57 protein-coding genes and 1 pseudogene (1 of these 58 only partly in view) are annotated in these 54,678 nt (G+C 67.9%); 23 read left to right on the top strand and 35 right to left on the bottom strand.

Going from position 1 to position 54,678, the window contains the following annotated elements:
- Positions 1 to 154: the start of a methionine adenosyltransferase gene (gene metK / locus K2Y56_RS22860; protein WP_292513262.1), read on the bottom strand. Its footprint begins 1,025 nt before the window's first position; 154 of the gene's 1,179 nt are visible here — the first part of the coding sequence; its start codon is at positions 152 to 154; the stop codon falls past the left edge of the window.
- A gap of 182 nt (positions 155 to 336) precedes the next feature.
- Entirely contained in the window at positions 337 to 750 is a 414-nt protein-coding gene (locus tag K2Y56_RS22855) for a helix-turn-helix transcriptional regulator (protein ID WP_292513260.1), read from the bottom strand.
- Positions 751 to 1,352: 602 nt separating this feature from the next.
- On the opposite strand from K2Y56_RS22855, the gene K2Y56_RS22850 reads away from it, so the two are divergent.
- Both K2Y56_RS22850 and K2Y56_RS22845 read left to right on the top strand, forming a co-directional pair.
- Positions 1,353 to 2,171, top strand: coding sequence for a thermonuclease family protein (locus K2Y56_RS22850; RefSeq protein WP_292513258.1), 819 nt, complete (start codon positions 1,353 to 1,355; stop codon positions 2,169 to 2,171).
- 11 nt (positions 2,172 to 2,182) lie between these two features.
- Positions 2,183 to 3,655 carry a M48 family metalloprotease gene (locus tag K2Y56_RS22845; protein ID WP_292513256.1) on the top strand — a complete coding sequence of 491 codons (1,473 nt, stop codon included), beginning with the start codon at positions 2,183 to 2,185 and terminating at the stop codon, positions 3,653 to 3,655.
- 101 nt (positions 3,656 to 3,756) lie between these two features.
- Here K2Y56_RS22845 and K2Y56_RS22840 read toward each other — a convergent pair whose 3' ends face one another.
- From K2Y56_RS22840 to K2Y56_RS22830, 3 genes are all read right to left on the bottom strand, one after another.
- Positions 3,757 to 4,104 carry a hypothetical protein gene (locus K2Y56_RS22840; RefSeq protein ID WP_292513254.1) on the bottom strand — a complete coding sequence of 116 codons (348 nt, stop codon included), beginning with the start codon at positions 4,102 to 4,104 and terminating at the stop codon, positions 3,757 to 3,759.
- A gap of 435 nt (positions 4,105 to 4,539) precedes the next feature.
- A complete protein-coding gene (locus K2Y56_RS22835; RefSeq protein ID WP_292513252.1) occupies positions 4,540 to 5,475 on the bottom strand; it encodes an ABC transporter ATP-binding protein in 936 nt (311 codons plus the stop codon).
- 27 nt (positions 5,476 to 5,502) lie between these two features.
- Positions 5,503 to 5,760 (bottom strand): hypothetical protein, encoded by a 258-nt coding sequence (locus K2Y56_RS22830; protein WP_292513250.1) that lies wholly within the window; start codon positions 5,758 to 5,760, stop codon positions 5,503 to 5,505.
- Positions 5,761 to 5,946: 186 nt separating this feature from the next.
- Between K2Y56_RS22830 and K2Y56_RS22825 the strand changes: the two genes are divergently transcribed.
- From K2Y56_RS22825 to mepA, 4 genes are all read left to right on the top strand, one after another.
- Positions 5,947 to 6,258, top strand: a complete 312-nt coding sequence (locus tag K2Y56_RS22825; protein WP_292513247.1) for a DUF2293 domain-containing protein — start codon at positions 5,947 to 5,949, stop codon at positions 6,256 to 6,258.
- Between the two features lie 128 nt (positions 6,259 to 6,386).
- Positions 6,387 to 6,596, top strand: coding sequence for a TOBE domain-containing protein (locus K2Y56_RS22820; RefSeq protein WP_292513245.1), 210 nt, complete (start codon positions 6,387 to 6,389; stop codon positions 6,594 to 6,596).
- A 3-nt stretch (positions 6,597 to 6,599) separates the two neighbouring features.
- Positions 6,600 to 7,142 carry a hypothetical protein gene (locus tag K2Y56_RS22815; RefSeq protein ID WP_292513242.1) on the top strand — a complete coding sequence of 181 codons (543 nt, stop codon included), beginning with the start codon at positions 6,600 to 6,602 and terminating at the stop codon, positions 7,140 to 7,142.
- A gap of 82 nt (positions 7,143 to 7,224) precedes the next feature.
- Positions 7,225 to 8,169: a penicillin-insensitive murein endopeptidase gene (gene mepA / locus K2Y56_RS22810; protein WP_292513239.1), complete on the top strand. Its 945-nt coding sequence runs from the start codon at positions 7,225 to 7,227 to the stop codon at positions 8,167 to 8,169.
- Positions 8,170 to 8,242: 73 nt separating this feature from the next.
- On the opposite strand, the gene K2Y56_RS22805 is transcribed toward mepA, so the two are convergent.
- The 7 genes from K2Y56_RS22805 to K2Y56_RS22775 form a co-directional block, all read right to left on the bottom strand.
- Positions 8,243 to 8,719, bottom strand: a complete 477-nt coding sequence (locus K2Y56_RS22805) for a hypothetical protein (protein WP_292513236.1) — start codon at positions 8,717 to 8,719, stop codon at positions 8,243 to 8,245.
- A gap of 75 nt (positions 8,720 to 8,794) precedes the next feature.
- Positions 8,795 to 9,205: a hypothetical protein gene (locus tag K2Y56_RS22800; protein ID WP_292513234.1), complete on the bottom strand. Its 411-nt coding sequence runs from the start codon at positions 9,203 to 9,205 to the stop codon at positions 8,795 to 8,797.
- Between the two features lie 51 nt (positions 9,206 to 9,256).
- Positions 9,257 to 9,400, bottom strand: coding sequence for a hypothetical protein (locus K2Y56_RS22795; protein ID WP_292513230.1), 144 nt, complete (start codon positions 9,398 to 9,400; stop codon positions 9,257 to 9,259).
- Between the two features lie 222 nt (positions 9,401 to 9,622).
- Positions 9,623 to 10,066: a PilZ domain-containing protein gene (locus K2Y56_RS22790; RefSeq protein ID WP_292513227.1), complete on the bottom strand. Its 444-nt coding sequence runs from the start codon at positions 10,064 to 10,066 to the stop codon at positions 9,623 to 9,625.
- Between the two features lie 108 nt (positions 10,067 to 10,174).
- Complete coding sequence (locus K2Y56_RS22785; protein WP_292513225.1) at positions 10,175 to 10,678, bottom strand: TIGR00645 family protein; 504 nt, start codon at positions 10,676 to 10,678, stop codon at positions 10,175 to 10,177.
- Positions 10,679 to 10,765: 87 nt separating this feature from the next.
- Complete coding sequence (gene msrA / locus K2Y56_RS22780; protein WP_292513222.1) at positions 10,766 to 11,425, bottom strand: peptide-methionine (S)-S-oxide reductase MsrA; 660 nt, start codon at positions 11,423 to 11,425, stop codon at positions 10,766 to 10,768.
- Between the two features lie 170 nt (positions 11,426 to 11,595).
- On the bottom strand, positions 11,596 to 11,916 hold the full coding sequence (locus K2Y56_RS22775) for a PetM family of cytochrome b6f complex subunit 7 (RefSeq protein ID WP_292513219.1): 321 nt from the start codon (positions 11,914 to 11,916) through the stop codon (positions 11,596 to 11,598).
- A gap of 82 nt (positions 11,917 to 11,998) precedes the next feature.
- Between K2Y56_RS22775 and K2Y56_RS22770 the strand changes: the two genes are divergently transcribed.
- Positions 11,999 to 12,718, top strand: a complete 720-nt coding sequence (locus K2Y56_RS22770; RefSeq protein WP_292513216.1) for an HAD family hydrolase — start codon at positions 11,999 to 12,001, stop codon at positions 12,716 to 12,718.
- A gap of 203 nt (positions 12,719 to 12,921) precedes the next feature.
- Here K2Y56_RS22770 and K2Y56_RS22765 read toward each other — a convergent pair whose 3' ends face one another.
- Together K2Y56_RS22765 and K2Y56_RS22760 are read right to left on the bottom strand one after the other, a co-directional pair.
- Positions 12,922 to 13,308 carry a response regulator gene (locus K2Y56_RS22765; RefSeq protein WP_292513214.1) on the bottom strand — a complete coding sequence of 129 codons (387 nt, stop codon included), beginning with the start codon at positions 13,306 to 13,308 and terminating at the stop codon, positions 12,922 to 12,924.
- Positions 13,309 to 13,416: 108 nt separating this feature from the next.
- Positions 13,417 to 14,670, bottom strand: a complete 1,254-nt coding sequence (locus K2Y56_RS22760; protein ID WP_292513212.1) for an adenosylmethionine--8-amino-7-oxononanoate transaminase — start codon at positions 14,668 to 14,670, stop codon at positions 13,417 to 13,419.
- Between the two features lie 77 nt (positions 14,671 to 14,747).
- On the opposite strand from K2Y56_RS22760, the gene K2Y56_RS22755 reads away from it, so the two are divergent.
- On the top strand, positions 14,748 to 15,863 hold the full coding sequence (locus tag K2Y56_RS22755; RefSeq protein WP_292513209.1) for an 8-amino-7-oxononanoate synthase: 1,116 nt from the start codon (positions 14,748 to 14,750) through the stop codon (positions 15,861 to 15,863).
- A gap of 276 nt (positions 15,864 to 16,139) precedes the next feature.
- On the opposite strand, the gene K2Y56_RS22750 is transcribed toward K2Y56_RS22755, so the two are convergent.
- The 6 genes from K2Y56_RS22750 to K2Y56_RS22725 all read right to left on the bottom strand — a co-directional run bounded on the left by K2Y56_RS22750 (position 16,140) and on the right by K2Y56_RS22725 (position 21,669).
- On the bottom strand, positions 16,140 to 17,261 hold the full coding sequence (locus K2Y56_RS22750) for a branched-chain amino acid ABC transporter substrate-binding protein (protein ID WP_292513206.1): 1,122 nt from the start codon (positions 17,259 to 17,261) through the stop codon (positions 16,140 to 16,142).
- Positions 17,262 to 17,322: 61 nt separating this feature from the next.
- Positions 17,323 to 17,673: a DUF6867 family protein gene (locus K2Y56_RS22745; RefSeq protein WP_292513303.1), complete on the bottom strand. Its 351-nt coding sequence runs from the start codon at positions 17,671 to 17,673 to the stop codon at positions 17,323 to 17,325.
- A complete protein-coding gene (locus K2Y56_RS22740) occupies positions 17,673 to 18,455 on the bottom strand; it encodes an ABC transporter ATP-binding protein (RefSeq protein ID WP_292513204.1) in 783 nt (260 codons plus the stop codon). Before K2Y56_RS22740 ends, K2Y56_RS22745 begins: the two co-directional genes overlap by 1 nt.
- A 10-nt stretch (positions 18,456 to 18,465) precedes the next feature.
- Positions 18,466 to 19,278, bottom strand: a complete 813-nt coding sequence (locus K2Y56_RS22735) for an ABC transporter ATP-binding protein (protein ID WP_292513299.1) — start codon at positions 19,276 to 19,278, stop codon at positions 18,466 to 18,468.
- 95 nt (positions 19,279 to 19,373) lie between these two features.
- Complete coding sequence (livM, locus tag K2Y56_RS22730) at positions 19,374 to 20,750, bottom strand: high-affinity branched-chain amino acid ABC transporter permease LivM (RefSeq protein WP_292513201.1); 1,377 nt, start codon at positions 20,748 to 20,750, stop codon at positions 19,374 to 19,376.
- 1 nt (position 20,751) lies between these two features.
- A complete protein-coding gene (locus K2Y56_RS22725) occupies positions 20,752 to 21,669 on the bottom strand; it encodes a branched-chain amino acid ABC transporter permease LivH (protein ID WP_292513198.1) in 918 nt (305 codons plus the stop codon).
- 319 nt (positions 21,670 to 21,988) lie between these two features.
- Between K2Y56_RS22725 and K2Y56_RS22720 the strand changes: the two genes are divergently transcribed.
- From K2Y56_RS22720 to K2Y56_RS22710, 3 genes are all read left to right on the top strand, one after another.
- A complete protein-coding gene (locus tag K2Y56_RS22720) occupies positions 21,989 to 24,148 on the top strand; it encodes an exopolysaccharide transport family protein (RefSeq protein WP_292513195.1) in 2,160 nt (719 codons plus the stop codon).
- Between the two features lie 2 nt (positions 24,149 to 24,150).
- The gene (locus tag K2Y56_RS22715) at positions 24,151 to 25,530 is read left to right on the top strand and encodes a VpsF family polysaccharide biosynthesis protein (RefSeq protein ID WP_292513192.1); all 1,380 of its coding nucleotides are present in this window, start codon (positions 24,151 to 24,153) and stop codon (positions 25,528 to 25,530) included.
- An 83-nt stretch (positions 25,531 to 25,613) separates the two neighbouring features.
- Positions 25,614 to 26,036, top strand: coding sequence for a DUF2314 domain-containing protein (locus tag K2Y56_RS22710; RefSeq protein ID WP_292513189.1), 423 nt, complete (start codon positions 25,614 to 25,616; stop codon positions 26,034 to 26,036).
- Positions 26,037 to 26,293: 257 nt separating this feature from the next.
- Here K2Y56_RS22710 and K2Y56_RS22705 read toward each other — a convergent pair whose 3' ends face one another.
- The 3 genes from K2Y56_RS22705 to K2Y56_RS22695 all read right to left on the bottom strand — a co-directional run bounded on the left by K2Y56_RS22705 (position 26,294) and on the right by K2Y56_RS22695 (position 29,207).
- Entirely contained in the window at positions 26,294 to 26,530 is a 237-nt protein-coding gene (locus K2Y56_RS22705) for a hypothetical protein (protein WP_292513186.1), read from the bottom strand.
- A 236-nt stretch (positions 26,531 to 26,766) separates the two neighbouring features.
- Positions 26,767 to 27,927 (bottom strand): cellulase family glycosylhydrolase, encoded by a 1,161-nt coding sequence (locus K2Y56_RS22700; protein ID WP_292513296.1) that lies wholly within the window; start codon positions 27,925 to 27,927, stop codon positions 26,767 to 26,769.
- An 86-nt stretch (positions 27,928 to 28,013) separates the two neighbouring features.
- Positions 28,014 to 29,207: a DUF1972 domain-containing protein gene (locus K2Y56_RS22695; protein ID WP_292513183.1), complete on the bottom strand. Its 1,194-nt coding sequence runs from the start codon at positions 29,205 to 29,207 to the stop codon at positions 28,014 to 28,016.
- 591 nt (positions 29,208 to 29,798) lie between these two features.
- On the opposite strand from K2Y56_RS22695, the gene K2Y56_RS22690 reads away from it, so the two are divergent.
- The 3 genes from K2Y56_RS22690 to K2Y56_RS22680 are packed head-to-tail and all read left to right on the top strand — an operon-like array spanning position 29,799 to position 33,564.
- Complete coding sequence (locus K2Y56_RS22690) at positions 29,799 to 30,944, top strand: glycosyltransferase family 4 protein (RefSeq protein WP_292513180.1); 1,146 nt, start codon at positions 29,799 to 29,801, stop codon at positions 30,942 to 30,944.
- Positions 30,941 to 32,278 carry a hypothetical protein gene (locus K2Y56_RS22685; RefSeq protein WP_292513177.1) on the top strand — a complete coding sequence of 446 codons (1,338 nt, stop codon included), beginning with the start codon at positions 30,941 to 30,943 and terminating at the stop codon, positions 32,276 to 32,278. Before K2Y56_RS22690 ends, K2Y56_RS22685 begins: the two co-directional genes overlap by 4 nt.
- Positions 32,279 to 32,319: 41 nt before the next feature.
- A complete protein-coding gene (locus K2Y56_RS22680; protein ID WP_292513174.1) occupies positions 32,320 to 33,564 on the top strand; it encodes a GNAT family N-acetyltransferase in 1,245 nt (414 codons plus the stop codon).
- Between the two features lie 9 nt (positions 33,565 to 33,573).
- Here K2Y56_RS22680 and K2Y56_RS22675 read toward each other — a convergent pair whose 3' ends face one another.
- A complete protein-coding gene (locus K2Y56_RS22675) occupies positions 33,574 to 34,041 on the bottom strand; it encodes a molybdenum cofactor biosynthesis protein MoaE (RefSeq protein WP_292513171.1) in 468 nt (155 codons plus the stop codon).
- Positions 34,042 to 34,214: 173 nt separating this feature from the next.
- On the opposite strand from K2Y56_RS22675, the gene K2Y56_RS22670 reads away from it, so the two are divergent.
- The gene (locus tag K2Y56_RS22670; RefSeq protein WP_292513168.1) at positions 34,215 to 35,234 is read left to right on the top strand and encodes a gamma carbonic anhydrase family protein; all 1,020 of its coding nucleotides are present in this window, start codon (positions 34,215 to 34,217) and stop codon (positions 35,232 to 35,234) included.
- 7 nt (positions 35,235 to 35,241) lie between these two features.
- Here the strand turns inward: K2Y56_RS22670 and K2Y56_RS22665 are convergent, their stop codons facing one another.
- Entirely contained in the window at positions 35,242 to 36,675 is a 1,434-nt protein-coding gene (locus K2Y56_RS22665) for an FAD-linked oxidase C-terminal domain-containing protein (protein WP_292513163.1), read from the bottom strand.
- Between the two features lie 310 nt (positions 36,676 to 36,985).
- On the opposite strand from K2Y56_RS22665, the gene K2Y56_RS22660 reads away from it, so the two are divergent.
- The gene (locus K2Y56_RS22660) at positions 36,986 to 37,345 is read left to right on the top strand and encodes a cytochrome c family protein (protein WP_292513160.1); all 360 of its coding nucleotides are present in this window, start codon (positions 36,986 to 36,988) and stop codon (positions 37,343 to 37,345) included.
- An 82-nt stretch (positions 37,346 to 37,427) separates the two neighbouring features.
- Here K2Y56_RS22660 and K2Y56_RS22655 read toward each other — a convergent pair whose 3' ends face one another.
- The gene (locus K2Y56_RS22655) at positions 37,428 to 37,919 is read right to left on the bottom strand and encodes a MarR family transcriptional regulator (protein WP_292513158.1); all 492 of its coding nucleotides are present in this window, start codon (positions 37,917 to 37,919) and stop codon (positions 37,428 to 37,430) included.
- 365 nt (positions 37,920 to 38,284) lie between these two features.
- On the opposite strand from K2Y56_RS22655, the gene K2Y56_RS22650 reads away from it, so the two are divergent.
- On the top strand, positions 38,285 to 38,707 hold the full coding sequence (locus K2Y56_RS22650) for an organic hydroperoxide resistance protein (protein WP_292513155.1): 423 nt from the start codon (positions 38,285 to 38,287) through the stop codon (positions 38,705 to 38,707).
- Between the two features lie 109 nt (positions 38,708 to 38,816).
- On the opposite strand, the gene K2Y56_RS22645 is transcribed toward K2Y56_RS22650, so the two are convergent.
- The gene (locus K2Y56_RS22645; protein WP_292513152.1) at positions 38,817 to 39,335 is read right to left on the bottom strand and encodes a TspO/MBR family protein; all 519 of its coding nucleotides are present in this window, start codon (positions 39,333 to 39,335) and stop codon (positions 38,817 to 38,819) included.
- Between the two features lie 95 nt (positions 39,336 to 39,430).
- Between K2Y56_RS22645 and K2Y56_RS22640 the strand changes: the two genes are divergently transcribed.
- Entirely contained in the window at positions 39,431 to 40,609 is a 1,179-nt protein-coding gene (locus tag K2Y56_RS22640; RefSeq protein ID WP_292513148.1) for an aminotransferase class V-fold PLP-dependent enzyme, read from the top strand.
- A 60-nt stretch (positions 40,610 to 40,669) separates the two neighbouring features.
- Positions 40,670 to 41,050, top strand: a complete 381-nt coding sequence (locus K2Y56_RS22635; RefSeq protein WP_292513145.1) for a hypothetical protein — start codon at positions 40,670 to 40,672, stop codon at positions 41,048 to 41,050.
- A 12-nt stretch (positions 41,051 to 41,062) separates the two neighbouring features.
- Here the strand turns inward: K2Y56_RS22635 and mdoH are convergent, their stop codons facing one another.
- Positions 41,063 to 42,940, bottom strand: a complete 1,878-nt coding sequence (gene mdoH / locus K2Y56_RS22630) for a glucans biosynthesis glucosyltransferase MdoH (protein WP_292513293.1) — start codon at positions 42,938 to 42,940, stop codon at positions 41,063 to 41,065.
- A gap of 226 nt (positions 42,941 to 43,166) precedes the next feature.
- On the opposite strand from mdoH, the gene K2Y56_RS22625 reads away from it, so the two are divergent.
- Together K2Y56_RS22625 and K2Y56_RS22620 are read left to right on the top strand one after the other, a co-directional pair.
- Positions 43,167 to 43,922 (top strand): SIMPL domain-containing protein, encoded by a 756-nt coding sequence (locus K2Y56_RS22625; RefSeq protein WP_292513143.1) that lies wholly within the window; start codon positions 43,167 to 43,169, stop codon positions 43,920 to 43,922.
- A 155-nt stretch (positions 43,923 to 44,077) separates the two neighbouring features.
- Positions 44,078 to 45,562, top strand: coding sequence for a glucan biosynthesis protein (locus tag K2Y56_RS22620; RefSeq protein WP_292513290.1), 1,485 nt, complete (start codon positions 44,078 to 44,080; stop codon positions 45,560 to 45,562).
- A 69-nt stretch (positions 45,563 to 45,631) separates the two neighbouring features.
- Here K2Y56_RS22620 and K2Y56_RS22615 read toward each other — a convergent pair whose 3' ends face one another.
- From K2Y56_RS22615 to K2Y56_RS22590, 6 genes are all read right to left on the bottom strand, one after another.
- On the bottom strand, positions 45,632 to 45,874 hold the full coding sequence (locus K2Y56_RS22615) for a hypothetical protein (protein WP_292513140.1): 243 nt from the start codon (positions 45,872 to 45,874) through the stop codon (positions 45,632 to 45,634).
- Between the two features lie 117 nt (positions 45,875 to 45,991).
- A complete protein-coding gene (locus K2Y56_RS22610) occupies positions 45,992 to 46,942 on the bottom strand; it encodes a DMT family transporter (protein ID WP_292513138.1) in 951 nt (316 codons plus the stop codon).
- A 42-nt stretch (positions 46,943 to 46,984) separates the two neighbouring features.
- Positions 46,985 to 48,094, bottom strand: coding sequence for a DUF2125 domain-containing protein (locus K2Y56_RS22605; protein ID WP_292513134.1), 1,110 nt, complete (start codon positions 48,092 to 48,094; stop codon positions 46,985 to 46,987).
- A 101-nt stretch (positions 48,095 to 48,195) separates the two neighbouring features.
- Positions 48,196 to 48,639 (bottom strand): hypothetical protein, encoded by a 444-nt coding sequence (locus K2Y56_RS22600; protein WP_292513131.1) that lies wholly within the window; start codon positions 48,637 to 48,639, stop codon positions 48,196 to 48,198.
- A 217-nt stretch (positions 48,640 to 48,856) separates the two neighbouring features.
- Positions 48,857 to 49,600: a TerC family protein gene (locus K2Y56_RS22595; RefSeq protein WP_292513128.1), complete on the bottom strand. Its 744-nt coding sequence runs from the start codon at positions 49,598 to 49,600 to the stop codon at positions 48,857 to 48,859.
- A 5-nt stretch (positions 49,601 to 49,605) separates the two neighbouring features.
- The gene (locus K2Y56_RS22590; RefSeq protein WP_292513125.1) at positions 49,606 to 50,553 is read right to left on the bottom strand and encodes a lipid kinase; all 948 of its coding nucleotides are present in this window, start codon (positions 50,551 to 50,553) and stop codon (positions 49,606 to 49,608) included.
- Positions 50,554 to 50,898: 345 nt separating this feature from the next.
- Here K2Y56_RS22590 and K2Y56_RS22585 point away from each other — a divergent pair, with 345 nt between their 5' ends.
- A complete protein-coding gene (locus tag K2Y56_RS22585) occupies positions 50,899 to 51,795 on the top strand; it encodes a hypothetical protein (RefSeq protein ID WP_292513122.1) in 897 nt (298 codons plus the stop codon).
- A gap of 10 nt (positions 51,796 to 51,805) precedes the next feature.
- On the top strand, positions 51,806 to 53,128 hold the full coding sequence (locus K2Y56_RS22580; protein ID WP_292513119.1) for a hypothetical protein: 1,323 nt from the start codon (positions 51,806 to 51,808) through the stop codon (positions 53,126 to 53,128).
- A gap of 302 nt (positions 53,129 to 53,430) precedes the next feature.
- Here K2Y56_RS22580 and K2Y56_RS22575 read toward each other — a convergent pair.
- Positions 53,431 to 54,484, bottom strand: a pseudogene (locus K2Y56_RS22575) (integrase core domain-containing protein).
- Between the last annotated feature and the right edge of the window lie 194 nt (positions 54,485 to 54,678).

The following is a 54,678-nucleotide window of genomic DNA, read 5'->3' as shown; positions in this document are numbered from 1 at the left end:
GGTTGGTGGTGGCGAGCGTTTCGACGCCGAGCCGGGCCTCGGGCATCGCCGCGAGATAGGCGTCGACGACGGTATCGGAGATCCGGTCGCAGACCTTGTCCGGATGACCTTCCGAGACCGATTCGCTCGTGAAGAGATAATTGGAACGCGGCATCTGAGGGCACCCCCGATATCGGACGCGCCTTGTTTCGCGGGCGCATGACCGGCCTGAAGAAGGTCGAGGTTCTTGCACCCGACATGAAGACGGTCAAGCCGAAAGACCGAACGCTTCCGAAATACCGGACAAAACGGTCGTTAAATCAACCCCTCGAGGCGACCATCTTCGCCTCGTCGACCTCAGCCATTGAGGCAGGCATTCAACGCCTTGATCGCTGCGGCGAATTCCTGACGACTGGTGTCGGGAAAATGCGCGTTCACGTGCTGCGCCACCATTTCGGCCAGCCCGGCCCAGGGGTCCAGCTCCGTGGCGTAGGGCTGTTGCCGGCGCTCGGCGAAACCCTCCTCGGCGGGATCGTCGCTCCGCTTCATTCCCTGGAAGAAATATTCGACCGGCACACCCGTCATGCGGCTGAATGTTTCGAGGTGGATGGCACTGATGCGATTGGTGCCCTTCTCGTACTTCTGGAGCTGCGCCGCCGACATGCCGAAGCTCTGGGCCACGCGCTTCTGGGTCAGGGCCGCCTTCTTGCGTTGCATGGCGATGCGCTGACCGACATGGACGTCGCGCGCATCGGTCTTCTGGCCTGCCATACGCACCTCGCGCGATCTGCCTCAGACCATCAAGCTAGGCCGTGGCCTTCGAGCGCGGTAGTGGATTTTTTCACGCATGAAAAGAGCGTGAAAAAAGGTGGCGTCCCCGGCAGGTCTCGAACCTGCGACCCCAGGTTTCATCCCACTTCGGCTTCCGCCGCCGCTGCTTGCTGAAGGCAGCGTTCGTGGTCTGGACTATCCCTTCACCATGGGCTCCGATGCCGGAGCCTTTAGGTGCCGCCCGTCTAGTCTCTACACCTTCCCGGGTGTCGCCGTGAGGAGACGTCCGGGCTTGGCTCGGGATTGGCCGAGGCCCGCGAACGGGCCTGTGGGCTTTCCCCGAATTTGAGCGGATCCGCCGCGCGGTTTCCCCTCGCGACGCCCAATTCGATCTAGGAAACCTGTGCTCTGTCCAGCTGAGCTACGGAGACTCACCGCGGGCTCCATACCACCAACCGCCTGGGCGGCCAACCGAGGCGGATGTACTCTGTGACCCGCCTGCCGCAGAGGATGAGGAATGGCACCGATCCTGCCACCTGCGGCTGTCATGCAACGGAAGGAAACGCCAAGATGGATCCGGTGGAGCGGAGGACGGGGCGTTGGTGGCGCGCGCGGACATCTCGGCAGCGATGATATTGCGGCTGTCTCTCGCGGCATCGCTCGCCGGAGCGGGCGCATGGACGCCGGCATTTGCCGCAAGCCCGCGTCCCGCTCCCGAATGCCGGACGTCGGCGGCACGCTCCGACCGGATCGAGGCGCTAGGCCAACGCGGCGAACTCATCCTCGCATCGGGCGGGCGCGCGATCCTCTCGGGCCTACGCTGGCCTGAAGAGCCGGACGACGATGCCGCAGCGGCCTCGCGCCTCCTCGTCCATCGCGGGCAGGCAGTGACGCTAACGGCGCGCGGCGACCCCGACCGCTGGGGTCGCCTCCGGGTCGAGGCCTTGATCGAGGGCGAGGCGACGGATATCGGCGCGGAGCTCGTCGCGGCCGGCTACGCAGCGGTCGATGCCGGCGAGGGCGACGTCCTTTGCCGGCCGGCTCTCCTGCAGCTGGAACAGGCGGCGCGGGCGGAGGCGCGCGGGATCTGGCGGAGGCCTCGCCCGGCGACCGACGACGGCATTTCTCTCAGGGCCCGATACGGCCGTTTCGTCGTCGCGCAGGGGCGCCTCGTCGGCGTGGGCGAGCGGTCGGCGCGTACCTATCTCGACTTCGTCCGGCGGGGGCAGGACGGCTTGACGGTAACCGTGTCGAAACGCACTTGGCGGCACTTGCAGGAACGTGGTTTGAGTGCCGCCAGCTTGAGGGGGCGCCTCATCCGTGTGCGTGGTGTGATCGATGTCGGCCGCGGGCCGTCGCTCGACATCGCGAGCGCCGACATGATCGAGGTTCTGGACGAGGAGCGGGCGCCGCGGCGCTGAAAGACGACACCATGCAGGGGAGCGCACCATACGGGATCGGACCGCGGCCGCGCCGCGGCGCGGGGCCGCTCGCCGCGCTGGCGCTGCTGTGCCTGTCGTCCTGTGCCGGCGACCAGACCGGTACCATCATCAGCCCGATCGCCGTGCCTGCCGAGGCTCCTCGCGTCACGGGACGCGAGCGCAGCGCCCCGGATGCCGACCACACCCAGCTCGTCGCCTCCTTCGGAGGCGAATACCGGTCGCCGGGTACGCTGCGCCTCGTCAGCGACGTCACCGACCGCCTCGTGAAGGCGACCGAGCGGCCGGACGAGACCTATGCGGTCACCCTGCTCGATTCGGGCGTGATCAATGCCTTCGCCCTGCCGAGCGGCCGGCTCTACGTCACCCGGGGGCTTCTCGCCCTCGCCACCGACACCTCGGAGATCGCCGCGGTGCTCGCCCACGAGATCGCCCACGTCACCCTGCGCCATGCCAGCGCCCGCAGCGAACTCGCCTTGCGCTCGCAGCTCGTGAGCAGGGTGGTGGCCGACGTGCTCAACGACCCGGAGACAGGCGCGCAGCTTCAGAGCCAGTCCCGCTTCGCCCTCGCGCGCTTCTCCCGCGACCAGGAACTGGAGGCCGACCGGATCGGCGTGCGCACCCTGGCGCGGGCCGGATACGACCCCTTCGCGGCCGGGCGCTTCCTCAATGCTCTGAATCGCACCACGGCGATGAAGACCGGCACCGGCGTCGCGGGCGAGCCCGACATGCTGGCGACCCATCCGGGCACGGCCGAGCGCATCACCCTCGTCACCCGTGCCGCCCGGCTCATCGGGGCCCCCGGCCTCGGGGTGGACGAGCGCAGCCGCTATCTCGCCGGCATCGACGGCATCGCCTATGGCGACAACCCCACCGACGGGGTCGTGCGCGGCCGGCGCTTCCTTCACCCGGGCCTCGGCATCGCCTTCGAGGTGCCGGACGGCTTCACCGTCGACAACACCCGCAGCGCGGTCCTCGGCACCACCAACGAGGGCAGCCGCCGCCTGCTGTTCGATCTCGTCGAGACCAAGACCGGGCAAAGCCTCGAGGAGGTGCTGAGGGCCACGTGGAACGACGGGCTGGACGGGCTCGAAAACCGGATCGTCAACGGCAACGCCGCAGCTTTCGCCGTCTCGCGCGGCAAGGACTGGACCTTCCGGCTCGCCGCCTTGCGGGTCGGCGAGAGCACGTTCCGGATGATCATGGCAGCCAAGGGCTCGACCGATCCCGACGTACCTTTCCGGCGCTGGGTCGAAAGCCTCGCCTCGGTCAGCCCGGACGAAACGCAGAGCCTTCGCCCCCTGCGCATCCTCGTGGTGCAGGCTGCGCCTGGCGATACCGTCGAATCGCTCGCCCGCCGGATGGTCGTGCCCGATCGGGCCACCGACCGCTTCCTCGTGCTCAACGGGCTGGAGCGCGGCGCCGCCCTGCGTCCCGGGCAGGGCTACAAACTCGTGGTCGAGTAGGGTGCGAGAGATCCGCGCTTCCGGGCCGCCGGCCAAGGCGAAGATCCTCGCCCGGCGTGAGCCAAGCGAGGATCGCGGGTCGCTGAGGTTCGGCGCCCCGCCTAGACCGCCCCGAGGCGGCCGCCCTGGTCGCGAGCCTGGCCCGGCCTGGTTCGCTCGCGGAAATGCGCCCGAACGGCCTTGGCCGCCTGCTCGACGCTGACGAAGACGGTGCCGTCGAGGGGATCGAAGTCGCGGCGCGAGGAGAAGAAGCGGACGCCGCGCGACTCCGGAACCGCGATGCCGGCGGTCACTTCGCCGACCTCGATCACGCGCGTCGGAACCGGCTCGCGGTGCAGGCGGTTGCCGGCCCGCTCGGCGGGGTGGTCGACGAACCGGTCTTGGAGTTCGGCTCGGGCGGCCTGGGGCAGGTAGGGGCGCGGGGACGGATCTGTCTGAAGCTGAGGCATGACATGGACTCTCGCAAAGCCGGGCTTGCGCCGGCACGGTGGGATGAGGGTTTCACGGCGTGGACGCGGGTTCAGCGTCGACAGCAGCCGCATGCCCTTCCCTTATTGCGATGGGTTCGATTGACGAAGATCAGTCGGGAAACAGTCACGGCAAGTCATCCTTTCCTTCAAGGACCACGAGGCGGCGACGCTTCGCGGCTCTTTAGCGTTTGATGACGCGGCGCAAGCAGGCTCATATCAAATCACCGCGGCGACCTGGACCAGAGAGCCTTTGGGAAGACTGTCCGGATGCCCGGGGCACGCAGTAAAGATGCGATGCGTCCTGCCATCCGTCAACGGAGTGGATTTTCGTATTTCACCCAAAACGGGGCAGGAACCCCCTCGGCAGAGGCCGAGCGCGACGAGTTCCTTCGTCGGCGGCGTTTCACCGGCCGGTCACGCCTTGGCGGCCGCATCCCGGATCGCCGCAAGGGTCACCTGCATGGGAGGCATCGCGCCGGACACCCTCAGGCCTTCCGCGCCAGTCTCGAAGAGGTGCGCCAGCGCCTGCCTCAACGAGGCTTCGGCGGCGATCTCCGGAGCATCTCGGGGCGCGCCCGGTACGGCGGCCTGCGCGACCGTGAGAAGCGAGAGGCGGCGCAGGCCGCGATCCTCGCCGAGGAAGGCGCCGACCTCTGGTCCGGCGGGAGCTGCCAGGAGGCGGAGCGGCGGATCGGCCTGGAGAATTCGGCCGTCGCGCATCAACACGACCTCGTCGGCGAGCCGCATCGCCTCGTCGAGGTCGTGAGTGACGAGAATCACGGTCTTGCGCAAGGATCGCAGGATCGCGCCGATCTCAGCCTGGAGGCGGTCGCGGGCGGCGGGATCGACCGCTCCGAAGGGCTCGTCCATCAGGAGTACCGGAGGGTCGGCGGCGAGGGCCCGGGCCACGCCGACGCGCTGGCGCTGCCCCCCGGAAAGCGATGCCGGCCGGCGATGCCGGAACTGCCCGGGATCAAGGCCGACGAGGTCGAGCATCGCATCGATCCGCTCGGCGATGCGGGGGCGCGCCCAGCCGAGCAGCACCGGCACGGTGGCGATGTTCTGCGCAACGGTCCGATGCGGGAAAAGGCCGACGCCCTGAAGGACGTAGCCGATCGAGCGCCGCAGGGCGACGGGATCGACATCGGCGACGTCGCGGCCGCCGACCAGAACCCGTCCGGCATCCGGCTCCACGAGGCGGTTGACCATGCGCAGCGTCGTCGACTTGCCGCAGCCCGAAGGACCGATCAGGGCACAGGTCGTGCCCTCCGCGACGACGAGGTCGAGACCGTCCACGGCGGGTCGCGCGATTCCCGAATACCGCTTCGAGATCGCCTCCAGGCGGATCATGACGTCGAAAGCCGAGAGTTTTCGGCCTCAGCAACCCTGGCAGATAGAGCCCATCGTGGTGCGCATCTTGGCGTCCCACGCCTTGTCGCGGGCGGCGGACGCCTTCTGGGCCTTGATCATCGCGGCCTCAGTCCCGGGCTTCGAGAACGGCGCGTTGGCGACACGTTCGGTATTGCCCGGCGGCTTCGTGGCGCCGGTTGCAGTGGTGTTCCGCGCAGGCGAAGGCTGGGCGACGACCGGCCCCGCCGCCAGCAGAGTCAGGATGAGGAAGGCAGCAAGGCGCATGACGGGTTCCTGTCGGTCGGAATAGGGCGATCACGGAGCATAGGGAGATTCGGAGAACGATCCCTTATGGACCCGAAAGCCGGGATGCGTCGGTGCGTCTCCGTACATTGTACGCCGCCTATCGCACCCCGATGGACATAATATGGCACACCGACCGGGAACCGAACCGAGAGATAGTACCTGGCCATGACACGCCGAGAGGCCTTCGCCGCAGCGCTCGCGCGCCTCGCTCCGCGGCTTCCCGCCTTCGAGACCGGAGCCGTTCTCGATCGGGCGCTGGCGAGCCCCGGCCTTCGCGGCGCAGCGCCCGAGACCGCCGCCTGGCTCGCCCTCGTCGCCTTCACCCGCCACGTCCGCACTGAGTACGACGAACTCCTCGACGACGGCTACGACCGCGACAGCGCCCGCCATTTCGTCCTTGACGACCTCAACGCGGCTCTGGCGGAATGGGGGGTGAAGAGGCGGGTATCCGAGGACGAAGACTACGACGTCGGGTGAACTCCTCAAGTAGGGTCACGGAGGACGAACCGGCCTCCTCGGGTCGTCGCGCCTGCCGGCCGGTTTCGGTGCATCGACACAGGCGGCGGGCGAGAAACCCGCGTGGGACCAGCGGGGGACGACGTCTCATGCAGATCAGCGCGCGCAACGTCATCAAGGGCATCGTCGTCGCGATCGAGACGGGCGCCACCACGGCGCATGTGAAGATCGAGATCGCGGCCGGGCAGGTCGTGACGGCGGCGATCACGAACGATGCGGTGGCGAGCCTCAAGCTCGAAGTCGGCAAGCCGGCCTATGCGGTTGTGAAGGCCTCTGACGTCATGGTCGCGGTGGACTGAACCATGACCCCGCGCTTCTGCGTCCCGCTCCTCGCCACCGCCCTTCTCGGCGGGTGCGCTCCAGCGTGGGCTCAGGGCGCCGATCCCTGCGGCGCCTTCGATTGGTCGATCCGGCGCGAGCAGGCATGGTTCTCGGCGGCCGGCCTTCCGCATCTTCCCTCCGGAGCGACGTTGCCGGTGGAGATGCCCGGCGCCACCCTCGATCTCTCGGCAGAGGCTCAGGCCCGCCTGCCGATCGGACCGTCCCGCGAGCCAAAACCGGATACGCGCGGCGGCGTGCTGCACGTCCCGGCGCCGGTCACACCGGGTCTCTACCAGATCACCCTGTCGGAGAACGCCTGGATCGACGTCAGCCAGGACGGCACCACGATCAGGGCGCCGCTCGCCACGACGATGCGGCCGGGCTGCGACGGCGTCGCGAAGAGCCTGCGTTTCCAGCTCGGCACCCAGCCGGTGCTCATCCTGGTGAGCGGAGCCGGCAAGGAGACCATCAAGATCGCGGTCGCTCAGGCCGAGCGCGACGACCCGCTCATGGGCGGAAAGTGAACGTCGCGCCCGGAGCGGTGGTCGTGCCCATCGCCGAACCACCCCTCGACGCAGGAGGCCCCCATGGACTAGCTTTCGCTCCATGCCGATGATCCCACGCTGCTTCCGCACCGCGCCCCTGGCGCTCCTGTCACTGGCGTTGATCGCTCACGCGAGCATCGCGCAGGCGCAGGACAGGGGGACCCTCGACGCCAAGCCGCTTCCGCCCCTCGCCAACCCCGATGCGCCCTCGACTCCCGCCAAGGCGCTGTTTGGCCGGGCGACGACCCCAGCGCCCGGGCCGGAGGCGACCTACGGCTCCTACGCCAGGGGGTGCTTCGCCGGCGGCGAGGCGCTGGCGGTCGACGGGCCGACCTGGCAGGTAATGCGACTGTCGCGCAACCGGATGTGGGGGACGCCTCATCTCGTCGCCTTCATGGAGAAGCTCGCCGCCACCGTCCCCCGCGTCGGCTGGCCCGGCCTCCTCGTCGGCGACATGTCGCAGCCCCGCGGCGGCCCGATGCTCACCGGCCACGCCTCGCACCAACTCGGCCTCGACGCCGATGTCTGGTTGACGCCGATGCCGAACCGCCGCCTGAGCCGGGCCGAGCGCGAGGAGATGTCCGCGACCAACGTGGTGCGGGCCGACCGCCTCGACATCGACCCGGATGTCTGGACGCCGCAGCATCTGAAGCTGATCCGCCTCACCGCCCAGCAGCCCGAGGTGGCCCGCCTCTTCGTGAATCCGGCCATCAAGAAGGCGCTGTGCCGGGAGGCGGGCGGCGACCGCGGCTGGCTCTCCAAGGTGCGTCCGATGTACGGGCACAACTATCACTACCATATCCGCCTTTCCTGCCCGGACGGTGCAGGCCAGTGCGAGGACCAGGCCTCGCCGCCCGGCGGTGATGGCTGCGGCGACGAACTCGCTTATTGGTTCAGCGACGCCGTGCTGAACCCGAAACCCTCGACCAAGCCGGTGAAGCCGAAGCCGCCTATGACCATGGCTGCGCTGCCGGCCGCCTGCCGGACGGTGCTGAAGGCGCGTTGAGGACGACGCCCCCGTCATTCGGGGTCGCCATCCTTCGGCAGGAAAGCCGGCACCGGGGAGCCTGATCTCGGCTTCAGGCAAACAGATACTTCTGCGCGTCGGGATTTTCCCGCCGCCACATCACGCTGTCCATCAGGTAATGATGGATGTTGATGAAGATCCAGAAGATGAAGAGAAACATCGTGTCGCCGAAAACGGCCTTGTCGTACGGCACGACGACATCGAGCAGCATCGGCAGACCCCAGAGGCCGATGAATCCCAAAACTCCGCCGCCGACGATGTAGGCCGCCACCCGCACGCGGTCCGCCGTTCCGAACAGGCGCTTCATGACGGGCATAGACGGCGTGCCCCCGCCTGGCTGTCCCCTCTGATAATTGGCTTCGAAGCGCCATACGACGACGAGGTATTGCAGCGAGTGCAGCACCGGCACGACCAGGAACCAGAGCGGGTCGAGACGCACCAGCAGCAGCCACATGTAGAGGCTCGCCAGATAGGCGACGAGGCCGTTCACGGGAAGCTTGGCGCCGCTCCGCCAGCGGCGCACCAGCATGAGAAGTGTCAGCCCGGTGGTGACGGCGAGAGCCAGGCCGGCAACGACCAGGATCGGTCTGGGCACGGTGAAGGACTAGTAGTCGAGCTCCCACAGCGAGCGCTCGCTGGTGGCGACGTTGATGGCGAGCCAGGAGAACAGCCAGCCCGTGTAGCTGTTGACGAGCAGGATCTTCTTTTCGGAAGCCGAGAAGAAGCGCCGCTTCAGCGCAGCATCGACCATCAGCATGCCGTAGCCCTGCTTGACGTAGTGCCAGCCGACGACGAACGCCATCAGGTTGCCGGCGAGCCCCAGGATGCGAGGGTCGCCGCTCATGACGCACGCCGGGAAGAACAAGACGAGGACGATCGGAGCGGCGATGCCGACCGCGATGAAGCGGAGTCGAAGGACCCGAGGATAATCCGGGCCGGAGATCTTCCGGCGGAAGTCGCGATGGAAGATCTGGTAGGAATGCGCGAAGTGCGGGTGGTTGATGGCGTTGGCCATGAGCAGCATGGCGACGGCGAGGGCACCGCGATAATCCTCGGCAGGTCTCAGTTAGAGGAGCGGTATGTAGATGAGGGAACTGCCGCCGAGGCAGAAGAAGTCGACGAAGGGGCCGAAAAGGTAGCTGCGCCGTTCCGGGCGCTCGGCGATGGGGAGCGCGGCGGCACGGTCGAAGGTGGCGTTCATCGCACTCACGATACCGCGGTCCGATCAAGGATGTCCTCGAGCCTAGAGCGAGATGCTGGAGCTTTCGTAAATACGGGGGAAATCCGGCCTCCACCGGTCACGACCGTTACAAGCTCAGGCGGCGGAGGGGTCAGCCCCATGATCGGTTAACTGGGTCCGGACTTTTGCGTTTGGCGAAAGTGGTCACCAAGCCACGCGGATGCCGACGGCGGATCCGCGTGCGAGAAGCGATCAGAACGACGAGACGCGGCTGCGGCGGGACCCGATCGCCTTGTATTCCGGGGCGGTGCTGTTCGCCACCGCGGGTTCTTCCACCCGCACCGGATCCGGGAGCTTACCGACCCGTTCGATGCGGACGCCGACGTAGTTGCCCCGGCGCCAGGCGAGCTTGACCAGACAGACGAAATTGCGCCCGACGACCTTGAGCATGAAGGTCTCGGGCAATTCGTAACGGCTCGGCACGCCGAGCCTAGCGCCCGATTTCGAGATGTCCTTCACATTGCAGGAGATTTCGGTCCCGTCGAGCAGCCGGATCAGGGCGATCCAGTTCGTCTCGCTACGGGGTTCCCGGCGCTCGACGAAGGCGGCTTCGGTCGATCCTTGAGCGTCGACATCCCGCGCGAGGAGCGCCCGGCTCTCGCTATCCTCGACAACGTCCTGCTCATGCAGTGGCACGTCTTTCTCCGCCTCGAAATGCTGGCGGAGCACAAATTGAAGCTAAAAGCTTAAGGTTTTCACCTCGCGAAAAGAAAACGCTCTTCACGAGAACGTTAACATGGGCAATCACTTATCGTGATGCCCAGCGGCAATGCGGTCCGTGAGTGCCATGAGAATCCCCGAGACCACGAAGACCATGTGAATACCGACGAGCCAAGCAAGTTCTCGATCGCTTGCGTTCTTGATGTCCATGAAAGACTTCAAGAGCTGAATCGCCGAGATCGCCACAATCGACGACAGAAGCTTCAGCTTGAGGCCGGTGAAATCGATCGTCCCCATCCATTCCGGCCAGTCCTTATGGTCAGAATGGTCGAATTTAGAGACGAAGTTCTCGTAGCCGGAGAACATCACGATGATCAGCAGCGAGGCTGTGAAGGATAGGTCGACGAGGGTCAGCACGCCGAGGATGATCTGCGCCTCATTCGCCTCGGTGGCGTGGCCGACAAAGTGGATCAGTTCTTGAATCAGCTTGTACAGCAGCACCATGATGCCGATGGCGAGTGCGCCGTAGAATGGCGCCAACAGCCATCGGCTCGCGAATAGCGCCCGCTCGAAGATCCGCTCCATCATTCCCTCGAATCCCGGCCCCAGACGAGCGGGGATGTGACATGGGCGACGTGGAGCGGCAAGGCAAAGCTTGGGCCGGGCAGCCCTGCGTCAGGCAGCGATGCCGGTCCCGATCGGACAGCTCACTCCGGTGCCGCCGACCCCGCAATAGCCCGAGGGGTTCTTGGCGAGGTACTGCTGGTGGTAGCCTTCGGCGAAGTAGAAGGCCTCGAGCGGCTTGATCTCGGTTGTGATGGGCGGGAAGCCGCGGGCTTCCAGCGCCTCGCCATAGGCTGCACGCATCGCCTGCGCGGTCGCGACCTGGGCATCGTCCAGGGTGTAGATGCCCGATCGGTACTGCGTGCCGATATCGTTGCCCTGGCGCATGCCCTGAGTCGGGTCGTGGTTCTCGAAGAAGGTCTTGAGCACCAAATCGAGGGGTAGCACGGTGGGATCGAACACCACGAGCACGACCTCGTTGTGCCCCGTCTGCCCGGAGCAGACCTCCTCGTAGGTCGGGTTCGGCGTGTAGCCGCCGGCATAGCCCACGGCGGTGACGAAGACGCCTTCGGGCAGCTGCCAGAACTTGCGCTCGGTGCCCCAGAAGCATCCGAGCCCGAGAACGATCCGCTCGGATCCCTCGGGATACGGTCCTTTCAGCGGATTGCCGTTGACGAAGTGACGCTCGGCGGTCGTGATCGGATCCGAGCGGCCGGGCAGGGCCTCGGCGGCGCTCGGCATCACCGGCCGCTTGCGGAACATCTGGAGCATCGCTGGTCTCCTCGTCGGTCGAAGGGGAGCTCTGTATATGGTGCACAGGCAGCCGGTTTCGTAGGGTCATGCCATTTCCGCTCGATCGCATTGCGATGCCTAATGAGCTTCGCCCAAGCGCCGCGCGGACTGCCTGAGACAGCGCCCGCTTTGTTCAAGCGGCCGCTGTCTCAGGCGGGACCCGGATAGGTCGCCGGCTCGCGGATCGGCTGCCCGAGCCAGATCAGGATGATCCCGAGGGCGAGGGCGACCAGCGCGGCAGGCGCGACGCTGAGGGGCAACAGGATCGCTTGCCACAACCAGGGAGCGGCGGCGGACACGGCGGTCTTGAGACTCGCCAGCGGCGCCGCGAGTGCCGTCAGCGGCAGGGCGTCGAGGGTCGTGAAGCGCAAGGCATTGTTGGCGATCGAGCGGGCGCCGTCATAGACGAGACAGACGAAGCCCGCGGCCAGGATCACGAAGCCGAGGGAACGGAGGAGGAAGCGGAACATCGCGTCGTGGAACCTGTGAGGGTTGGACAGGGACGAGACGGGGCGTTTGCAGCCCACAGCGCAGCCATGCCACAGGGGCCGCATGCGGGACAGTGTACCAGAGACGGCGACGGGCGGCGGCAGGGCCGCGGAGGGCGAGACTCCCCTCGGCCTCGTGATCTTCGATTGCGATGGCGTGCTCATCGATAGTGAGCCGATCAGCCTGGCCTGCCTCACCGCCGGCCTCAACCGTATCGGCGTCACCATCGACGTCGACACCGTGCGGGCGCGCTTCGCCGGCACGTCCATGCCCTCGATCATGACGGCGATCGAAGGCGAGACCGGCATCGCCGCTCCCGAGGGTTTCGTGGCGGACGTGAAGGCCGAGACCCTGCGGGCTTTCGACGAAAGACTTGAGGCGATGCCCAGCATCGCCGAAGCCGCGGCGTCCCTCGCCCTGCCCTTCTGCGTCGCCTCGAGCAGCGATCCAGTTCGCCTTCGCCATTCGCTCGGCCTCACCGGCCTGCTGCCGCTGTTCGACGGCCGGATCTTCTCCTCCACCATGGTCGCGCGCGGAAAGCCGGCTCCGGACCTGTTCCTGTACGCGGCGGCTGAGATCGGCATCGAACCCGCCGCCTGCCTCGTGATCGAGGACAGCGTGCCGGGCGTCACCGCCGCGGTGGCGGCAGGGATGCGGGTAGCCGGCTTTACCGGCGGCGGCCACTGGCATCACGACCGTTCCGGCAGGGATCTCGCGGTAGCCGGAGCGAACCCGATCTTCAGCGATCATCGCGATTTGGCGAGGATCGTAGCAGGCCGGTGATTCTGTTTCCGCGGCACGAATTCTGGGTGGCCCACCCGAACCTCATCCCAGAGGTGCCGTAGCGCAGCGGAGGCCTCGAAGGAGGCCTCCTGACACCACTACGATCCCTGGAGCCCTCCTTGGAGGCCGCTGACGCGGCGCCTCAGGATGAGGTGATCGGATGGGCGGGTGCGTATCAGAGGGTCAACATTTCTTCCGTACCGTCAGCACGGCAGCAGCCGCTTGATCTGATCGAGAATGTCCTCGCCCGTGCAGGGGCGGGCGATGAATTGCGCGCCTTCGGGCATGCGGGCCGGGTCGGGGGCCGCCCGCCCGGAAACGATGACGATGGGCAGTTGCGGCCGCGCTTCCGAGACCGCGTTGGCAAGGTCGAAGCCGTTGACCTTGCCCGATAATTCGACGTCGGTGATGAGGCCGCAGATGTCCGGCCGAGCCTGAAGGATACCCATGGCCCGCTCGGCCGAGGCACATTGCACGGTCTCGTAGCCGCCCTCTTCCAGCACGTCGGCCAGATCCATGATCGTCAGGGCCTCATCCTCCACCACCAGGATGACGGGGCGCTCGCCGGCGAGGCTCGTCGTCTCTTCCACCACGATCTTCGTCCCTCTCGCAGGGGTTCCGCAGCGGTGCGTGCGCGGACGCACCGTGCCTTACGTCCAGAGACCCAACGAGGAAGCGCGGCCCGGGTTGCAGTTCGATCAGCCGCTGACCTCCCGCACAACGGCACCGACGCTGTCGAGAAGCTGATCGAGGTCGGTCGTATCGATCGTCAGGGCAGGCGTCAGATAGACGATGTCGCCGAAGGGCCGCACCCAGACGCCACGCTCGATGAAGCGGCGTTTCAGCTCGGCGAGGTCGGGGGCTCTGGCAAACTGTACCGCCCCGATCGCCCCGAGCACGCGCACGTCGGCAATGCCCGGCTCGGCTCGCAGCGGCGCCAGTCCTCGGGCGAGGCAGGCCTCGATGGCACGGGCTTCGGCGAGGCGCGGCTCGATTTCGAACAGGTCGAGGCTGGCATTAGCGGCGGCGCAGGCCAGGGGGTTCGCCATGAAAGTCGGGCCGTGCATCAGAGCGGCGCCCGGATCGTCGGACAGGAAGGCCTCGAAAACCTCGCGCGTCGCGACCGTGGCGGCGAGCGCCATGGTGCCTCCGGTGAGCGCTTTGGACAGGCACAGGATGTCGGGCACGATGCCGGCCTGCTCGCAGGCGAAGAGGGTCCCGGTGCGGCCGAAGCCGGTGAAGATCTCGTCGGCGATGAGGGGCAGCCCATGCTTCCTGGCGAGGCGCGAGACGGTCGCCAGCACCTCGGGTGGATGCATTGTCATGCCGCCGGCCCCCTGCACCAGGGGCTCGACGATCACCGCCGCGAGGGTCTCGCGACGGGCGGCGAGACAGGCGTCGAGAGCCTGCGTCTCGGCGATACTGCGCGGGAGATCGCAGAACACCTGCTCCGGCAGGTAGCCGCCGAACGCGCGGTGCATGCCCTCGTCGGGATCGCAGACCGACATCGCCCCCATCGTGTCGCCATGATAGCCGCCGCGGAAGGCGAGGACCCGGTTGCGCCCCGCGACCCCGCGATTGCGCCACATCTGCACCGCCATCTTCAACGCCACCTCGACGGCGACCGAGCCGGAATCGGTGAAGAAGACGTAGGAGAGTTCCCCCGGCAGCAGCTCGGCGAGCCGCGCCGCCAGGCGCTCGGCCGGCGCGTGGGTCAGCCCGCCGAACATGACATGCGGCATCGCTTCGAGCTGTGCAGCGACGGCGGCGCGGATATGCGGATGGTTGTAGCCATGCACAGCCGTCCACCACGAGGCGATGCCGTCGACGAGTTCGCGCCCGTCGGCGAGGACGATGCGCGAGCCGTGGGTGCGAACCGCCTCCAGCGGCGGCGCGGCCGTCCTCATCTGGGTGTAGGGTCGCCAGAGGGTGTTTTCGCGTGAAACATCCATGGAACGGAAGTGCGGGCCCGAAGGAGCGCGGTCAAGGGCGCCTTGACATCGCCGGCTGCCGGCGGCCTTCACGGACCATGTCCAGCCTCGACGATTTCGCCAGCGCCGAACTCGCGCGTCTCGATACGGGCGCCCTGCGCCGGCGCCTCGCGACCACCGACCGCGGCGAGGGTGCCTTTGCCGACCGGAATGGTCGCCGGCTCGTCTCGTTCTCCTGCAACGACTATCTCGGTCTGTCGCATCACCCGCGCGTCATCGCCGCGGCGCAGGAGGCGGCGGCCCGCCACGGCACCGGGGCCGGAGCCTCGCGCCTCGTCACCGGCAACCATCAGGTCCTGGAGGTCCTGGAGGCGAGGCTCGCCGCACATAAGGGAACCGAGGCAGCCCTCGTCTTCGGCAGCGGCTACCTCGCCAATCTCGGGATCGTCCCGGCGCTCGTCGGCCCGCGCGACCTCATCCTCATCGACGCCCTCGGCCATTCCTGCCTGTTCGCGGGCGCCCGGGTCTCGGGCTCCGAGGTGGTCCGGTTCCGGCACAACGATGTCAGCCACCTCGCTGAGGAGCTCTCTGCCCGCCGGGCCAAGCACAAGCGCGCGCTGATCCTCACGGAGCGGGTCTTCAGCATGGATGGCGACCGGGCGCCCCTCGACGCGATCCTCGACATCGCCGGGCTCCACGATGCATGGACCCTCGTCGACGACGCCCACGGCCTTGGCGTCGTCGAGGCGGGTTGTAGGGCGCCCCTGGAGATGGGGACGCTGTCGAAGACGCTCGGCTCCTATGGCGGCTATCTCTGCGCGTCGCGGGCAGTGATCGACCTGATGACGAGCCGGGCGCGCAGCTTCGTCTACACCACCGGCCTGCCCCCGGCCTCGGCGGCGGCGGCCCTCGCGGCCCTCGACATCGTCGAGGCGGAACCCGAGCGCGCCGACCGCCCGCTGATGCTGGCGCGCCGTCTCACCGAAAGACTGGGGCTACCGAAAGCCGAGAGCCCCATCGTGCCGATCCATGTGGGCGAGGCGAGCGCGGCCCTGGCCTTGTCGGCGGCGCTCGAAGCGCGAGGGTTTCTCGTGGTGGCGATCCGCCCGCCGACGGTTCCGGCCGGCACGGCGCGGCTGCGAGTGGCGCTGTCGGCGGCTCACAGCGAGGCGCAGGTCGATGCCTTGGCGGAGGCGATTGTTGAATTGAGGTGAGCGCGTACCGGAAACAGCATTGATATTGTTTCCAAGCGATCACTCCGCGCCGATGCGTCCCCTCTCCCCGCCGGGCGGGGAGAGGGCTTCATGCACCTTGGAGTGCATGAAGCGAGCGGAGCGAGGGTGAGGGGGTCTCGCCGCGTGAGGCTCCTCCGACGAGCCCCCCTCACCCCCGGCTGCCGCCTCGTCGCGCTCCCCGACGAGGGGGAGACGCGACCCTCTCCCCGCGAGCGGGGAGAGGAATTCGGTGTTTCCCGTGAAACACGCGCGGTCTTACGGCAGCTCGTTGCCGGCGTAGTTGATCGAGCCGTCGGCACCCTTCTTCCACATGTACATGACGTAGTCGGGCCGGGTGATGTCGCCCTTCTTGTCGTAGGAGATGTCGCCGATCACCGTGTCGAACGGCTTGCCCTGGTGCATGTAGTCGGCGAGCTTCTTGCCGTCGGTCGACTTCGTGGCAATCATCGCCTGCTGGAGGATCTGCATCGCCGCGTAGGTGTAGAGGGTGTAGCCCTCCGGATCGATCTTCTTGGCGCGGAAGGCGTCGACGATCGCCTTGGCCTTCTCGTTCTTGCGGGCGTCGGGCGAGAAGGTCATCAGGCTGCCGTCGGCGCCGGGGCCGGCGATCTGAGCGAATTCCCGGTCGGCGATGCCGTCGCCGCCCATGAGCGGGGCGTTGAGGCCCTGGTCGCGCATCTGGCGGATCAGGAGGCCGGCCTCGGTGTGAAGGCCGCCGAAATAGACCACGTCGATCCCGGCCTGCTTGAGCTTCGACACCAGCGCCGAGAGGTCCTTCTCGCCGGGATTGATGCCCTCGTAGATCACGTTGGTGCCGCCCTTGGCTTTCAGCGCCTTCAGGGTCTCGTCGGCCAGACCCTTGCCGTAGGGGGTCTTGTCATGGACGAAGGCGATCTTCTTGCCCTTGAACTTGTCAGCGAGGTAGGCGCCCGCGACGCCGCCCTGCTGGTCGTCGCGGCCGCAGGTGCGGAAGGTGTTCCAGCTGCCGCGCTCGGTGAACTTGATCGCCGTCGAGGCCGGCGTGATCTGCACGATCCCGGCTTCCTGCAGCACGTCCGATTGCGGGATCGAGACGCCGGAATTGAAGTCGCCGACCATCATCTTCACCCCTTCGGAGGCGAATTTGTTGGCGACCGAGACGCCCTGCTTCGGATCGGAGGCGGCATCGCCGACCGAGCCGACGAGCTTCTCGCCGTTGACGCCGCCGGCCTTGTTGATGTCCTCGATCGCCTGGAGGAAGCCGTTCTTGAGCTGGGCGCCGAAGGCGGCGTTCGGCCCGGTGATCGGCGCGCTGAGGCCGACCTTGATCTGCGCCTGGGCGCCGGTCGCCAGCATGAGGAGGCCGAGCGCGACGCCGGCCGACAGGATCTGCTTCATCGTCTGTTTCCCCTCTAGGCCGGCATTGGGCCGGGCGTTTGAAATCGATGTCTTCGAGGCCTCACGCGTCCCGGGCGCGCCAGGTCAGCGGACCCGTGCGCTCGTAGAGCCAGCGGTACTGCGTCGTCATCTGCCGGGCGCGGGTGGCACGATAGCCCGCCGCTCCGATCAGGACGATGACGATCGCGTCGAGAGCAAACCCTGCGCCGGACAGGAGCGGCTGCTCGAACAGGGCGTAGTGCAGGAACCGCGCGACGGCGGCGACGAGGAGCAGCGCCAGCGCGCATTGCCAGAACGGCCGCCAGCCGCGCGCGATGCCGCTCCCGGTCATCCAGGCGGCCCCGCCGCCGAGGAACACGGTGACGAGGAGGAAGACGCCGAGGCTCGCAAGGTCGTGGGGCACGTCGTCGATCAATGCTGCCCCCCTTCGAGATAGGCCGCCTTCACCTGCGGATCGTCGAGGAGCGCCTTGCCGGTGCCGCTCATGGTGATCGTCCCCGTCACCATGACATAGCCGCGATGGGCGAGCTTGAGGGCGTGGTAGGCGTTCTGCTCGACGATGAAGACGGTGAGCCCGTCGGTGCGGTTGAGTTCGCGCACGGCGTTGAAGATCTGCTTGACCACCAGGGGTGCCAGGCCGAGCGAGGGCTCGTCGAGGAGGAGCAGGCGCGGCCGGCTCATCAGGGCGCGGGCGATGGCGAGCATCTGCTGCTCGCCGCCCGACATGGTGCCGCCGCGCTGGTCGATCCGCTCCTTGAGGCGCGGGAACAGGGTGCAGACCTTCTCGAGATCCTCGGCGAAATGGCGCCCGCCATTGACCGCCGCGCCCATCTGCAGGTTCTCGCGCACGGTCATGCGCGGGAAGATGCGCCGGCCCTCGGGCGATTGCGCGAGGTTGAGCCGGGCGATCTCGTGGGTCGGCATCTTCGTGATGTCGCGGCCCGCATAGGTGATGCTGCCCTGGCGCGCCTGCGGGCTGCCGAAGATCGTCATCATCAGGGTCGACTTGCCGGCGCCGTTGGCGCCGATCAGGGCGACGATCTCGCCCTCGTTGACGTCGAGATCGACGCCTTTCAGGGCCTGGATGCTGCCGTAGAAGGTCGAGACGCCGCGCACGCTGAGCAGCGGCGTCGCGGCCCGGGCCTGGGCCGCCCGCGTCTCCTCGACGAGGACATTGATGCCGGCGACGCTCATGTACGGGCTCTCATGCCTGCGCTCCCGCCAGCCCGACTTCGGCCTCCACCGCCTCGACCTCCTCGTCGTCGACGCCGAGATAGGCGGCGATGACGCGGGTATCGGTGCGGATTTGCTCGGGCGTGCCGTCGGCGATCTTGAGGCCGTAATCGAGCACCACGATCCGGTCGGAGATCTGCATCACCACCGACATGTCGTGCTCAATGAGGAGCACCGAGGTGGCGTGCTCGTCGCGGATCATGCGCAGCAGCGTGTTGAGGTCGGCCGATTCGCGAGGGTTGAGGCCGGCCGCCGGCTCGTCGAGGCAGAGCAGCACCGGGTCGGTGCACATGGCGCGGGCGATCTCGAGCCGGCGCTGGTCGCCATAGGGCAGGTCGCCCGCAGGATCGTCCGCCCGGCCGATGAGGTCGATCCGCTGGAGCCAGGCGCGGGCCTTCTCCACCGCCTCGGCTTCGGCTCGGCGATACCCGGGCAGCCCGAGAATGCCCGCGAGGCTGAAGCCGGAGGCCTGCATCAGCGGCTTGTGCTGGGCCACCATCAGGTTCTCCAGCACCGTCATCCGGGGGAACAGCCGGATGTTCTGGAAGGTGCGGGCGACCCGGGCGAGGCGGTTGACGTCGTGGCCGGGCAGGCGCTCGAGGAGATAGGCACCGCCGCCCTCCGGGCAGAGCCGGATCATGCCCTCGGTCGGCTTGTAGAAGCCGGTGATGCAGTTGAAGACCGTGGTCTTGCCCGCCCCGTTCGGGCCGATCAGCGCCGTGATGTCGCCGCGCCCGACCTTGAAGGAGAGATCGTTGACCGCGACCAGGCCGCCGAAGCGCATGGTGAGGTGATCGACGATCAGGACCGGATCGTCGGGCGGACCGTCCGCCGCCGGCGGCAGGTCGCGATGGGTGACGGCGAGGCGACCGGCGGCCTTCATCGGGCGGCCTTGCCTAAGCGGATCGAGGGCTCGCGATCCGAGATGAGCCCGCGCGGGCGCCAGACCATCATGGCCACCATGGCGAGGCCGAAGAGCAGCAGCCGGTACTCGTTGGGATCGAACCCCTCGCCGAACACCGCCCGGAGGAAGCCGAGGTTGCGCAGCAATTCGGGCGCCCCGACCATCACGATGGCGGCGATGGCGACGCCGATCTGGCTGCCCATGCCGCCCAGCACCACGATGGCGAGGATGATGGCGCTCTCGAGGAAGTTGAAGCTCTCGGGCGAGACGAAGCCCTGGCGCACGGCGAAGAACGAGCCGGCGAACCCTGCGAACATCGCCCCGAGCGCGAAGGCGGTGAGCTTCGTCATCGTCGTGTCGATGCCGAGCGAGGTGCAGGCGATCTCGTCCTCGCGCAGGGCCTCCCAGGCGCGGCCCAGCGGCAGGCGGCGCATGCGCAGGGTGACGAGGTTGGTGATCAGCGCGAGCGCCAGGATCAGGTAGTAGAGGAAGACGACCCGGTGCATCGGGTTGAAGTCGAGCCCGAAGGTCGAGGCGAACCCGCCCTCCCCCGCCGTGAAGGGGATGCCGAAGAAGCTCGCCCGCGGGATCGAGGAGATGCCGGCGGCGCCGCCCGAGAAATCGACCCAGTTGATCAGGACGAGGCGGATGATCTCGCCGAAGGCCAGGGTCACGATGGCGAGGTAGTCGCCGCGCAGTCGCAGGACCGGGAAGCCGAGGAGCACGCCGAAGGCCGCGGCGAAAAGGCCGGCCACCGGCAGGCAGACCCAGAAGGACAGGCCGAACACCGTCGAGCACAGGGCGTAGGTGTAGGCGCCGACCGCGTAGAAGGCGACGTAGCCGAGGTCGAGGAGGCCGGCGAGGCCGACCACGATGTTCAGGCCCCAGCCGAGCATGACGTAGGTCAGGATCAGGATGCCGAGGTCGATCCAGTAGCGCCCCTCGCTCAGCCCCCCGCCGCCGATGACGGCGATGAAGGGCAGTCCAAGGGCGAGGCCGAGGGTGAGCGGGCCGAGGCTGGCGGCGAGCCGCCCGACGGGTGCGGCGAGACCGCTCGCGGCCTGCTTCTCCTGCGCCGCCAGCCGGCTCTGGCCGACCCGCAGCATCACGAGGCGCTGGATCAGACGGAGGACGAAGACCGCGCCGCAGAGCGCGGCGACGAGGCCCCACCGGGTGGTGAGGTAGAGGCCGGTGCCCTGGCCGAGATCGGTGCGGATCGCGACGATCGGGATGCTGAGGCCGAAGGTGACCAGCGCGAAGAGAGCCGCATCCTTGACGATCTCGGGGAGCGCCGAGGCCTCGCGGCGGGTTCCGCTCGCCGCGGCGGCCGGGAGAGTCGAGCCCTGCGCCACGTCAGACCTTCTCCACTTCCGGCCGCCCGAGAATCCCCGAGGGCTTGAAGATCAGCACGATGATCAGGATCAGGAAGGCGGCGACGTCCTTGTACTCGATCGAGAAGTAGGCCGACCAGAACGTCTCGATGAGCCCGATGATGAGGCCGCCGATGACCGCGCCGGGCAGCGAGCCGATGCCGCCGAGGACGGCGGCCGTGAAGGCCTTCACGCCGGGCACGAAGCCGTCGGAGAACGAGACCACCCCGTAATAGAGGAGGTAGAGCGTGCCGGCGACGGCCGCGAGTGCGGCGCCGAGGACGAAGGTCAGCGAGATCGTGCGGTCGACGTTGATGCCGAGAAGCGCCGCCATGCGCCGGTCCTGCTCGCAGGCGCGCTGCGCCCGGCCGAACGGCGTCTTCTGGACGAGGTACCAGAACCCGGCGAGCAGCACCGCCGTGGTGATCATGATCAGCGCCTGCTTGTAGGACAGGGTGACCACGTAGTTCTCGTGGCTGTAGAGCACGAAGACGTCGCGCACGAGGGGTGGCACCGGCTTGTTGCGGGCGCCCTGAACCACCTGGACGAAGTTCGACAGGAAGATCGAGACGCCGATGGCCGAGATCAGCGGCGCGAGGCGGAACGAGCCGCGCAAGGGCCTGTATGCGGCTCGCTCGACCGCCCAACCCCAGAGCGAGGTGAGGGCCATGGCGCAGACCAGCACGATGACGAAGACCAGCGGCACGGAAGTCAGACCGATCCAGGTGGTGAGCGCCAGGAATACGATGAGGGCGATGAAGGCCGAGAGCATGAAGACGTCGCCATGGGCGAAGTTCACCATGCCGATGATTCCGAACACCATCGTGTAGCCGATGGCGATGAGGCCGTAGATCGAGCCCAGCGTCAGGCCGTTGATGAACTGCTGGGCGAAAAATTCCATTCGGCGGTTCTTTCCGGGCGTCTTCGCTCCCTGGAATGTCCCATTCTTGGCGTTGCGGTCAATGCATCATGGGACAGGCGGATGGCAGTCCGCGCACAAGTTTGTCGCGGTGCAGCACAAAGGTTCGGCCGAGCGGCGGCGTGGGACGAGGCGATCGTCAGGATTCGTTCACCATGTTCGCAGATGCGGCCAATCCGGAAACCTCGGCTTGGTAAATGCACCCGTAGCGTGAGGTTCGTGGCGACGCGCGGTCGCCGGGACATGGCTCGTCCTTCGGGGCAGCCGCCCGCCTGCCCGCGTCACAGGCGACCGGTAGGCCATGACGCAATTCGACGACAGGATGGGTGGACGCAGCCAGGCCTTGGCACTGGCTGGGTCGATGCATGCCGGACCGCTGAACTTCGCCGGTCCCGAACTCGACCGGACGGCCGAGATCGGCGACCTCTGGCGCATCCTGTGGCGGCGGCGCGGCTGGATCGTCTGGACGCCGCTCCTCTTCGTTGCCGCCGCCCTCGCCTACGGGCTGACGACCTCGTCGCTCTACACCGCGACCTCGCAGATCCTGATCGACCCGCGCGACCGCCAGGTGATGACGAACGACATCAACCCGGTGGCGGTGGCGCCGGATGGCGGCATCACCCAGGTCGAGAGCCAGGTCAGGCTGATCGAGTCGGCGAGCGTGCTCGGCCGCGCCATCGCGGCGACCAAGCTCACCGAGGATCCGGAATTCGCCGGCCGCGGCGATTTTTCCGCCGTCACCGACGCTCTCGGCAGGCTCGTCGGCAAGGCGCCCCCGACCGCGACCAAGGCCGATCTCGACGAGCGCACCCTGCGGGCGCTCAAGAAGCGCCTTGCCATCAAGCGCGCCGACAAGGTCTTCGTCATCGACATCATCATCACGGCCAAATCCCCCGAGAAGGCCGCCAGGCTCTCCAACGCCATCGCCAACGCCTATCTGGCGGACCTCGCCGATGCCCGCGTCCAGGCCGCCCGGAGGGCGTCCGACGAATTGATGAGCCGGCTCGACGAACAGCGCGAGAGGGTCCGGCAGGCCGAGGACAGGGCCGAGGCGTATCGATCGACGAACGACCTCGTGCGCTCGAACGGACGCCTCGTCTCCGAGCAGCAGCTCAGCGAGATCACTCTCCAGCTCGCCAATGCGCAGAGCAAGACCGCCGAGCTCAAGGCTCGGCTCGACCAGATAGAGCAGATCCGGAGGGGCGCGACAGGCAGCGAATCGACGGCCGAGGCCCTGCAATCTGCGGTGATCGGCCGGCTGCGTCAGCAATTCGCCGAGTTGTCCGAGCGCCAGGCCGACCTGTCGAGCCAGCTCGGCAGCCGCCACCCCTCGATCGTCTCGATCGCGGCGCAGATGACCGAGGTGCGCGGTCTCATCGCGGCCGAACTCGGCCGGCTCGCACGCTCGGCGCGGGCCGATTACGAGCGGGCCCAGGCCAACGAGAAGTCGCTCGGTGCCAGTCTCAAGCGCATGCAGGGCGAGACCAACACCACGTCCCAGGCCTCGATCCGCCTTCGCGAACTCGAACGCGAGGTCGAGGCGAGCCGGACCGTCTACACGACCTTCCTCACCCGCGCCCGCGAGATCCGCGACCAGGCCGGCATCGATTCGACCAATGCCCGCATCATCACCCGCGCCAACCCGCCCCAGGAGAAGAGCTGGCCCCTTCCTGGCGTCTTCGCCCTCGGGGGCCTGGCCGCCGGCCTCGGCCTCGGAACCGGCCTCGCGGTGGTGCGCGAGTACCTCAACCCGACGGTGCTCTCGCGCAACCAAATGCAGAACCTCGCCGCCGCGCCGGTCATCGGCGAGATCCCGATCCGCGTTGCCAAGGGCAAGACCGCGAATGTCGGCAAGGCGAAGGCCGCTAGGGTCGGGCCGGCAGGGTCAGGGCCAGATACCCATGCGGCAAGCCTTCTGCTCGGTCGCCTCCTCGTCTTGCGCAGCCACGTCGGTACCCGCCTGAACAGCGTCTTCGTCACCTCAGGCAAGGGCGACGAGATCGGACGGCGCCGAACTGCACAGCTCCTCGCCGCCGTCGCGGAAGCGCGCGGCTTGAGGGTGCTGTACATCGAGACGGACATGCGCGAGGAGGCCGCTTCCCCCGGCTTCCTCGACGTGCTGCGCGGCGAGCGCACCCTCAACACGGTGATCCGGGCGCAGCCCTCCACCGGCATCCGCACCCTCGGCCTCGGGCGCCAGAAGCGCGACGAGGTCGCCAGCCTCGACGCCCGCGACCGCTTCCTCGACGAGGTCGGCCGCCGGTTCGATCTCGTCGTGATCGAGGGCGGTGCGCTCGTCGAGAACATCGAGGCGACGCCTCTGATGAAGCTTTCCGACGCGGTGCTCCTCGTCGCCGATGCCGGCGTGACCACCCAGCGCGATCTCCTCGATGCCACCGAGGCGGCGATCCTCGCCGGCTGCCCGGTCTCGGCCGGCGTCCTCGTCTCACGGGCGGCGTGAGGATGCGCAGCGGCGCCCTTCCGCACCTCGATCGGCGGCAGATCCCGGCTCCGCGGTTCGCCGCCCTTGCCTCCGGGTTGGAGACGCCGCGGCGGTCGGCGCCGGTGGCCGCGCTGGTGCTCCTCACGGTGGTGCTGTTCGGCATCTCCGGTGGCATCCTCTGGCATCTCGGGCTGAACTACGATGGCATCTCGGGGAGTGCGGCGGCCAAGATCCATCCGGCCACCTATCTGGTGGTGCTGCTGTTTTGCTGGTCGGCGCTCAAGAACGGCGATCCGGTCGGGTTCGTCGTGCGCGCGTTCCAGGCCTGCCCGGCGAGCATGCTCCTCCTCTTCGTCGCCCTGTCGATGGCGGCGCACATCGCCCTGCGCGGCGCGAGCGGGCTCGCGGGCGCGATCGACACTTTCGTCGGGCCCGCCCTCCTCGTGCCGGTGATGGCCAACCTCGACACCAAGGCCCTGGGCCGGATGGAGCTGGCGCTCCACGCCGTGATGCTCGCCAACGCGCTCCTCGGCCTGTTCGAGTTCCTCAGCGGAACCCTGATCTTCCCCTACCGCTTCGAGGGCGAGTTCTTCCCCACCGATACCCGCTCGGCGGCTCTCCAGGGCCATCCCCTCGTCAACGCCACGGTGACGGCCTTTTATCTCCTCGCCCTGCAATCGGGCGGCGGCTCGGCACTGCCGGCGGCCTTTAGACTGCCGATGATGGGGCTGCAGCTCGTGGCCCTCGTCACATTCGGCGGCCGCTCGGCCATGGTCGCCGTTGTGGTGTTCGGCGGCGCCTATGCGCTGATCAGGGGGCTTCGGGTCCTGCGATCAGGCCGGGTGCCGCTGCTCGGCGCCGCGATGACTCTCGTCGTCCTCACCATCGCGCCGATCGCGGTCGTCGGCCTTGCGGTGGGCGGCTTCTTCGACAAGCTCCTGCAGCGCTTCGTCTCGGATGGCGGCAGCGCCAATGCCCGCGTCGAGATGTTCGATCTGTTCAATCGCATCCCGCTGCGCGACCTGATGTTCGGTCCCGACACCGCACTCGTCGACAGCTTGCGCCGGATCAGCGGCCTCGAATGGGGCATCGAGAACCCGATCATCCGCATGGTGCTGTACCAGGGCGTCTTCATGACCGCTCTGCTCACCGTCGCGGTGGTGCTGTTCATGATCGAGGTGGTGCGCCGCTGCCGATCCGGAACGACCTTGCCGGTGCTGGTCTTCGCGTTGCTCCTCAACACCTCCGAGAGTATCGCCGGCAAGACGACGCTGGTGATGAAGTTCGCCGTGCTGATGCTGGTGATGTTCCGGCCGTTGCCCAATGAGCCGCCGCGGCGCGCACGGGGCGTTGGCGGTCCGCCAAGGCCGTTGGATCGAGACGCGAGCCCGACGCGGTAAAGGTGAAAGTTGAGCCGAGTCGATTAAGGCGATCCTCAAGCAAGGCGGAGAGGATGGAGCATCGTCTCACGCGAGTGTCGCCCATGCGTGCCTTCCTCGTCATTCTCGCCGCGGCGGCCGGATTCGCCGTCTTCAATCCCTTCAAACCCGCAGACAAGCCGGCCGCGATCCCCGAGGCTGCCGCCGGCAGATCCGAGACGGCGCCGCGGCCGATCAAGGACAACGTCGTCGCCTACCACACCGGCGATGCGCGGATGAACGCCGCCAAGGACAAGGCCCGCGAGACCCTGCCCCGATTCGTCGAGCGGCTGGCGCGGCGCGAACCCGGTAGCTATGCGGTCAAGTTCCCCCTCGCCCAGAACGGCGCCACCGAGCACATCTGGCTCCAGGTCGATTCCCACCGCAATGGGACGTTCGAGGGCCGCCTGACCAACACACCGGTCAACGGTCGCGGATACAAGATGGGCGACCGGTTGAGCGTGCCCATGGCCCAGGTCGAGGATTGAAGCATCACGGGCCAACAAGGGATCTTCGGCGCCTACACGGCGCGCGTCGCCCTCGCCGACATGCCGGAGGAGAAAGCCCGAGCTTTGGCGGCGCGTTTTCGCGATTGAGCGAGTCCGGCGCGTGCTCCGAGCCAGATCGGCCAAGAGCTCACGCCTGGCAACTGACTTAGGCTGCCCTCGAACCCGTTCACTCTTCGGGTCACGGGCCCATGGCGGATTCATCGGCGTGTCCAAGTCGGTCGTTCTTGCCTTTACGGCTACGAACGCCGCCAAGCGTTGCTGGCTTGCAGAATGGCCCGTGCCTGACTGACGAAGCACAATGTCATCACTGCGGCGATCGCCATCAATCCGCCGAGCTGCAACCCGACCACTTCCATTCCCGGCTCGCCCCAGGATCCGGCGATCGCAAACAGCGCACCGAGCCCGCTCGCGAGGCCAAGAACCAGCGGGAAACCGAGTGCAGGGCTGGCTAGAGCTGTTGCCGTCAGCGCCAATGCAAAGACCAATCCGGCCGTTCGCCGACCCCGAGCCCATAGGGCCGTCAAACACGCGAAAACTCCGCAAACGATTCCGATTGCGGAGGCCTTCTCCAACCGCCAGTCGAGACCCAGAGGCCTGAAGGTCACGATCGAGACGACGGCGACACCACTGAGCAGGATCGTGGTGAGGAAAAGCCCGGCCCAGTTCTTCGGCGATGGACGAGGTGTATCCCGTCCGTGGCCATGATGCCTCAATCCGGCACTCTCAACCCCAGAGCCTCGGCGATGGCCCGGTCGAAGGCCCGAGTCGTGTCGTCGATGAGGCCCATGCCGTCGAACAGGTTCCAGAATGCCCAAGGGAACCCGGCGGCTTCGGCGCTCATGCGCACGTCGCGGATGTAGCGGGCGCGGTCCGGGTTCGGGGCGGCGACGTAGCGGGCATCCGAGCGCAAGGCGCCGAACTCGCCGAGGATGATGTGCTCGCGGGCGATCCCGTGGCGGCTCGCATAGTCAGCGACGCGGCCCATCGCCTGGTCGACGAACGGCCGGTCGGGCTTGGCGTCGAAATACTGGATCAGCACACGCTCGGTCTCGTCATAGGCGCTGGCCTTGGCCTCGGCCGATAGCACGGTGTCTGCGGCCATGCGGCGGCGCACGGACTCGAGCGTCGCCTCCAGTGATCCGGCGGAGGCCGGCCAAGGAACGTTGTTGAGCGCCCGGTAGACCGGTTCGCGCATCCAGGGCGCGCCCTGATGGCTGAACAGGTACGGCTCGTAGTAGTGGAAGGTGAAGAAGACCGGCGCTAGCGCCTTGATCGGGGCCGGGTCGAGCCCTTCGAGGCCCGGGATCATGCTGCCGCAGGCGCCGGTCGCGACGAGGGGCAGGTCGGAGGCCGCGAGGCGTGCCGCGTTGAGCAGAGCCATCTGCACCACCGGCCATTGGTCGGACCCGCAGGCCTGCGGCGGCTCGTTCACTGGTTCCAGGGCGACACGATCCGAGGCGAGTCGTGCGAGGACGGACGCGACATCGGCGACGAGCCCCTCATAGCCGGCAAAATATTGAGCTTGCCGGCTCGCGATCAGGCGCTGCGAATTCCAGTAATGGGTCGCCTCGTTGATCTGGAGGTTCACGATGACCGAGACGCCGGCATCGAGGCAGCGGGCGACTGCCTCCGTCAGCATACTCATGAGGGCTGAGCGCTGCGCTCCCGAGAAGGCGAGGTACGGCCCGGGATCGACGGGGATGCGCACGAAATCGAAGCCCGCCGCGGCGAGGCGGCGCAGATCGCCGGGACGCGGGACCGGGCGCTGATCCTGAAAGGGCGGCCAGGCGTAATCGGTACGTGGCCCCGGATATTCCTTGGTCAGGGAAAACCACGGCCAGAGATTGATGCCGCGCTTCAGCCGGGGCATCCGGCCCGCTGCGAGGACCGGCAGGGGCGTCGCGGCGAGACCGAGCCCGGCCAGGACCTCGCGGCGATTCACGGCGTCATGGATGCTCACCGCATCAACTCTTTCACCGGCATATCTGCGAGGACCGGGCTTCGACCGACCGGGAGCGCGCCCTCCACGAGGTAACCGCCGAGTCCACGCAGTTCCTGCTCGTAGCCTGCGAGGACGGAGGACCAGGAGAAGTCCTCCGATGCCCTGGCGCGGGCGGCCGTTCGCGCCTGCGAGAGCCAGGCGTCGTCGGTCAGGGCGGTCGCGAGCGCAGTCTCCAGGCTCTGCGCATCCGAGAAGTAGAGCTGCTCCGGGCCGGCCGTCCATGCATTGTAGGGATTGGCGTGGGCGATCACCGCATTGCCCGCCCAGAGCGACTCCACCAGCGACGGGTTGGTCCCGCCCACCGTATGGCCGTGGAGATAGGCCCGGGCATGGAAGCGCAAGGCCTGAAGCACCGGCGAATCGTAGATCGGACCCGGAAACAGGACCTCTTCGCCGGCAGCCGCCCGCACTGCCCGATGGTAGGCGTTGGCGCCGTCGAGCTTGCCGAGGACCACGAGCTTCACGCCGCGTCGAACCTGCGAGAAGGTCTCGACGATGGGCAAGATGCTGTTGTCCGGCTCGATCCGGGCCACGGAGATCAGGTATCGGTCAGGCGAGAGATCGAAGCGGGCGAGTGGTGCGACGGGTGCCGTCAAGACCTCCTCGCCGCCATAGGGGATCATGGCGATGGCCCGGCGCGGGCGGCGGGTCGCGATGTGGTCGGCAATGACCGGATGGTCGGCGACGAGGCGCTGCGACGACCATGCGGCGATCCACTCGTTCACCCAGAACCATGCCTTCACGGCACGTCCCCATTTCGGCCGGCGCCACTCGATGCCGTCCATATTGGTGAGGATCTTCGCCCCGCTCAAGCGCAAATACGGCAGGAACACCGCGCCATTGTAGCCGAGCACAAGGCAGACCGCGTTGCGGTCGGCGGCGTGGCGGACGCAATGGGCGTCGAAGTCGAGGGTGCCGGCGGGCCCGGTCGAGGTGATCTCGACATGGATCTGCTCGATGCCGCGCCAGTAGGTGCTGGAGAAACGCTGCTTCAGGACCGGGACGTCGCGCTGGCAATAGACGCCGACGTCCCAGCCGCGATCGACGAGGTAGAGGGCGAGGCGTTCGGCGAAGGTCTCGAAACCGCCGTGCGCCGCCGGGATGCCCCGCGTCCCGAGGATGAGCATGGAAGGTCGGCGCGTGGTCATGCGGGGTCGTCCTGGCAACGTGCGAGCCCGCTCGGGCCAAGGCCCTGACGGAACGACGAAACCATGGATCGGCAACGACTAAATCATCCTTACTCCTGATCGTCGGCGGCCAGCCTTCGGGATCCTGGATCTCCCTTCGCAGCGCGAGCGGCAGAGGAACGAGGAGGATTGGGCAATCGATCGACATCGAATTGGCCGGCTAGACTGGGGTTGCGAGCCGGGTGACGTCTAGCGATCGCCTTGAGGTTGACCAGGACTGAAGAGCTGGCCCAATACGATGTCGTTCATCCTGCAGTTGAATTCGGCGTCCACTCAACGGTGCGCAAGTCCCTCCCTGTGGAGGGCCATGGCGCGGTGCCGGACCGAGATGCGCAGCGTAACGTAGCATTCACCGTGATCGGAATTGATCGACTGCACTTGCATGTCCTCTACGAGCCTCTCCATTGGCTCTGTTCGCATCGGGCGTCAGCGATGTCCGGTTCATCGGCAGGGGCACCGGATGTGAAACGGCGAATACAAAGCTACGATTTGCTCATGACCCGCCTGTAGACCTGTCGGACGTCCGCTGACGGACGGTCCGGGAAGGGCGCGATGCACATCGCCTGCATCCATCAGGGTTACGAACTCTACGGCTCCGACCGCTGCTTCGCCGAGACGGTAGCGACCCTGCGCGCTCTTGCTCCTTCGGCCCGCATCACCGTGGTGCTGCCTAGGCCGGGGCCGATCGTCGGATTGCTCGAGGAAGTCGCCGACGCGATCGTGTACGAGCCGCTCTGGATCCTTCGCCGGCGCGGCCTCGCGCGGCTCGCCACCCTCGGCCTGCTCAGGCTGCCGATGGCCCTCGGCCGCGCCCTCAGGCGTCTCGGCGAATGCGACCTCGTCTACGTCAACACAACGGTCGTCGCCGACTACCTCCTCGCCTCGCGCCTCTTACCCGGGCGAACCCTCCTCCACGTCCACGAGATCCCCGAGGGGTTCGTGCGGACGGTGCTGCGCGGGCTGATTCGCTGGAGTGGCGCCGAGGTGATCTTCAACTCGAAGGCGACGCGCGACGCCTTCGCCCTGCCCGCCGGCATGCGCAGCCGCGTCATCTACAACGGCATCGACGGCCCGCCCGTCCCCGAGCCGGTGAGCTATGACGGCCGCCGCCCGCTGCGGCTCCTCATGATCGGACGCCTGAGCCGGATCAAGGGTCAGGAGGTCCTCCTCGACGCCCTCGGCCGCCTGACCCCTGCCTTGCGCGCGCGCATCGAATTGCGGATCGTCGGCAGTGCCTTCGAAGATCCGGAGCGCGAGAGCGCCCTGGCCGAGCGCGTCGCCAACCTCGATGGCGTAACCCTTCAGCCCTTCGACCCGGAGCCGGCGGCTCATTACCGTTGGGCCGACATCGTCGTCGTGCCCTCGCGGCTGCCCGAATCCCTCGGCAGGGTCGCGATCGAGGCGATGGCCTACGGGCGCCCGCCCGTGGTCTCGGCCATCGGCGGCCTCGTCGAGGTGGTGGAGGCCGGTCGAACAGGCTGGACCGTAAAGCCGGACGATGCGGCGGCGCTCGCCGAGATCCTCGGGCAGATCATCGCCGACCCGGTCCCGCTCAATGCCTTCGCCAACGCCGGACGGCAGCGCTTCGAGGCCCTGTTCAGCGAGGCGGCGGTGAGCGAGGCTTTCGAGGCCCTCCTTAAGCCCCGGCTCGCCACCCCGCGCGAGGCTGCGCGGCTCACCGCGGTCGTCCACCCATGAGCGAGGGGATGGCCGCCACCGACACGCTGTCGCCGGGCGAGACCCGGCGCGACCTCATCCGGCTCGCACGTCGTTTCGTGCTCATGCTGGGAGGGGAGGTGCTCCAGAGCGTCTTCCATTTCGGCATCAACATCGCCCTGGTGCACGCCCTGGCGCCGCGTGAATACGGCCTGTTCGCCATCGTCTTCCTCATCGGCGGCATCGCCCTGACCTTCGTGCGGGCGGTGGCGGGGATGCCGGCGAGCATCGTCATGCCCCAGGCGAGCGGTCCCCGGGCAGTGGCGGCCTATGCGGTCACCTTCGGTTCCGGGGCGACGCTGCTGTCCCTCGCGCTCGCGGTCCTCACCGCGCTGATCCTGGCGATTCCGCTCGGGCTCGCCGTCGCCTGCGCCGGCGGCGGCTTCGTCGGGCTGTGGTGCCTGCGCAGCTACCTGCGCAACATGCTGTTCGCCCGGCGCCGCGCCGGCATCGGCGGCATCAGCGACCTCGCCTTCACGCTGACCGGGACACTGCTCCTCGCCGCCCTCCTCCTCGGCGCCAGCGGGCCGCACCTTCTCGCCGGCAGCCTCGCGGTGCTCGCCGCCGGCCACGGCGTCGGCATCCTCGTCGCGCTTGGCGCTTTGCGCGAGCCGGTTCGCCTGAGCCTGCGAGGTCATGCCCTGCGGCGCTATCGCGGGATGTGGCGCGGCCTCGCCTGGTCCCTCGCCGGGGTCGCCACGTCCAACATCCAGGCGCAGGGCCAGACCCTGCTCGTCGCGCTTCTCGCCGGACCGGCCGCCTATGCGCCCATCGCCGCCTGCCTGGTGCTGTTCTCGCCCCTGCGGCTCTCCGCCTCCGTCGTCGTCAACCTGACCCAGCCCGAGATGGCCGCGAGCCTCGCCAATGGCGATTCCGCCCGGCTTCGACACCTCATGCGGATCTCGACGGGTCTCCTCCTGTCAGGGTGCCTCGCCTACGGGATCTTCCTCGCCGCGGCTTTGCCTCTGATCGAGAGCCACCTCTTCGCCGGTCGTTTCGCCGGAGAGCCCCTCGGCCTGATCGCCTTCCTGCTCTGGGCGACGGTGACGACAACCATGCTCTATGTGGGCCCCAAGACCCTGATGGAGACGAGCCGGGCCTTCCGCACGCTGGCCTCGGTCGCCCTCGTCAGCGCGGCCGTCGGCATCGGTCTCGTCGGGCTGCTCCTCTGGCTCTCCACCCCGGCCTGGTCGCTGCTCGGTGTCCTCGCCTCGGAGCTCGTCGTCTTGGTCTATTGCCGGCGCACCCTGATGCGCTCCGCCCCATCCAGCACCGATCCCCGCGACGTGCCGGCCCGCCCGGCGCTGGCGACCTGATCGTGTTGACCTTCCACAACAATCCGAAAAAGGAGGGCTCGATGAGGGACCTCACCGTCGATACCGCATCTTCCCAGGGAGGCGCGCTGAGTCCGCGCCCGGCCGCTCCACCTGCCATGGCAGGAGCCTCCGCCACGCCGGCTTCCTTCAGCGCCAGGCTGCATCCCGACCTCGCCTCGGCCTCGCACCTGTGGCGCTCGCTGCAGGAGGCAGGCGCCTGCACGGCGTACCAGCGCCTCGAATGGGTGGAGAGCCTCGTCGCCCACCTGATGCCGGGTTCGGGCGCATCCCTGCTGGTGATCGAGGTCGGCGACGCGGCTTCCGGCCGGCCGCTCATGCTGGTTCCCCTCGTCCGGCTGAAGCGCCGCGGCTACAGCACAATCCAGTGGCTCGACCTCGGCGTCTGCGATTATGCGGCACCGATCCTGGCACCGGGCACGGCTCTGTCAGCCGCAGAGGCGGCGCAGGCCTGGGATGCGGTTCGCGCGGTTCTGCCCAAGGTCGACCTCGTGCGCATCACCCGCATTCCTCAGGACATCTTCGGCCTCCCCAACCCGCTGGCCCTTCTGCCGGCAGCCAGGACCATCCCGTTGAAGGCCTCCGGCATCGTCCTCGAGGGCGACGCCGAGACGGTGATCAAGCGGACCTGCAGTGCCTCGACCGGCAAGGACATCGTCAGGCGCCGCAAGCGCGTCGCGAGTTTAGGTCAGGTGCGCTTCGTCGAGGCGCGGACGCCGGAGGAGGCCGGGCGGATCTTCGACGTCCTCCTGCGCCAGCGCCGCGAGCGATTCCGCGAACTCGGCCGCTTCGATCTCCTCGACCGGCCAGAGGTCGTCGCCTTCTACCGCGATGTGGCACTGCGCAGCGTGCCGGACGGTCTCGTGCGGGTCTTCGGGATCGAGGTCAACGGCGAGTGGATCGCCACAGCCTACGGCCTCGAACATGGCGGCGCCTTCCACGGCATCCTGCTGGCGATCGCGGGGGAGGCCTGGAAGCCGCTGGCGCCGGGCATCCTCATCGCCGCGGAGATCATGGAATGGTCGCGCCGAAACGGCCTGACCTATCTCGATTTCACCATCGGCGATCTGCCCTACAAGAACAGCTTCCGCCCGATCTCGCGCGACCTCATGGAGGTCGCCGAGGCCCGCAGCCTGCGGGGACACCTCGTCCTCGGCATCGAACGCGCGCAGGTCGGAGCCAAGGCGGCGCTGCAGCGTCATCCAGCCCTGTTCGAGCGCCTGCGCGAGGTAAGGCAGCGGCTGCGCCGGCTCGGAAAGACGCTCTAGCGCGACTGGTCACCCTTCCCATCGCCCCGCGGCCGCATCGTCGGCCGCGCTGGCCTCGACCCATCCGCCGATGGTGCCGTCGGCGAGGTGCTCGCGCTTCCAGAACGGGGCGCGGGTCTTGAGGTAATCCATCAGGAAGCTGGCGGCCTCGAAGGCGGCGATGCGGTGGGCCGAGGCGGTGATCACGAGGACGATGCCGTCCCCGGGCGCGACGAGGCCGTGGCGGTGGATCACCCGCACCCCTTGCAGCGGCCAGCGCCCCTGCGCCTCGGCGACCACCCGATCGATCTCGGCCTCGGCCATGCCGGGGTAGTGCTCGAGTTCGAGGGCGGTGAGGCGCCGGCCCTCGTCGCGGCAGAGGCCGCTGAAGGTCACGATCGCACCCGCCCGGCCGTGCAGGGCCTGCGACAGCCGCGCGATCTCCGCGGCGGTATCGAACGGCGCGCCCTGGATGCTCACCCTCGCTGATGTCGTCACGTCTCGCCTGTCGCCAAGGGGTTGATTGAGGGGAAACACCTTGCCAGACCTGCGGTGCGAATCCAGGTTGCCCCCGAACGGAGATTATCCGCTCTCCGCTCGCGCTCCATCTTATCTCCGACCGAACGCTCCGCGCCACCGGAGGCCGGCGCCCGTCTCAAGGAAACGCTCGCGTGAGCCCAGACCTGATCCTGCCCCATGACGGCGTCGTGCCGCGCTTTGCCGCCCGGCCGGTCTGGTGCGGCAGAGCCAGTGCTGTCATCGGCGCCGCGACGATCGGCGCCCAGGCGTGGCTCGGCGACGACAGCGTCATCCGCGCCGACGGCGAGCGGGTGGCGATCGGCGACCGGTTCTGGCTCGGCCACCGCTCCACCGTCCACATCGCCACCGATACGTATCCGGCCCTCGTGGGCGACCGCGTCACGGTGGGACGCAACGCCGTCGTCCATGCCTGCACCGTCGGCTCGGACGTGGTGATCGAGGACGAGGTCGTGATCCTGGACGGGGCGGTCGTGGAAGATGGCGTGCTCATCGAGGCCGGGGCCACGGTGTTTCCGCGCGCCCACCTCGCCACGGGCTTCGTCCATGGCGGCAGCCCGGCAAAGCCGTTGAGATCGATCACGGCGGTCGAGATCACGGAGAGGGCCGAGCGCCTGCGCGAAGCGTCCGGGGAGACGCCCAAGCCCGCGCCCGCCGACGAGCCGAACCTCGACGACAGCGTCTTCGTCGCCCGGACCGCGCGCCTGCGCGGCCGGATCGCGCTCGGCGCGGGAGCCAGCGTCTACTTCTCCTGCCTGCTCGAGGCCGAGGTCGGAGCGATCGTGGTCGGGGCGGATACCAACATCCAGGACAACAGCGTCCTGCGCAGCCGCGGCGAGGGCGTCGTCATCGGCCGCGAGACCACCATCGGCCACAACGTCCGGCTCGCCGATTGCCGCGTCGGCGCCCGCAGCCTCATCGGCATGGGCTGCGTCGTCGCCCCCGGGACCGTGATCGCAGACGACGTGCTGCTGGCGGCGGGCTCCGCCACCGATCCCGGCCAGTTGCTGGAAGGCGGCTACCTCTGGGGCGGCCGCCCCGCCGCCATCCTCGGCGCGCTCGATTCCGACAAGCGCACGATGATGCGACGCGTCGTCGAGGGCTACCGCCAGCACGGGCCGATCTATCGCGGGGCGCAGGAGACCGTGCTCTAGAGGGCCCTCAGGCCGCGACCCGCCCCTCCAGCGGGAACACCTTGGCGGGGTTCATCAGCCAGAGCGGGTCGAACACGTTCTTCACCCGCATCTGCTGCTCGAGATCGACCTGTTCGTACTGGAAGCGCATCAGCTCGCGCTTCTCGATGCCGACGCCGTGCTCGCCCGTGAGGCAGCCGCCGACCTCGACGCAGAGCTTCAGGATGGCGTCGCCCGCGGCCTCGGCCTTCTGCAGTTCCCCGGGCTTGTTGATGTCGAACAGGATCAGGGGGTGGAGGTTGCCGTCGCCGGCATGGAAGACGTTGGCGACGCGAAGGCCGTGACCGTCGCAGATCGCGCCGATGCGCTCCAGCACCAGCGGCAATTGCCCGGTCGGGATCGTGCCGTCCATGCAGATGTAATCCGAGATCCGGCCGGTGGCGCCGAAGGCGGATTTGCGGCCTTTCCAGATCGCCGCGCTCTCGGTCTCGCTCTGCGAGACCTTGAGGCTCGTCGGGTTGAACGCCTTGGCGATGTCGACGATGCGGGCGAGCATGTCCTCGCATTCCTGGTCCGAGCCCTCGACCTCGATGATCAGCATCGCCTCGGCGTCGCGCGGATAGCCGGCCTGGGCGAAATCCTCGGTGATCAGGATCGCCTCGCGGTCCATGTATTCCATCGCCACCGGGATGATCCCGGCCGCGATGATCGCCGCCGTGCAGGCGCCGGCATCCTCCACCGAGGAGAAGCCGAACAGGGCCGGACGGGCACCCTCGGCGGCCCGCAGGATGCGCACCGTCGCCTCGGTGACGATGCCGAGTTGCCCTTCGGAACCGCAGACGAGGCCGAGGAGGTCGTAGCCTGGGCTGTCGAGGTGGTCGCCGCCGATCTCGACCACGGTGCCGTCGTTCATCACCAGGGTGACGCCGAGAAGGTTGTTGGTGGTGACGCCGTATTTGAGACAATGCGCCCCGCCAGAATTCATCGCGATGTTGCCGGCGATGGTGCAGGCGAGCTGGCTCGACGGGTCGGGGGCGTAGAAGAAGCCCTCGTGGCTGACAGCGCCCGAGATCGCCAGGTTGGTGATGCCGGCCTCGACCCGCGCGGTGCGGTTGGCAAAATCGATGTCGAGGACGCGGGCCATCTTGGCGACGCCGAGGATGATCGCGTCGCCCTGAGCGATCGCGCCGCCGGCCAGCGACGTGCCTGCCCCGCGCGGGACCACCCTCACCCCATTCGCGTGGCAGTACGCCATCACCGCCGAGACCTCGGCGGTGGTCGAGGGCAGCACCACGGCGAGGGGCATCTGGCGATAGGCGGTGAGGCCATCGGTCTCGAAGGCGCGGCGCTCGTCTTCGGTGGTCACCAGGGCTTCGGCGGCGACCAGTGGCCGCAGGCCGGCCAGGATGGCGTCGCGGCGTGCCAGGATCTCGGGATCGGGAACGGGAAAGGCGATCGACATGCGAAATCCTCCGAAGCGGCCTTCGCCTTCAGCAATCGCTCATGAGGACCCGGTTAAGACCGGGGTGGCCGAGACGACGCTGCCGAGACCTGCATCACCCACACTAACCCAAGAGTGGGCCGCACGGCACCCGGGCTTCGTTTGGCCGCAGGCGATCTTCTTCTGAGTGAACCCTTCGATACCAGAACACTTTGAACCCCTGGCGACCGAGTGCGTTTCCAGTTTCGACTTGTTCCAAACGTACAAGCTCTGCCATAAGCCCACCCGGCCTTAAGCAAGCGGCAGCCGCCGCACCTGGAGGAAAACATTGATGCGTCACCTCATCCTCGGCGCCGCCTTCGCGCTGCTTCTTCCCCTCTCAGCCCAGGCACAGGATGCCGCCGCCGGCGAGAAGGCGTTCACGGCCTGCAAGGCATGCCACGCATTCGGCAAGAACGGCGTCGGCCCGAACTTGACGGGTGTGGTCGGGCGCAAGGCCGCTGCGGTGGAAGGCTACAGCTACTCGGCCGCCCTCAAGGATTCCGGTATCACCTGGGATGAGGCCAACCTCAAGGAATGGTTGATCGGCCCCGCCGCCAACAAGGTGAAGGGGACCAAGATGGTCTATCCGGGCCTCAAGGACGAGAAGAAGACCGCCGACGTGATCGCCTACCTTGCGACCATGAAGTAGGCGCCACGCACCCTATCTCTTCGAAGCCGCCTTCGGTCCTCCGGAGGCGGCTTTTTCATGACCGATCAAGACAGGATCGGGTTCAGGCGGCCGGTTCCGCGTCGAGGCTCTGGTGCAAGCCGGCGCGCAGGTTGACCAGCACGTCGAGCAATTCGCGTTGGGCATCCACGCTCAGTCCGCTCATTCCGCCAGCCCGGTTCGGAACGCAGTCGAGCGTGCCCTTCAGCTCCCGACCTTTGGCGGTGAGGAAGATGCTGACCTGTCGCTCGTCGGCGCGATCTCGGGCACGGCGGACATGGCCCGAGGCCTCCATCCGCTTGAGCAGGGGCGTCAGGGTCCCGGAATCGAGGAAGAGGCGACCGCCGATCTCCTTCACGGTCAGCCCCTCCTGTTCCCACAGCACCATCAGGACGAGGTATTGCGGATAGGTCAGGTCGTGGCTGGACAGGAGCGCCCTGTAGGTGCGGCCGAAAGCATGGGCCGCTGAGTAGACGGCAAAGCAAAGCTGGTTGTCGAGCCTCTGCGCCTCGTCGGATGCAGCGGCCGGCGACCGCTCGACACTCTCCGCTCTCATCAATTGTCGGCCCGCCATACTCGCTTCGCCTCGTTTCTCGCGGCCGACTGAAACGTGGTTTTTCCGCGCGGCCACCGGACCTTAGGCAGAAAATGCTCGTGTGCACAATCATACAGATCTGCTTGGGAGAAGTGCGTTCGCAGGAACATCACCTGTCTACGATGGCGCCGAACTACATTGCGCACAATCTAAATTCGTGCGATCAAGGGGACGGCGGATCATTTCCAATGCCTCGATCCGGGGTGCGGGAGCCGATCCGGCCGGCACTGGTTTCGTTCACGTCGGGCGATTGCCCGCGAACCGATCCGCTCGAGCCACGTGGCAACCACGTGACGCCGAACCCCTCAACATTCCAGGAGATCGACATGCAGGCTCTCTACACCGCCCACGCCCACGCCACCGGCGGCCGCGAAGGCTCGGCGGAGACCGATAACGGCGCGCTCAAGGTCGCCCTCTCGACCCCGAAGGAGCTGGGCGGCGGCGGCGGCACCGGAACCAACCCCGAGCAGCTCTTCGCTGCCGGCTATGCCGCCTGCTTCCTCGGGGCGATCAAGTTCGTCGCCGCCCAGGACAAAGTGAAGATTCCCGACGATGCCAAGGTCGAGTCGAGCGTCGGCATCGGCAAGCGCGACGACGGTGCCGGTTTCGGCCTCGTCGTGACACTCAAGGCGACACTGCCGGGCATCGACCACGAGAAGGCTGCCGACCTCGTCAAGCGCGCCGATGTGGTCTGCCCGTACTCACACGCCACCCGCGGCAACATCCAGGTCAACATCTCGGCGACCTGATACCGGCGACTCTTGGTGCCTTCAGCCGCAGGCAAGCGCGAATGCGCGCCGCCACCTCTGCGGCGGGCGCCCCTGACCGGACATGGTCAGGGGCCACCGGCAGAAGAAGTCAGTTCAGGCGCCAGAGCGCTGCGTTCAGAATCGTCGCGAAGCCGACCCAGACGGCGTAGGGCACCAGCAGCCACGCGGCGATCCGGTCGAAGCGCCAACTCGATCGGATCGTCCAGAGGATCATGACGAACATGGACGCCGCGACGACGACGCCTGCCCCGAGCGCATGGGCCGAGAAGAACACCGGCGACCAAGCGGCGTTGAGGGCGAGCTGTACCGCGAAGGCGGTCACCGCCAGCCACCAGGCCCGCAATGTCGGGCCGGTGCGCGGCTTCACCCCGAGCAACCGCCAGCCCGAATAGGCGATCATCGTGTAGAGGATCGTCCAGGCCACCGGAAAAGCCCAGTTCGGCGGGTTGAAGCTCGGCTTCGTCAGCCCCGCATACCAGCCTTCGATGTTGGGCGTCGTCGAGATCGAGCCGATATACGAGGTGAGGAGCACCGGCACCACCGCGATCGCGATCCGGGCGATCGGGGTCACGGCAGGGGCGGTCGGCACGTGAGGCATCGCGGTCATGGCTGAGGACGTCTCCGGAAGGCACCCGAGCTTGCCGCCGGGCACCCGTTCTGCAAGGCCTCGCCGCGTCGGCAATCGGACGAAGAGAGATCGAGATGGCGCAGACCGAGCCCGGGGACCAGGAGGCGGATCGTCCGGCTTTCGAGAAACGTAGCCTCGCGGCCCAGGCGATGGGGCGGATCGACCCCGCGACCCGCGCCGTGGTGCCGCCGCTCCACCTCTCCACGACCTTCCTGCGCGATCCCGACAACGGCTACGCCTCTGGATATTCCTATGCCAGGCCGGACAACGCCACGGTCCGCGAATGCGAGGCGGTGATCGCCATGCTGGAGGAAGCGCCGGCCGCGATGCTGTTCGGCTCCGGCATGGCCGCCGCTGCCGCGGTCTTCGGCTCCCTCGCACCCGGCGACCACATCGTCGTGCCGCAGGTGATGTATTGGGGGCTACGCCGCTGGCTCGGCACGGAAGCGCCGCTGAGAGGCTGGGAGGTCGAGGCGGTCGCCATGGACGACCTCGACGCCCTGCGCGCCGCGATCAAGCCCGGCCGGACGAAGCTCGCCTGGATCGAGACCCCCGGCAACCCGCTCTGGACCATCACGGACATCAGGGCCGCCGCCGAGATCGTCCACGGGGCTGGCGCCCGGCTTGCCATCGATTCGACCGCAGCCTCCCCGATCCATACGAGGCCGTTGAGTCTCGGGGCCGACATCGTGATGCATTCGGCGACCAAGATCCTCAACGGCCATTCCGATGTCGTCGCGGGGGTCCTCGCCACCGCCCGCCTCGATGCGACCTGGGAGCGCATCGGGTCGATCCGCTCGGGGAGCGGGGCGATCCTCGGGCCGTTCGAGGCCTATTTGCTGATGCGGGGCCTGCGCACGCTCCACCTGCGGGTGGCCGCGCAATCGACGGCCGCGGCGGAACTTGCGCAGCGCTTCCGGCGCCACCCCGGCATCTTGGCCGTCCTGTATCCGGGCCTGCCCGAGGATCCCGGCCATGCGGTCGCCGCCCGGCAGATGGAAGGCGGCTTCGGCTTCATGCTGTCGATCCGGGTCAGGGCGGGCGAGGACGCGGCCATCGCCACGGCGGCGCGGGTGCGCCTGTGGAAGCGCGCCACGTCGCTCGGCGGCGTCGAGAGCCTGATCGAGCATCGCGCCTCGGTGGAGGGGGCGGGAAGTCCCTGCCCGCCGGACCTGCTGCGGCTCTCCGTCGGCATCGAATCGGTCGAGGATCTCTATGCAGACCTTGATGCGGCGTTGCGGATGGCAGGCTAGGGCGCAGCCCGAAGCCGGTTTCGCGCGTTATGGGCCGCAAGTTCGCGCGAGGACGCCGCCATGATCGTTCACCGTTTCCTCCTCGGCGCCGCCCTCCTTCTGGCGACGCATCAACTCCAAGCGCAGGAGGGCCCGCCTTCCCTCGACATCGACGCGACCTGCCGCTCGGCTGGTTCGATCAGCACTGGCACTCAGAAGGAGAGCCGCGACGGCTGCCTGCGTTCGGAACGCGAGTCTCGCGACGAGACCAAGCGCCGTTGGGGCGAGTTCAGCGCCGATGCCAAGACCCAATGCGCGAAGCAATCGGGACTCGGCGGCTCACCCGGCTATGTCGAGCTTCTCACCTGCCTCGAACTCGCCAGCGGCAGCGCGCCGATCCGCTCGAACCCGAGCCAGCGGACAGATCCGGGCAAGGTTCTCGACGCGCCGTCCGCGAAATAGGCTGGCCGTTCGTCAGCGCGACGAACCGGCCCCTGCTTCCTCGGGGATCCAGATCGACTCGGGGGCACGCATAGAGCGGTCCTGGGCGTCGACCTCCGGGACATGGCCGCGCCCCTTGGCGAGTTCCACGAGCTCGGGCGCCTGTGCGGTGTCGTCCGAGGTCAGGAACAGGCGGGCGGCCCTCGCCTTGCGGCCGAGATCGGCCCGGCTGGTGAGCACGCTCTGGGGTGGGCTCGAAAGCAGCGCGAAGGCCACGGGCGCCAGCCACAGGCCGAGCCAGAGGTCGCCGGCATAGAGGAGGAGTCCGGCCAGCACCGCGCCGACCACGAGGGCGTCGGCCTGGAGCCGGCAGGCCTCGCCCCACGGCACGCGGCGGTCGTCGCGGACCTGCGCGTCCCAGCGCACGACCCGGCCGAGGAAGGTTGTGGCCACGGCGCCCGCCGCGAAGACCGTCATGACCGGCCAGAGCAGCACCCAGATCGCCTGTTCCAGAGCGGCGCTGACGAGGAGCGAGCGGGTCCCACCGAAGGCCGCCCGCCGCTCCGGCGAGGCGAGGACATGGCCGAGGCTGAGGAGCTTGGGCATCGCCAGGACCGTGACCGTGAGGGCGGCGAGTGCGTGGGCGGCGACGCCCGATCCGGTGAGCCCATAGGCGAGGAGCCCGAGATCGCCGCTGAGCGCAGCCTGCGTTCCGGCGGCGGCGAGGAACAGCACCCAGAGCGGGCAGGCGAGGTAGGAGAGGATGCCGACGATGAGGTGCCAACGGCTCGCGGCTCTCAATCCCGGAAGCCCGACCACGCCGAGATGCTGCATGTTGCCCTGACACCAGCGGCGCTCGCGCCCCAGGAGGTCGACGAGGTTCGTCGGCATCTCCTCCCAGGTGCCGCCCATCTCGGGCAGCAGGCGCACCTCCCAGCCGGCCCGGCGCAGCAGCGCGCCCTCGACGATGTCGTGGCAGAGGATCTCGCCGCCGAGGGGCGCCTTGCCGCGCAGCACCGGCAGCTCGGCATTCTGCGCGAAGGCCTCGATCCGCAGGATGGCGTTGTGGCCCCAATAGCTGCCATCTGGACCCTGCCAGGTCTCGAGGCAGCGGATGGCGAGCGGCGCGTAGAGCCGCACTGCGAATTGCTGGATACGAGCGAAGAGGGTGTCGCGGCCGGCGGCGTAGCTGACGGTCTGGATCAGGCCGACCTTCGGTGCCTCCTCCATGAGCCGGACGAGGCGGCGCATGGTGGCGCCGGTCATCAGGCTGTCGGCGTCGAGCACGATCATGAAGTCGTATTCAGGGCCGTAGGTCCGGCAGAACTCGGTGATGTTACCGGCCTTGCGGCCGATGTTCTGCTCGCGGCGGCGATAGCGGAACCGGGGCAAGCCCGGTCCGTTCTGGGCCGCCCAGGTTTCGATCCTGGCGAATTCGTGCTCCTCAACCGCCGCAATGGCGCCGTCGCGGGTGTCGGAAAGGACGAAGATGTCGACGTCCTCTCCCGTGCCGCCCTCGCGCTGGAGCGAGCGGGCCATCACGCGAAGCGCCGCGAACACCGCGACCGCGTCCTCGGCATGGATCGCCACCAATGCGGCGGTGCGGCTCTCCCCGGAGGCGCGGGCCGGCACGCTCTCCGAGCGGATCTCCAGAGCGGATTTCACGCGCGCGCCGAGGCCCGTCGCGATCAGGCCGTAGAGGTATTGCCAGGCCACGAAGGACTGCCAGGTCATCACCAGGCCGAACAGCACGAGCACGGTCCAGCCGAGGAAGCCGGCCGGCTGGCCATAGGCCAACCAGGCGAGGGCGACCGCCGTCGCTGCCGTCATCAGGGTCGGCACGGCGAGGAGGAGCCGACGCCGCAGAAGCTTAGCGCTCGACTCGACGAGGAGCTCGACAGGGGCGGACATCTCGACGGGCGAGGGCTCGCGCAGGGACCGAGGGCTGGTCATGGGGGACATTCGAAGCGGGAGGGGAGAAAGGTTGCAGAAGAGTGCAACATAGGAGGTAGCGGCGCCTGAATGCCGCCCGAACGGAGGAACAGGGTTTGATTCAGCCGCGAACGGGCTTTTATCCGAAAGCCAGGCGGCATGAAGGGATCAGGACGGGATGACGAGAATGCGACGGTGGGTGGCGATGCCCGTTGATCGTTCGACGCGAGCCGGTCTGGCGCATCTCGCCGCCGTCCTCGGCATGATCATGCCTTTTTGGGTCGCAGCGGCGCGCGCCGAAGTGGCCCCGCCTTCGGTTCAGATCACGGGAGAGGCACGCGAGACCCGCATGGCTGACCGGGCGACGATGATGTTGCGGGTCGAGGCCACAGCAGCGAGCTCCGAGGAGGCGACGCGCGATCTGACCGCCCGCGTCAACCGCGTGCTGCCGGTGCTCAAGGCGGCGGGAATCGCAGAAGCCGACACCGAGAGCGACGGCCCGATGGTCCAGGCAGTCTACGAGGCCGTTCGCGACGAGCGCAGCCGCGAGGTCGCCGAGAAGCGGCGGCGGACAGGCTTCAGTGCGCAGTACGGCCTCACCGTCATGATGGGCGACCTGGGGGCAATTCCGGCTCTGCTGCCCCGCCTCGCCGAGGCCGGGGCCATGGTCCAGGCGGTGAATTTCTCGCTGAAGGAGGCTCGCGCCTTGCAGATCTCCCTCGAAGAACGCGCCGTCGCCGATGCCCTCGACCGGGCGAAGCGTCTCGTCGCGGCAGCCGGCGCGAAGCCGGGCCGGGTGCTGGGCATCGCCGTGGAGAGAGGGAGCGCTGACCTGCCCTACCGGTCGGCCCGAGCACTCGCAGCGCCGGCTCCGGAACCGGAGACGAGGCTGCCGGTACGGCCCGGACGCATCACCGTGGAGGCGCGGGTCGGCGTGACCTTGGAGATCGTCATGCCGTGATAGGGAGGCGCGATTCTCTCCTCGCAACGGGATCCCCGATGACAACACAGCCAGACAGCGACCTCTCCCGGCGGGCGATGCTCCAGGCCGGCCTCGGCGCCGCGACGGCAGCGATGCTGCCGAGTGGCCGAGCCCACGCGGAGGGCGAAGGACCGATGACCTTTGCGGGTGTCGTGGCGCAGGCGAAGGCGCTCGCGGCCTCACCCTACAAGCCGCAGCTCGACGACCTTCCGCCGGCCTTGGCCAAGCTCGATTACGACGGCTATGTCGCCATCGGCTTCAGGCCGGAGGCGGCGCCGAAGCTGAACCGCCTGTTCTCGATGCAGCTGTTCCACCGCGGCTTCCTGCACCGAAAGCGGGTCGCCCTGTTCCTGCAGAGCGATGAGGGGCCGCCACGTCCGCTCGCCTACGATTCGAAGCTGTTCCGCCTCGGCGACAAGCTCGCCGGAAAGTCGTTCTCGTCCGAGCTCGGCTTCGCGGGATTTCGGCTGCACTACGCCTTCGATCCGCTCAACGCCGGCCAGCAGGAAGAATTCCTCGTCTTCCTCGGGGCATCGTATTTCCGCCTGCGTGGCAAGGGCCAGGAATACGGCATCTCGGCCCGCGCCGCGGCGATCAACACCGCCAATCCGGGCAAGCCGGAAGAATTTCCCGATTTCACCGCCTTCTGGATCTCGGAACCCGCACCCGAGGCACACACGATCACGGTCCTGGCGCTCCTCGATTCGCCGAGTCTCGCCGGCGCCTACCGTTTCGAGATCGCGCCGGGCGATCCCTCGCGGGTCGCGGTCTCGGCCTCGTTGCATCCGCGTCATGCCATCGGCCGGCTCGGGCTGGCGCCTTTGACCAGCATGTTCGTGACTGGCCAGAACGGGCCCGGAGCCCGGAACGCGGTGCCGATCGAGGATGTCCGGCCGCATGTCCACGATTCCGACGGGCTCGCGGTGGCGACCCGGGACGACCGGCTCTGGCGCCCCCTCGTCAATGGGCGGGTGGCGCCGCAGGCGTCGCTGTTCCGGGCCGACAACCTTGTCGGCTTCGGCCTGCTCCAGCGCGAGCGGCGTTTCGCCGCCTATATGGATGTGGCCGCGAGACAGGAGGCGCGGCCGGGCCTGTGGGTGGCGCCGACGGTGCCTGGCGGCTTCGGCCCCGGCGCGGTCGAGTTGTTCGAGATCCCGTCCCGCGAGGAATGGAACGACAACATCGTCGCCGCCTTCGTGCCGCAGACGAGCCCTGCCGTCGGCGCACCGCTTGCCCTCGACTATACCCTGACCACAGTGGGCCCGGAGCCGGATTCGACCCTTCCGGGCGCCCTCGCACGGGTGGTCTCGACCCGCTTCGGATCGGCCGACCAACTTCGGCCGCTCAAACCGCCGCTGCCGGGCCGGCGGCTCATCATGATCGATTTCGAGGGGCCGGGACTGCCCGTCAGCGCCGACGCCCCGATCACCGCCTCGGTCTCGGCCAGCGCCGGCAAGATGGTCGATCCGGTTTTGGAGAAGGTCAACCAGACCGGCGGCTGGCGCATCGTCACGGAATGGCGCCCGCCTATGCCGATGCCGGCTGGAGACGTCGTCCTGCGGGCGCGCCTCGTGCTCGACGGCAAGCCGATCAGCGAAACCTGGGACGCGGTGGTCTGAGCCGAGACCCGTGTCATCGAGGCCGTCGCGGACATCCCGAGTCGAAGCGGGATGTCCGTCTTACCTGCACTAGCGGACGCGGCGCGGATTAGCTTTGCTCGACTTGCCGCCCTCGGCGCCGGCGAGGGCCATGTAGCTGGTGCCGCCGGCGTTCGTGCCGGTGATGACCTCGTATTCGCGGGAATCGTTGTCCGTGAGGTAGGTCGGGGCGTTGAGATGCGCTCCCCACACATCGAGGGACCGGGGCGCCGCGATGGCGCTGCCGGCGGCGAGGGTGAGAGCAAGGGCGGCGATCGAGAGGGACTTGAGCATGACCTGAACTCCTGGGCTGTTGCGGCGCCGGATCGTCCGGGCAGCTGCAGGGGTTTCGGCGGCTGGCTCTCATGCGTTACCGGCTCGTTTCCAGTCTGGTGCGCTTCGGCACGCCACTCATTTGGCGGAGGATCGATCGGCAGGGCGCCGCCCCAGACGCTCGGCGATGACGATGCCGCCCAGGACCAGGGCGAGGGCAACCCCGTCGTGCCAGCGGAAGGTCTCGCCGACGAGGACGACGGCGAGCAGCGCGCCGAAGACCGGGACGAGGTTGACGAAGACGCCTGCCCGGTTCGGGCCGATCAGCTCGACACCGCGCATGAAGGCGAGCTGCGAGCCGAGCGAGGGGCCGAGTGATACGAAGACGACGATCACCCAACCCTTCGCCGACGGCCAGATCGTCTGTCCCGCCGCCCATTCGGCAGCAAGCAACGGCACGGAGGTCAGGAAGGCCGCGCCGGCCATCGCAGTGAAGAAGGACAGGCCCGAGACCGCGGGCCGGGACGGTAGGGCGACCGTGTAGCCGGCATAGAGCAGGCAGGCGATGAGCATGAGGACGTCGCCTCGGTTGAGGGCGAGTGTCGTCAGAACCGTCAGGTCGCCATGGGTTGCCGCCAGGGCGGTGCCGGCCAGGGTGACGGTCACGCCGAGCATCTGCAAGCCGGTTACGGTGGCACCGCGCACCCCGTAATTGGCGAGGATGACGAGGACCGGCAGCGTGCCCTGGAACAGGGCGAGGTTGAGGGTCGTGGTATAGGTGCCGGCCGCGTAGAACAGGCTGTTGAAGGCCGTGTATCCACCCGCCCCCATCAACAGGATGGTCAACCAACGCGGGACGAGCCGTGGCCAATCCCGGCGTATGTCGGCCCGAGCGATGCCGAGGAGGACGGCGCAGACCACGAGCCAGCGTAAGCAAGTCAGCACCTGCGGCGAGACCTCGCCCACGGCCCATTTGCTGGCGACGGCATTGCCGGCCCAGAGCATCGCCGTGAGGGTGAGGAGCGGATAGGCGGTCCGCGTAGCGTTTGCCGCTGCGGCTTCAGGCCCGCCGTACTCTGGGATCGCCATGACGTCCTACCTTGCGGGAACAGCTCTCACCCGCGCGTCGCCTCAATAGAGGGACGGGAGCACGACGTTCGGGACCGGAAACGGGCCGAGGACAAGGCGACCATCGGTCAGGCGTAGTTGCGGCAACGGCTTGAGGCCTGCTTCGGCGCCAGAATTGGGAGCCTCGACGGAGGATGGCCGCCTGCCGCCGGCGAGGATCTGCCCGAGCAGCTTGCCGACCATCGCTCCGCGCTCGGCACCGATGCGCTGGCCGAGGACCTGGCTCACCATAGCTTCGAGGTTGGCTGCCCGCAGGTCCAGTTCTCCCGCCGGGCGGTGATCGTCATCGAGGCCGATCCTGCCATTCGCCTGAAGACGACTGTCGCCCTTGGCGAGCGACAGGAGAGCGATATCGAGCCGGCCGCCGGCCTGACGCCATTCCTCGAGTTCGCGGGCAACCTCGCCGGTGCGCAGACCTGCGGCCTGATCGATCGTCGCATCAAGCGCGAGGTCGAGCGGGTCGGCGTTGCCGGTCAAAGGATCGAGGGGCGGGATCAGGGCCTTCGTCAGGCGCAGGCTGACATCGACGGCGCCGCCGCTGGCGAAGCGGCCGGGCGTCGGTCTGGCATGGGCTTCGAGATGATTGCCGGAAAAATCGATCGGCTGGGGGCCTGCGTTGCGGATCTGCCCCTTGGCTCCGTTCACCACGAGGGACGCCCGGCTGAAGCCGTCCGAAGCGCCGTGGAAGCTCGCCTCCAAGTCGGTCCAGGTGGCGTCTGCGCTGAGGTCGCCCTGTTTCACGTGAAACGGTCCGGCGACCTGCAGCAAGCCATGGCGCGGCTGGTAGACCTGAACCACGGCGGTCAGGGGCCCGAGTGTGAAGCTGCTGTCGGCGCGTGAAAAAGCGAGGGAGGCGCAGCGCAATTCGAGGCGGAACGGATAGCCGGTGACGGAGCGGTCCGCGCAAGTCCAGGTTCGGCCCGCATTCGCCTCGCGGGCGAGCCAAGCGTCCATCTCGTCGCTGGCCCGGCCGCGGATCCAGAGCCAGGCGACTGACCAGAGTACGACGAGGAGGCTCAGCAGAATGAACGGAAGGAAGAGGCCGATCCGGCTCGGCCCGCCCTTGGCAGCCACCGCCCCGCTCGACCGTTCTTCACCTGCGTTGGATGCCATCGTTCTTGCTCTCCCGGCTTGCGGATGGGCCTGACTTCCGCAGCGAGGGCCCGTCTTGGACGAGCCGGGAGGTGCGATGCAAGCGTCGCTACGCTGCCGCTCTAGGCCGCAGCGTCCGTATCGGCCGCTCCATCGAGGTCGGCGACGATCGCCTGACGCTCGTTCTCGTCCTCGGCGAGGCGGTGGACGTGCATCTCGGTGGCACCGCGCTTTCGGGCGCGGGCAATCCAATGCTGCAGGCGTTCGCGCGGTGTCCCACCGGCGGTGGAGACGGCAACGAGTTCGGCGACGCCGGCTTCGTCGCGACGCACCGCGATCACGACGGCCTCGCCCATCTCCGCAAGATCGGGCTCGATGAGGTCGTGAACGCCGACGACGTAGCGGCGGCCCGAATGCCCACGCCAGGCGCTGAGCGTCAGGGCTGGAGTTCCGCGCAACCCGGCCGTCGATCTCAGGCGTTCTTCACGCACATCCATTCTCCGCGCCCGGTCGTCCCGCAGGTCGCGGAGGGCGGCCGACCAGGACAAAGCTCTCTTGTTCGCCATTTGTTCCGCTTATAATCGTAGCGCTTCTGAGACGTCAACGCCGACGTTCCCATGCATCAGAAGTGGGGTTGCGGAGGGTTATCCACAAGCGCTTTGGCTGCGACAAAGCGATTCGCCGGTGCTCTTGCGACAAGCTTGCCGGAATTGAGGGACGTGTGAGTTATCCACAGGCCTCTCCCTGCCGTCTGGAGCAGGGAGAGGAGCGGTGAATGGCCGTTCAGCCCCCCGTTGCCGCCTTCGCCTGCCGGCGCCGGCGGGCGAGGATGTTGAGAGTCTCGACGCCGGCCGAAAACGCCATGGCGCTGTAGATGTAGCCCTTGGGCACATGCGCGCCGAAGCCTTCGGCGATCAGCGTCATGCCGATCATGATGAGGAAGCCGAGCGCCAGCATCACCACGGTCGGATTGGCGGCGATGAAGCGCGAGAGCGGGTCGGCGGCGAGGAGCATCACCGTCACGGCAGCGAGCACGGCGATGACCATGATCGGCACGTGCTCGGTCATGCCGACGGCGGTGATGATGCTGTCGATCGAGAAGACGAGGTCGAGGATGAGGATCTGGCCGATCGCCGCGGCGAAGCCGATCTGGACCTTGGCCGTCCCTTGCGTCTCGGGCTTCGGATCGAGGCTGTGATGGATCTCCTGCGTCGCCTTCCAGAGCAGGAACAGGCCGCCGGCGATGAGGATGAGGTCGCGCCAGGAAAAGCCTTTCCCGAAGACCTCGAAGACCGGCTCGGTGAGCTGGACGATGTAGGCGACCGAGCCCAGGAGCGCGAGGCGCAGGATCAGGGCGAGGCCGATGCCGATGCGACGGGCCTTGGCCTGATGCTCCTCGGGCAGCTTGTTCGTCAGGATCGAGATGAAGATGAGGTTGTCGATGCCGAGTACGACCTCCATCACGACGAGGGTGGCAAGCGCCGCCCAGGCGGTCGGGTCTGAGGCGAGAGTGATCAGGCTGTCCACGGGAGTCAGGACCTCGGTGCGAAGGAGAAGGGTAATGAGATACCGGCGAGCGCCGGCGAAACGGCACCCGGCTCCGGCGAGACGATGCGCACGGCTTTCGGCACGACCTTGAAATGGGCCGGGGTGTGGGTGGTGAGCTCGCCATCGGTGTTGACGGGGCGGGGGCGCTTCGTCCTCACCACGATCTCGGTGGTATGGAAGGCGCGTACATCCTCCGCGCGGCCGTGGGTGCCGCGGCGCAGGGCCGGCAGCAGGGCGATGAGCCGCCACCAGTGATCGACTTCGAGACTGTAGAAATCGAGCTTGCCGTCGTCGACCTGGGCGGTCTCCTCCACGGTCATGCCGCCACCGTAATGGCGCCCGTTGCCGACAGAGACCTGGATCGTCGTGACCTTCTCGACGGTGCCGTCATGCTCGATGGTGACCGTGAACGGACGTACCCGGCGCAGCACCCGGATCGCCGCGATGGCGTAGCCGAGGGTGCCCCAGCGCTTCTTGGATTCGGCGGTGAGGTCCCCGGCGAGCTCCGCCGAGAAGCCGATGCTGGCGACGTTGAAATAATAGTGTCCGTTGACCCACCCGAGATCGGCCGGGCGCGGCCGTTCGGTGGTGATCATCTGCGCCGCGGCCACGGGCTCGAGGGGCAGGTTCAGGGAGCGGGCGAGGTCGTTGGCGGTGCCGAGCGGCAGGATGCCCAACGGCAGGCCGGTTTCGACGAGGGCGGGCGCGGCCGAATTCATGGTTCCGTCGCCGCCGCCGAGGATAACGAGGTCGCATTCCGCGGCGTAACGCTTGATCACGGCGGTGCAATCGGGATCGCCCGGAGGCTCGAACGTGGTGATGCCCCCCGCACGAAGAGCCTCGCGGATCTCGTCGAGCGGCACGGCGCCGTTGCGCGCCTTCGGGTTGACGAGAAGCAGGGCGCGGCGGCCCGGCGCTGGGGCATCTACCACGAGCAGATCTCGCGAAAATGGACAGAAAACGATCGTGTGGTCACGTGGCAAGATCCCTCCGGTGCGGCTGCGCCACGAACGGCACGGCGGCAGAGAAGGGGTCCGACATCACGGTCGACACATCCACCGCCAGAGGGGCCCGGACCCGACGCCGATACAGGTGGGTAGCGGCAGGGCAATGGCAAGGCTTGTGTCCCGACTCCCATGCGGCGGCAAGGCGGAGCCTCAGTCGAAATCGGGTAAATCGGGGAGAACCATCTTTCTGTCGCCATCATGGAAACCGGAGCCGCCCGCTTCCGTTTAAGCTGGTCGGACCGGGCAAGGTCCGGTGCAAGGCAGGCCGCGATGCTGCCACGAGACGATCCTCGCCCGCCCCTCGACTGCGATCCCGGTGCCGATGCCATGCGCGACAACCTGATCCTCCTCTCAGCCGCCATGGTCGGCGGTCTCGTGACGATGGCCTCGGCACAGGCACAGCAGCGGCCGGGCTGGGTTGACCCTCCGGCCAGGACCGACATGCCGAAGGCGGAGGCGCCCAGGACGGAAGGACCCAAGGCCACCGAGACATCAAAAGCCGACGCCCTGAGGTCCGTTCCGGCCAATGCGAAAGAAGCGGCGAAGGGCGAGGCGGCGCAGGGTCCGAGGGCGGTGACCGCACGACAATCGGGGGAATCCGGATTCGGTGACAGGATGGTTCGCCGAAGGCTATCGGAGACTCCCGCCATGTCCCGCCGCGGACGTTCCGCAGCCTCTCCGCATCGAGTGATCGCACCGGCACCGGCGGTCGACGATTCGCGCTTCGTCGACTGGGCCGGCAGAGCCCAGCAGCTGACCTTCGAGTATGTCGACAGCATCTCCGCCCCCAATGCGGTGACCCTGGCAGCGGCACCGCGCTTCTACGCCCAGCGGGTGCGCCGCTTCGGCAAGGTCGAGGGTCTCGAGGCGGTGATGGCCGACAAGCGCCGCTTCAATCAGCGCTGGCCCGACCGTCGCTACGCCATCCGGTCCGGCACGACGCAGACCGCCTGCAATGCGGCCCAGATGTCCTGCGTCGTCCGGACGACCCTCGATTACCGCGCCCAGAACCCGGCGCGCGGCGCCCGCTCGCAAGGTGTCGCCGAGCTCGTCCTGGAGATCAGTTTTACGGCGGACCGGCCCTTGATCGTCTCGGAATCGAGCCGCGTCCTCAGCCGCGCCGCGTCGGCGAGCCTGGTTGACGCGCGGGCGAAACCGGGGGCCTAAGACGGGATTCATGTCCCTCGATGCCGCCAGCGACCCGGCCGACCCCGTATTCTCCGACGCCTCCGCCGGGGAGGAGGCCGCATGGGCCTCCGAGCGAGAGAGGCTGCGCTCGTTGATCGCTGCCGCCATCGACCGGGCGGGGCCGCAGCCGATCGCGAGGCGTACCCTCGCTCTCCTCATCGAGGCTCGTCTCGACGCGATCGCCGAGCCACCCGGCTACCGCGTGGTCGACCGCGACGGCAGCGTCCGACTGAATCCGGAGACCGGCGGACCGCTGACCCTGGACGATCTCATCGAGGAATTTCGCCACGACAAGCCGAGCCTCTTCAAGCCGGCCGAACCCGAACCGGCGGCCGCGCCCGCACGGGAAGCGCCCGCTTCGGAGCCGAAGCCGAAGCCGAAGCCATGGGCGAAGCCGTCGGCGCGGATGCGATCGTTCGTTGCGGAATCGCGGCAACGGGGCCTTACCCTGGCGTCGGCAGGGTCCGACTGGATCAAGGCGCGCAGCGCGACACGCGCCGCCGTTGCGATTTCTGCGCCGGAGGAACCGGCGGCCCGCACGGCGAGCATTGCGAAGGCGCCGGCCCCATGGCGCAGACAGGTTCGGCGAACCGGCTTGCGCCTGCGCTACGGAAGCGCCCTCCTTTGGTCGCGGAGCCGCGACAGGCTTCAGCGCGGCCTTGACGATGCCCGCGATGCGATGGGCGCCGGGGGCATCCTGCGCCGTCCCTCGCTGATCGCCGCTCTGGTCGGCGTCGGCATCCTCGGGCTTCTCACACTGATCTTCAGCGGAGACCGGTCGTCCGAGACTCAGCCGGCCACCCCCGACCCGCGTGTGGCGGAGGCGCCCCAGCGGCCGACAGTCGAGTCCGCGCCGGAGCCGGTGCAGCAGCCCTCGACCCCGACGGCGCCCCAGACGGTTCCGCCAAGATCGGCCGAGGCGATCCGGCCGCCCACCTCAGACGAGGAGCCACCCCCCGACGACGCTCCGATGCAGGGCGAGGTCGTGACGCAGCCCGGCGGGATCTCCGGCAAGGTCGAGGTGATCGACACCGCCACCTTGAAGGTCAACGGCAAGGTGGTGCGTCTGTTCGGCGTGGTCTGGGTCCGCGGCGGACAGGGCGAAGAGCTCGCCCGCTACCTCGGCAACCGTTCTGTCTCCTGCCAGCCGGTGGCGGGCAGCGACGCCCATCTCTGCTCGGTGGACGGGCGCGACCTCTCCGAGGTCGTCCTCTTCAACGGCGGCGGCCGCGCCTCGCCGGAAGCGACCCCCGATCTCGTGGCCGCGGAGGACCGGGCGCGGACGGAACGGCTGGGCGTTTGGGCGCGGTGAGGGTGGAGGCGGGATTGGCTGATGTTTGAGATTGTCGACTGGAGGGCTCCAACCCATGCAAGCCGGGCCGAGAGCCATCGACGCTTCCCGAAAGTGGCCACGCGCCGGCAGTCCGGCCACTTCGGATCGGGGTGGGAAGCGGAACCCGGCCAACATCCCGAAGCCGACGTTCCGCCTCGGACCCGAGCAGGTCATTTCTCACTGATCGTAAATTCTCCTCAAGTGGACACGCCCTGCGCCTCAGGGAACTGAGCAGCTAAGAAAATTTTGCATGCGTTGTATCGGTACGAAGAGAGAGCGTTTTAAAACAAACCCTTCTTCATCAAGGAGAACGGCTTCCGTATATGTGATGTATCCTTGCATCGGCGGATGTTTGGTCCCTGCATCTGGTGGAGCGGGTTCGACCTGAAGCGGCCGGACTCGGCCGACCATGCTTTGCAGATGTCCTCATGAGGCGTGAGGCCACGCAGGGTCTCGAGGCGGCCCTGCGAAGTTGTGGCCGCTGACGAAGTCGGCCAAGTGAGCGCCGAGCTGTTCGTGGCTGTCGTCGTGGTAGCCCTTGACCGTCCCGTCCTTGATCGTGCGATTCATCCGATCGACCTGACCGTTGGTCCAGGGGTGGCGCGAAGTGATGAGCCAGTGGTTGATATCGTTGCATGCGTGGCAAGCTCGAAGCAGTGGGCTCGGAATGACTCGCCGGCTGCGATCGCCTCCCTGATGATGGAGGCTGCCGAGGCGACGGTGCCGGGCGGGGTGAGGTGGGTGCCGTTGTGGGTGTGCACCGTACGCACCTTGTAAGGCACGGCCCCGATGAGATGGCGGAGGAAGTTGAGCGCCACGCTCCGCGCTGCCTTCCCATGTGGCTCGACGAAGGCGAACGTGGTCGTGGGGTTGATGGCGACGAGCGGTTAGAGCCGCCTTTCGGCCGTATGAACCTCGGCCAGATCGATGTGCAGGTAGCCGAGCGGGTAGGCCTTGAAGCGCGAGCGCTTGGGCTTGATGCCGTCGACCTCCGGCAGTCGGCTGATGCCGTGGCGCTGCAGGCATCGATGTAGCGACGAACAGGTCAGGTGTGGGATCGTCGCCCGGATCGCGTGTAGGCAGGCGTCGAGCGGTAGGAACGGATGACGACGACCGCCTCATCCTCCGGTGACAGCACCGTCGAACGCGGCTCCTTGCCTGGCGCACCGGTCGGCGATCGAGGTCCGCTGCCGCCGTTTGGCGACCGTCTTTTGTTGACCCCGTAGCGCTTCGAGAGAGCCTTCGGCTCGCTTGACTATGTTGTACCGCTCGACGGACTGCCTCCGTCGTAGTGGCTCCGCCGTGAGGAACTTGGCCCGTCGCGCATCCCTCCACCCCGACTTGAAGAGTGCACGACCAAACTCTGGAATCAAACCCGTCAGTGTGCCCTCTCGGCAGAACTCAGCAGGTTGAGCGGCAGCCTGCGGATGGACGGCAGGTCACGCTCGGGAATATTGCCTTTATTGACCATATGCGTCGCATTGTGTAAAATTGAATCAGTATAGAAGGATAAATTTCAATGTTTTGAC

The organism is Methylobacterium sp., from assembly GCF_019745455.1.
GTDB lineage: Bacteria > Pseudomonadota > Alphaproteobacteria > Rhizobiales > Beijerinckiaceae > Methylobacterium.
Note: the sequence above shows the minus strand (reverse complement) of the source record. Positions and strands in the feature narration are given on the sequence as shown.

Bases quoted from the DNA above. Each gene is read 5' to 3' on its own strand.
- K2Y56_RS22740 (WP_292513204.1), bottom strand. From the start codon at position 18,455: ATGAGCGTCGCCGGCATCAATGTCCTCGTCGAGGAGACGCGGGCGGCC.
- K2Y56_RS22710 (WP_292513189.1), top strand. From the start codon at position 25,614: ATGCGTGCCTTCCTCGTCATTCTCGCCGCGGCGGCCGGATTCGCCGTC.
- K2Y56_RS22845 (WP_292513256.1), top strand. From the start codon at position 2,183: ATGCAGGGGAGCGCACCATACGGGATCGGACCGCGGCCGCGCCGCGGC.
- K2Y56_RS22610 (WP_292513138.1), bottom strand. From the start codon at position 46,942: ATGGCGATCCCAGAGTACGGCGGGCCTGAAGCCGCAGCGGCAAACGCT.
- K2Y56_RS22725 (WP_292513198.1), bottom strand. From the start codon at position 21,669: ATGGAATTTTTCGCCCAGCAGTTCATCAACGGCCTGACGCTGGGCTCG.
- K2Y56_RS22840 (WP_292513254.1), bottom strand. From the start codon at position 4,104: ATGCCTCAGCTTCAGACAGATCCGTCCCCGCGCCCCTACCTGCCCCAG.
- mepA (WP_292513239.1), top strand. From the start codon at position 7,225: ATGCCGATGATCCCACGCTGCTTCCGCACCGCGCCCCTGGCGCTCCTG.
- K2Y56_RS22635 (WP_292513145.1), top strand. From the start codon at position 40,670: ATGATCGTTCACCGTTTCCTCCTCGGCGCCGCCCTCCTTCTGGCGACG.
- K2Y56_RS22855 (WP_292513260.1), bottom strand. From the start codon at position 750: ATGGCAGGCCAGAAGACCGATGCGCGCGACGTCCATGTCGGTCAGCGC.
- mdoH (WP_292513293.1), bottom strand. From the start codon at position 42,940: ATGTCCGCCCCTGTCGAGCTCCTCGTCGAGTCGAGCGCTAAGCTTCTG.
- K2Y56_RS22645 (WP_292513152.1), bottom strand. From the start codon at position 39,335: ATGACCGCGATGCCTCACGTGCCGACCGCCCCTGCCGTGACCCCGATC.
- K2Y56_RS22830 (WP_292513250.1), bottom strand. From the start codon at position 5,760: ATGCGCCTTGCTGCCTTCCTCATCCTGACTCTGCTGGCGGCGGGGCCG.
- K2Y56_RS22665 (WP_292513163.1), bottom strand. From the start codon at position 36,675: ATGTCGATCGCCTTTCCCGTTCCCGATCCCGAGATCCTGGCACGCCGC.
- K2Y56_RS22770 (WP_292513216.1), top strand. From the start codon at position 11,999: ATGCGGGACAGTGTACCAGAGACGGCGACGGGCGGCGGCAGGGCCGCG.
- K2Y56_RS22820 (WP_292513245.1), top strand. From the start codon at position 6,387: ATGCAGATCAGCGCGCGCAACGTCATCAAGGGCATCGTCGTCGCGATC.
- K2Y56_RS22700 (WP_292513296.1), bottom strand. From the start codon at position 27,927: ATGCCCCGGCTGAAGCGCGGCATCAATCTCTGGCCGTGGTTTTCCCTG.
- K2Y56_RS22660 (WP_292513160.1), top strand. From the start codon at position 36,986: ATGCGTCACCTCATCCTCGGCGCCGCCTTCGCGCTGCTTCTTCCCCTC.
- K2Y56_RS22650 (WP_292513155.1), top strand. From the start codon at position 38,285: ATGCAGGCTCTCTACACCGCCCACGCCCACGCCACCGGCGGCCGCGAA.
- K2Y56_RS22620 (WP_292513290.1), top strand. From the start codon at position 44,078: ATGACCTTTGCGGGTGTCGTGGCGCAGGCGAAGGCGCTCGCGGCCTCA.
- K2Y56_RS22835 (WP_292513252.1), bottom strand. From the start codon at position 5,475: ATGATCCGCCTGGAGGCGATCTCGAAGCGGTATTCGGGAATCGCGCGA.
- K2Y56_RS22580 (WP_292513119.1), top strand. From the start codon at position 51,806: ATGTCCCTCGATGCCGCCAGCGACCCGGCCGACCCCGTATTCTCCGAC.
- K2Y56_RS22600 (WP_292513131.1), bottom strand. From the start codon at position 48,639: ATGGCGAACAAGAGAGCTTTGTCCTGGTCGGCCGCCCTCCGCGACCTG.
- K2Y56_RS22785 (WP_292513225.1), bottom strand. From the start codon at position 10,678: ATGATGGAGCGGATCTTCGAGCGGGCGCTATTCGCGAGCCGATGGCTG.
- K2Y56_RS22735 (WP_292513299.1), bottom strand. From the start codon at position 19,278: ATGCGCTTCGGCGGCCTGGTCGCGGTCAACGATCTCTCCTTCAAGGTC.
- K2Y56_RS22685 (WP_292513177.1), top strand. From the start codon at position 30,941: ATGAGCGAGGGGATGGCCGCCACCGACACGCTGTCGCCGGGCGAGACC.
- K2Y56_RS22800 (WP_292513234.1), bottom strand. From the start codon at position 9,205: ATGGCCAACGCCATCAACCACCCGCACTTCGCGCATTCCTACCAGATC.
- K2Y56_RS22690 (WP_292513180.1), top strand. From the start codon at position 29,799: ATGCACATCGCCTGCATCCATCAGGGTTACGAACTCTACGGCTCCGAC.
- K2Y56_RS22760 (WP_292513212.1), bottom strand. From the start codon at position 14,670: ATGGATGTTTCACGCGAAAACACCCTCTGGCGACCCTACACCCAGATG.
- K2Y56_RS22750 (WP_292513206.1), bottom strand. From the start codon at position 17,261: ATGAAGCAGATCCTGTCGGCCGGCGTCGCGCTCGGCCTCCTCATGCTG.
- K2Y56_RS22825 (WP_292513247.1), top strand. From the start codon at position 5,947: ATGACACGCCGAGAGGCCTTCGCCGCAGCGCTCGCGCGCCTCGCTCCG.
- K2Y56_RS22815 (WP_292513242.1), top strand. From the start codon at position 6,600: ATGACCCCGCGCTTCTGCGTCCCGCTCCTCGCCACCGCCCTTCTCGGC.
- K2Y56_RS22775 (WP_292513219.1), bottom strand. From the start codon at position 11,916: ATGTTCCGCTTCCTCCTCCGTTCCCTCGGCTTCGTGATCCTGGCCGCG.
- K2Y56_RS22605 (WP_292513134.1), bottom strand. From the start codon at position 48,094: ATGGCATCCAACGCAGGTGAAGAACGGTCGAGCGGGGCGGTGGCTGCC.
- K2Y56_RS22585 (WP_292513122.1), top strand. From the start codon at position 50,899: ATGCTGCCACGAGACGATCCTCGCCCGCCCCTCGACTGCGATCCCGGT.
- K2Y56_RS22655 (WP_292513158.1), bottom strand. From the start codon at position 37,919: ATGAGAGCGGAGAGTGTCGAGCGGTCGCCGGCCGCTGCATCCGACGAG.
- K2Y56_RS22615 (WP_292513140.1), bottom strand. From the start codon at position 45,874: ATGCTCAAGTCCCTCTCGATCGCCGCCCTTGCTCTCACCCTCGCCGCC.
- K2Y56_RS22625 (WP_292513143.1), top strand. From the start codon at position 43,167: ATGCCCGTTGATCGTTCGACGCGAGCCGGTCTGGCGCATCTCGCCGCC.
- K2Y56_RS22695 (WP_292513183.1), bottom strand. From the start codon at position 29,207: ATGACCACGCGCCGACCTTCCATGCTCATCCTCGGGACGCGGGGCATC.
- K2Y56_RS22755 (WP_292513209.1), top strand. From the start codon at position 14,748: ATGTCCAGCCTCGACGATTTCGCCAGCGCCGAACTCGCGCGTCTCGAT.
- K2Y56_RS22805 (WP_292513236.1), bottom strand. From the start codon at position 8,719: ATGCTGGTGCGCCGCTGGCGGAGCGGCGCCAAGCTTCCCGTGAACGGC.
- K2Y56_RS22715 (WP_292513192.1), top strand. From the start codon at position 24,151: ATGCGCAGCGGCGCCCTTCCGCACCTCGATCGGCGGCAGATCCCGGCT.
- K2Y56_RS22720 (WP_292513195.1), top strand. From the start codon at position 21,989: ATGACGCAATTCGACGACAGGATGGGTGGACGCAGCCAGGCCTTGGCA.
- K2Y56_RS22640 (WP_292513148.1), top strand. From the start codon at position 39,431: ATGGCGCAGACCGAGCCCGGGGACCAGGAGGCGGATCGTCCGGCTTTC.
- K2Y56_RS22680 (WP_292513174.1), top strand. From the start codon at position 32,320: ATGAGGGACCTCACCGTCGATACCGCATCTTCCCAGGGAGGCGCGCTG.
- msrA (WP_292513222.1), bottom strand. From the start codon at position 11,425: ATGCTCCAGATGTTCCGCAAGCGGCCGGTGATGCCGAGCGCCGCCGAG.